The following is a 57,671-nucleotide window of genomic DNA, read 5'->3' on the forward strand; positions in this document are numbered from 1 at the left end:
ATGCGTGGGGAATCGGCAATGTTATGATCGCCATCGGCTTCCTGCCGCTGCTTGGTCTGCTTGCCCTGCTTCTTCCCGGTGATGACAAACTGGACCAGTGGGCGAGGGATTAACTGTCTCCGCCAGGTCTCTGTAACCGATCAGGTTGTTTGTATGCTTTAAACATAGTTCTGGCCCTCATAAGACAGACGCCCAAATCATCCGCACCGTACGGATCGACTGGACGTCTGTCTTTTACATTTACATAAAACGGATATCTGCGTCTGTATCGCTAACCTTTCATTCCTCTTAGTGCTTTTGTTTTTGATAATCCCAGTCTATAGACATGATATACTAAACAAAATACAAGCCATAGTACGACCATGCCAGATACGAGCATACGAACAGGCTAGACCAAAGGAATGTGCGATATGTTGAAAATCCCAGGATATACGATCACCGGCATCGTCTATGAGGATTCATATATAACGGTGGCGTATGCCCGTTCCGAGCGAACCCGGAGAACGATGCTCCTGAAAATTGTAAAAGAAGGTAGCCGTACAACGATCGAGAATGCGAAGCTCATCCACGAATATCATTTCCTCAATGATTTGAATGTGGACGGGCTGTTCAAGCCTGTATCCTACTTATCGTTCAAGACAATGATCGTGTTGGAGTTTGAACCCATTCACGCTATAACCTTAAGGGAATATGTACGAATCCACGGCTCCTCACCCTCGGTATTAATTCCAATGCTTGAGCGTGCTGCCCGCAGGCTGCAGGATCTGCATACCCGCGACGTTCTGCATTTAAACATCAGGCCAGATACCCTTCTTGTTCAGGAAAGCACCCAGGACGTTTATTTAACGGGCTTCGGATACGCCGTTCGCCGGGATCAATTGAATTTACAGGGGCATGTCAGTCTGGAAGCCAATCCAATCTATATGTCTCCGGAACAAACTGGGAGAATGAGCCATCGCCTGGATGGCAGAGCCGATATGTACTCACTTGGCGTGACATTCTACGAGCTATTCGCTCATAGACTTCCCTTCACCGCGAACGGTGCACTTCCTTGGGCTCACGCCCATCTTACCATAAGGCCTGATCCCTTCCATGATATTCATCTGCCTCAATGGATATCAGAACTTATCCTGAACATGCTGGAAAAAGACCCCGATGACCGCTACCTCGACATGCGGAGCATTGCTGAGAAAATAGCCCGGCATCGATTAGCTGCTGAATCAGATCCGGATGCCAAGCGCTGCAGGTATGAAACCAGGCAAAATCCTTCCGTTTCCAATTCATTTCAGCAGCATGAAACACTCACTGATAAGGACGAGGGAGATAAGCCCTTCCAGGAAACCGTTCCCTCCATGTCGCTTTCGGGCCATATCGTCAACTATCCGCAAGTGTTGGATTTGGCCGCCATCATGCAGGCATCACATATTTTTAACTCGGAGATCGCAACGGAGCGAGTAGCTGAACGTTTCATGCAGCTCCTGGTCATGAACGCCGGCGCCCATCGCGGTCTGATGCTAATGTTGCAGGACGGCAAATGGTATGTAGAAGCTGCGGCAAAGATGGACGGCAGGCGATTGGCGGCTTCTTCTCAGCGAACTCTCCTGGAGGATGCCCATGGAGTCAGCCGGCGTTTGCTTATTCAGACAGCGGAATCCCAAGCTGCCCTTCACGGGCCGACTGCCACACCAGGGATGGTTGAGTTGAACTCAACTTCTTCCGCTCATTCGACAGAAGGTTCCGTGCTTTATTTTCCTATCGTTATTCAGGATCAATTGCTAGGAGTATTGTTTCTGCAAAATGAGATGAGCACAAAAGCATTTGCCCCCGATCGTTTTCATGTGTTGAGCACCATTGCCTCCCAAGCTCTATTTGCCATTCATGCGAAAGTCCGCTCCCATACCGAGCTGCCGCTTTCCGATCATGGCCTCCAATCGGCAAAAAAGCGTGCGGGAGGAGTGCATGATTTAACAGGACGGGAGAAGGAAGTGCTTCGCCTGATCTCGAAGGGGCTCTCGAATAAAGAAATCGCCGCGGCACTTACCATCACCAATGAGACAGTAAAGACCCACATCAAGAAAATCTTCGAAAAACTGAAGGTTGACCGAAGAGGAAAAGCCGCAGCCATCGCTAATACGCTCGGTTTGCTTCACGAGGACCATCCCTTTCCTGAGTAGCCCCTATCTCCAGAAGGGACTAAACGCCAGCTATAAGCTGCAATTCCATCGCCTCTACCCTTCTATTCCACGATCAGTATGTTTGGGAAGCATGTGAATGCTCTTATAATAGATCTAAAAAGCTTACTTAAGGAAGAGACCTTAAGTAAGCTTTTTCGTTTATATGCTCTGTTCAATCACATTTATAAGACGATGTATAACCGCTGCTATCTCTGCACGTGTTGCCAATCCTCGAGGCAAGAAGCTTCCTCCGGGGTACCCGTTCATCAGCTCGTTCCCAACCACGTCAGATACCTGTTGCTTTGCCCAGGCGGATATGGAGCCTTGGTCTTTGAAGGAAGTTAAGTTTGTACCGGAAACGCTGGAGGAAAGACTCACAAGCTGGCTCGAGTTGGCCAGCATGACAGCCATTTGCTCACGTGTGATCGGATCATCGGGGCCAAAAGCTCGGCTGCTGTACCCACCAATAATTCCATGGGCTAGAGCAGTACGAATCGCGTCGCCAGCCCAGTGATTTTTAATATCCTGGAATGTAGCGCTGTTTTGCCCCTTTAATCCCAGGCTCCGTATCAGCAGCGCGACAAATTCGGCCCGGGTCACCGGACGGTCTGGTTTGTAGCTTCCGTCAGGATAACCTTTTACCAGCTTCAGATCATATAGCGCCTGGATGTCAGACTCGGCCCAGTGTCCGGTAATGTCGGTAAGGGCTGGAGTCTGTTTGCTAGGGGGCGGTTGTGCAGCAGACGAACCGCCGCCATTTCCTGGGGTTGGCGTTGGGGTTGAAATCGATCCTGGAAGTCCTTCGTTCTTATCCCCCTTATCTACTGAAGAAGGATTCGGCTCGCTCCCGCCACTTCCCGGTGTAGGATCAGTCGGTCCTGTATCTCCACCACCTGGCCGAGGCGTAACGTTAACCGTTCGAACAACCTCTTCCGCCTCATTGCCGGCACGATCGGCTACCGAATAACGGAGCGTGTATTGTCCCGGTCTGGAAGTATCGACTTTACCTTCAACCTCGATGCGATCCGTTAGATCTCCGTCTAGATTGTCATTGGCCATGGCGCCCGGATCCGTATAGTCAGAACCTTGCACCAATGAGATTCGAGAATCGCCAAGCAGGGTAATTACCGGCTTTTCACGATCGATATTCGTGATTTCCACCAGTTTCACCGACTCATTGCCTGCATGATCCCGGACATAATAAGTAATCCAGCCATTGTCATGGACCTCCAGCCTATCACTCCAAGGCTCGCCACCACCGTGTGCGAAATAGAAAGCATCCTGTTGCCCGAAGGCAAGCTTACTCTCAACCAACGGATGCGGAGCATAGACCGAGGCGGTCACCGTGACGTCGGTTTGCGTCGGAACAGACGGTGACACCGCAACCTGAATGACTGGCACCTCTTTAAAAATGTTCATGACTTCAATGGTCTCAATTGTTTTGTTGCCCGCAGCACTCTCGGCGTATACGCTATACCATCCATTCAACTCCGCTTCGAAGGTTCCGTTAAAGTCGTTCCCTTCCGCTTCAAAATAGGACAACGACTTGATCCCCGGCGCCCACTTCGTAGACATAATCGGACTTAACGTACCGTAAACATCAGCCGTCACGGCCACGTTCTGGTTTGTCGGATCCTTGATAGAAGGCTGCAGGTAGATGATCGGTTCTTCCCTATCGATGTTGCTTACATGGAAGGATCTAACATCCCCGTTACCGGCAGCGTCTTTCGCATATACCGTGTATTCTCCGTTCGCATCCACCGTAAATACATCTTGGAACACGATGCCCCTTCCTTGCTCGAAGTAAACTTCGTCCTGCACACCGGCGCTCCATTTCATAAGTGAGATCACGCCGGAGTTATCCATGCCGGATACCCACACTTTGACATCCTGACTCGTCCACGTACTAGGCGTTAGCTTGGGCTCCGATATTATCGGTCTTTCGTTATCCATTCGGGTAACCTCAATGACGGCCACGGCATCGTAACCAGCATTGTCTTTGATATAAACGGTATACATTCCATTGCTGTCAACGGTAAAGCTGCTACCGGTAAACGGAGTGCCTTCATTCTTGAAATAATCGGAATCATGATGTCCGGTAGCCCATTTCTGCACCGCGATCCCGCTACCGTTGTCCGTTACATCGAGTTGTATTCGAACGGGGCTGTTCGCCCAATCGGGGTTGTCGAGTGACAGCCGGAGGTTTGGGCCGCTTTTATAAATATTGGTGATTTCTACAGTCTCGATCTGTTCGTTCCCGGCCTTGTCCTTGGCATAAACTGTGTATAGACCATTCTCTGAAACCGTAAAGCCTGTCCCTTGCAAGGTGTTCCCCTCTGCCGCAAAATAGGAGGCCGGCTGCTTGCCCACTGCCCATTTGACGATCTCGATGCCGCTTTCCTGATCGGAGGCGTCTACAGTAATAGCGATATCCGTCTGCGTCGGCTCTGTCGTGGATGGAGTCAACGAAATCGCAGGAGGGATGTCGTCCAGATTGTGAATCGTAATCTGCTCTGTTACCGGATTCCCCGCTTGATCCTCTGCATAGACGGTGTAAACCCCGTTATTTGTCACTGTAAAAGAATCGCTGAACATGGTTCCGGCGCCATTCTTGAAAAATGCCAAAGGCTGGCTGCCGGCAGCCCACTTCGTGAGCTTAACCCCGCTGAGATCATCTACGGTTGATGCGGTAATTTGGACAGACCCAGCTGTCCACCCCGTCGGCGATGACGTCAGACTAAGCGAAGGTGATACTCGATCAATGTTCCCGATTTCAATGAACTGCACCATTTCATTTCCTGCACGATCCTTTGCATACCAGGTATACCATCCGTTATTGAATGCGGTGAACATGATGCCCCCTTGCGGCAGATGGCCGTTATTATGGAAAAAGGACACTGTTTGGCGGCCTTCCGCCCATTTCTCAATCTGGATCCCGCTCCCCGTATCATATGCTCGTCCGTTAACAATGACGTTGCCCTGTGTCCATTCTGACGTAGATTGCGACATAGATACCGATGGCGGGCTATTGTCGAAAAATACGGAGCTTCCATCCGTGGTCGCCGATACGGTCATGGGAATCCCTTCGTCTTGGTATGCAATGCTGAAATTGATCTCCCCTTCCGGATGGCTAGCATCCAGCGTCATAGATGCCCTCCAATCGTTTCCGACAGCGTTCGGTATAGCGGTTGCTTGCATTTGCTGTCCAGCCAGTGTGACCCTCGGGGATTGGAGCGCTCGAAGCGAAGAAAAGGACAACGTAACCGTATCGCCTGCCCTTGCATAACTCGAATCTGCCGCATGGGACTGAATAGAAACGCTGCGGATGAGGTCGGCATTCAGGTTGTAACTCGCCCGGGAACGGCTGTAGTTCAACGATTTGTTTTCGCCAGCCCAGGTCGTCGTATAATAGCTTATTGTGGCCCATAACGCGTTGGCCGGCACCTCTGGACCGCTTAAAATATTGACACCGTCCACACTGTACGTATACTGCTGATTATCGATGGGTTGATTCTCAAAGAACGCTCCATCAAAGTTACTTAACGTCAGCCACCTCACATCGGCAGGCAGGTCATTCAACCCTCTAAGGTTCATCAATTTCTTCTCGGTTGTAATCCCGTCTCGGCTGTAATAAAGCTCCACCCCGTCAAAATTGATCGGCATGAACGTGACCCAGCGCGCGTTAGAAGGGACTTTATTAAAGTCGTCCAGAACCCTGACGGTGGTACCATCGCTATAGATAGAGTGGACTCCGGCAAATCCTCTTGGATCATAAGCGATGGTACCAATCGTCTCGGCCTGCACCTTGAATGCAGAGGCCCGATCTTTCACAGGAATGACCAGGCTGCCTAATAGAAGCGGAACGATCATGGCCACCACAATGAATGCTTTTGCTACACTGCGTTTAATGGTTATTTTCCTCCTTTTTCTAGTTAGTTAGGCATACAATTCAGTTAAATAGGAACGTATACTCAGATAAAATAGTAGCTTTTGACTGGGTAGATATACATCCCCCGTATGAGGGATCTTTGGCGAAAACGAAAAAAACTCGGGTAAACACCCGAGTCTTTCTTGAGCTTTCATACGGCCTTGTTTACTTCATCTTGCGGACCAGCTTAATAAACCAATACAAGAAGATCCATGGCAAAATATAGGTCGTTAACCATTCGACGATTCGCTGGATCGCACCGCCTTCCGTTCCTTCGGCAATACTTCCTAACACGGTGAAGATGATGAATAAAGGTACGATTGCTATGGTAAAATAAATGACGGCTTTTTGGGTTTTTATCTTTGTTCGCCTCCCGGTTGCTCATCCATTTCCTTTATATTACAAACGTTCATGCAGAACGCTGTCAAGAAAATAAAAAGGACTCGGCTGCTAACAGCCGAGTCCTCCATCGTTAAAGCTCTGTCTCTGCCTATCCTTGATTAGATTTTATTCAGATAATCCAGTAAACGGTACACAATCACGGATACCTGAGCCCGAGTGGAAGTCTCGCCCGGTGCGAAGCGGTTGCCGCTCACTCCCTTCACCAAACCTTCGTTTACGGCAAAGGCCACGGCCGCACGTGCATCCTCCGAAATCAGATTCGTATCGCTAAATGACAAGGATGCCGTTTCGGAATCCATCTTCAACGCTTCCGCAATCATGACTACCATGTCCTCGCGGGTCAGCGGATGCTTCGCCCCCGCTTCTTTGCTGCGTGTTTCCCAATCGATGCCTGTCTCGAAAATACGATCAAGCAGCGTCGCAAATTCAGCACGGGTTACCGCATTGTTCGGCGAGAACCGTCCTGCACCGGTACCGTTCGTGATATGCTGCGAGGCAGCAACCTCAATCTCATCCTTAGCCCAGTGGCTGACGATATCGTTAAAGGTCACGTTATTCTCGGCGGCTGCATAAGAACCCGGTCCGTTGATACGGAACGTGATCGATCCGCGCGCAGCCGATTGCAGCAATCCTGCGGATTGCAGGTCTCCTTTTTCCGACTGCAGGTAGGCACCTACTTTACGCGAATCCTTCACTTTTGTTGGGTCATAGTTCAATGTCAGCAAAAGCGGATGTTTAAACTTGTCCCCGTGTTTGACCGAAACGATCGGGGATACAGCGTTCAATCGGCCCGCCGCGGTTCCCCCTTTGCTTGCAGCTACAGAAACCGCTAAGCTGAATCCGCTGCTCGTTTTAAAATCATCCAAAGCATCAGCAGGAACTGTCAGGGAAAAGCCGTTACCTGCAATAACAAGCGGTTTGCCGGATGCTTTCAGTTTATCCACGGCAGCCTTACCGAGGGTAAGGGCTACATCGCTATATTTGCTGAAATCCAGCTTTGATACATCCAGCTTCACTTCTTTGCCGTCTCCGGTAATTCCTGCTGCAACAGCAGTTTCAGACAGAGCGGCCGTTGCAGACTCAGTACCATCCGCATTTTTCTTCGTGGTTACTTTGGCATCACCTGATACTTCGGGTGCCGGAGTGGACGGAGTTCCTGTGGAACCGCCACCGGATGACGAGCCTCCTCCACCTCCGCCGCCGGATCCGCCGCCTGGGTTACCTGGATCCGGGTTGCCTGGTCCAGGCGCTCCCGTCAGCTGCAAAGATACGGAGGCTTTTCCCTGAAGTCCTTGATGGTCTTTGACGGAAAGCTCGACAGTGTAGTTGCCAGAAGACAATCCATCTAATGCAATGTTAAAGGCACCATCCTGCTCGACATCAAATCTGCCTTCTTTCGCTATTGTTTTATTGGCTCTCTTAATCACATAAGTGGCATTCAACCAGTCGCTGACGTCAAAATCAATGGCCCATTCATCCCACAACGCCGGAACAGCCGTTACATAGAGGTCATCGATCGTGCCGGTTAATGCAGGATTGTTCTTGCCGGAAATTTTGACATCGAGCTCGGTTTTAATCTCAGGCGCCGTTCTCTTCATGAAGAATGGAATTGTCGCATAATCGGAATACACGATTCCATCCGTACCGAGGGATAGAAGCTCAACCGAGTATAGACCATCCTGAACCTCTACCTCTTTCCCAGTCGCATAATCGGCATACTTCCCGTTCCAGCCGATCGTAAATGAGGTGTTCGCATTAAAAAAGGCTTCTCCACCAAATATTTGGCCGAGAATTCCGTCGCCGTCAACACCCGCTTCTGGATTAAGGCTATCATACAAGTCCATGATAACGATCTGCATCGGATTGTAAAATTCGAAAGCCAGGTTGAGCTTGCCCAATTCACCCGTCTCGGTTAACGGAACATGCGGTAAGTAGTTCTCGGTATCACTGTAGGCTTTCGTATACTTCACGCCGGTGATCTCAAGATTAAAGTACGCAACATACGGAACCGAATAAGTCCGGGTTCCATTCGTAAAGGTGATATAGCCTTGCTGTTCCGATACGCCCTCTATCCCTTCCGGCACTTGAAGAGTTACCGTAAGTTCTTCTTGACCGTTGAGGGTGAAGGTGCTTTTATCCGTTTCAACACTTACTCCAGGCGTAACCTGCGTGTTATTGATTCCCACGTTGAATGTTCCGCCCGAATTCCCAATACTCTCTACCTTTATTTTTTTCTGAACGGTCTTTGCAGCTTTGCCGGTAAAGTTACCAAAATTAATGCTTCCGGTAATGTTATCCTTTTGATTGGCTGATCCGTTCTCCTGATACGAAGTCTTGTCCAGAACCTTCACCAGAGCCTCTGCCTGGATCGTATTGAGTGCTTGTACGCGCCCGGCCCCTTGATCCGTTACGTCGTAAGACTCGGTATTTAGTACTTTGGCGTTGTTCATCAGTGCGACTTTGACATCGAATGGAGTCCAATCGTTGTGTTTCTCCAAAATGAGAGCTGCAAGCCCTGCCACATGCGGGGATGCCATACTAGTACCTGTTAAACGATCATAGGATTGACTGTAATCTGCTTCTGGAATGTCCCTTCCGTATGCCGGAACGGATGACAAAATGCTTGTTCCCGGTGCAACCACGTCAGGCTTGATGTCCAGCGTCTTTTTAGCCGGTCCTCTGGAGCTGGAATCATTAATCTCATCGCCTGCGGTTCGGTTTTTAATAAAATCCGAAAACTTCACTTTCAGATCCGGGTTGGCATCGAGCAGCGATTTGATATAATCGCCGTCTTCTTTACTCATACTAAAGGTTGGAATGAAGGAGAAGCTGTCCCCAAGCAAGACGCCGATTGGGCCAGGGTTCTGGTTGAATACGATGACACCCGTCGCGCCTGCTGCTTTCGCATTGGCAATCTTATCGACAAAGGCGAGTTCGCCGCGTTTAATCAAAGCGATTTTACCTGCTACGTCTTTATCTGCGAAGTCCTCTGGCTTACCCAGATCCGCATAAAAAAGTCCAAAATCTCCATCAAGGACGACTTCTGGGTCCTCAGCCAGGTTCCAAGCCATTAATTCAAGCTTATACGTAGCATCTACCACAGTAATCGGAGTGACATCATCTGCCGGAGGCACTTCATCAGTGACGGGCTCCTCTTCTGCACCATCTCCCGATTGAACTGGATTGGAATCCTGCTCCGTATCGACGGAAGCTGCAGTTCCATCCATAGCGGCCGTGTCATCAGTCAATGCAGCCTGGGCAGATTTATCGATTGGTGCAACATCTTCAGTCGATGTTGGCCCAGCCGCTTCGTCTGCCTGTGCTCCTAAATCCTTCTTCACTTCAGGCGTCACGGGTTGTGTTGGCTCCGCTCCAGGTTCCAACGTGCCCTCATTGGTTTTAGTTGGGCCTTCTGGCATTTCCCCATCCGTGAAAAAGTGCGATGTTGCCGCAATTTCGTCACTTGGACCTGTAGAGTTTCCTACTGTTATCGGAAAAGCCGCCGCCCCCGGTGATCCAACCGTCCAGCGGTTTGGCCCTGTATTTCCGCTTGCAACGACTGGCGTGACACCAGCCAGCGCAGCATTGTTAAGTGCTACGGATGTTACATAATCCGGGTCATTGCGGGAATTACCAAGCGAGAGGTTGATTACATCCATCCCATCCTGCACGGAGCGGTCAATACCTCCAAGCACCCAGCTGGAATAGCCGCTTCCGTAGGGCCCAAGAACGCGGTAAGCATAGATATCCGCGCCCGGCGCAATGCCTACGACTCCATATTCGCCGACATCGCGGGCTCCGATGGTACCCGCTACGTGCGTTCCATGATCCGTCCAATACGTACTTCCCCTGTCATCGACCTCTGGGGGATTAGAAGGGTCATTTTCCCAGTCGACTGGAGTAGTCTCATATGGATCATTATCATTGTCAACGAAGTCATATCCGCCCTTATAAGCATCTTTCAGGACAGGGTGAACATAATCAATACCTGTATCAATAACGCCGACTTTAATGCCTTTACCTGTATATCCGAGATCCCATACTTCCGGAGCACCGATGAATGGCCCCGTATCTTTCATATATGGATTCACTTCGCCCTTCGGTCCAACCGTTACCTCCAGATCGGGATAAACGCCTAAAACGCCTGGAATATCAAGCAGCGCTTCAACCTTGCTGCCATCGATCTCCATGGACACCCCATTGAATGCGTAACTGTATTGGTTCGAAATTTCGTGTGATATATTCTTCGTGTCCAGACTGCGAATAAAAGTCTGCTGCTCCAATTGTACCTGGGCTTCGACCTTCGCCTCTGCCGAAGAACTAAAAGATTGGCCCTGAATGGAGGATAGGCCCTTTGCCAAAGCCACTGGCTCAGTAGATAACTCTACGATGACTCTTGCTGGACCCCCAGCAGACTTCTGTAGACTTTGATCAAGCTTGGGAAACTCCGCTAGCTTTGCTCTCTGTTTTAGAATATCCTTTAACTGCCTTGCTTCATCGGCACTGAGCTGATTGCCCAGTTCGATCTGCCGTTCTGCCGGAGCGGCCCCAGCCGCTGGTGCAATCAATGATAGCATCAATATAAAACTTAGTAGTGCGGACCATAACTTTTTACTCAAGGCTTTGCCCCTCCCAAAAAATTAGATTTCTCAATCAATTCAGGGTCTGGGATGTCATCAGCATAACTGTGCTGCCTATCGATGGTATCCACTCCTTTCCGCATAAGACTGACCCGTGGTAAATTATTCGAGAATCTGAAATTAGATTCCTTCATCCTTTTCTGTATGTTTTTGTTAAATCCAGTCGATTGTATAGGAGGTTTTGACGAATGCCAGGAAACATCATAAATTCAAGGGAATTAAGGCTTACATAGGAGGTAAGGGGGGAGAAATGAAATCGAGGAAAAAGAAAAACCGAGACTATGAAATAGCCTCGGTTTCTAAGCGGTGCAACTGATTCTGCAAGATATATCCAGTCAATCCTATGATTCGTTCAGCAACCGCACAAACTCTTCTTCATCCTCCAGGATGTCGATGCCGAGCTGCTGGGCTTTGGTCAGCTTGCTGCCGGCTTTTTCGCCTGCAATGAGGAGGTCGGTTTTCTTGGACACGCTGCCGGTGACTTTGGCACCGAGCGCTTCCAAGCGTTCCGTTGCCTCTTCACGGGTCAGCAGATGGAGGGTCCCTGTCAGCACGACCGTCTTGCCGCTGAAATAGGAATCGGTGCTAACTGGCTTCGGTGCTTCCGGCGCTTTCGCCTGGACACCCAGCGAAAGCATCTTCTGAATGCTCGCTTGCGCAAACGGATCCGCGAAGTATCCAGCGATACTTTCGGCCACGATGCCGCCTACGTCCGGCAGCTCGACCAATTCTTCTGCGGTTGCCACCATCACGCGGTGCAGATCACGGTAGTGATCGGCCAGCATTTTGGTTGTAGATTTGCCGGTATTCGGAATACCCAGTGCAAAGAGGAAAGATGCAAGATCCCGCTCCTTGCTTTTCTCGATGGCATCCAGCAGATTCTGGGCTTTTTTCTCACCGAAGCGCTCGAGCTTCAGCAAACTATCAAAAGATAACGTATAAAGATCTGCCGGTTCTCTCACACCCAGTTCGTCGTATAACTGGATCGCAGTCTTGTCGCTAAACGTTTCAATGTCCATGGCATCCCTGGAAGCAAAATGCGTGATGCGGGCCACGATTTGCGGCTTGCACCCGGTCTTGTTGTTGCAGAAGAGATGAGCGCCGCGCTGCTCCAACGGGAAACCGCAGGATGGGCATTGATCCGGGAACAATATCTCTTCCCCATCCTGCTCCTCCGTTACTTTGCCAAGGATCTCGGGAATGACGTCATTCGAACGGCGAATAAAGACCCGCGAGCCCAGGGCGAACTTGAGGTTCTTGCGCTCAATATCCCCGATATTGTTCAGCGTACAATTTTGCACGGTGACTCCGGCAAGCTCAACGGGCTCTACACGCGCTAATGGTGTGATTTTTCCGGTCCGCCCCACATTCCAGCTAACCGACTGCAGCACGGTCGTGGTTTCTTCCGCTTCGAATTTGTAAGCGACTGCCCAGCGCGGGAACTTGTCGGTATAACCAAGAGCTTCGCGAATACGGAAGTCGGTCACCTTCACAACCGCCCCATCAATGAGATAATCGAGCTCGGAACGGCGTTTCTCGATATCGGCCAATTGCTCCATTACATCATCAAACTGCTCAAAATAGAAAATGTACGGATTGACCTTAAGCCGGTTCTCACGGAGGAAATCCATCATTTCCTTGTGATCGGCAAAGGTGATTCCATCCGAATAACCTACATTATAGAAGTAGGCGTTCAGCTTACGCTCGGCCGTCACCTTCGGATTGAGGTTGCGGAGCGCCCCTGCGGCGGCATTACGCGCGTTCTTGAGCGGCTCGGCCGCGGTTTGATTGTATTTGTCCAACACGGACAGGTTCATGATGCCTTCGCCCTGCACTTCAATCGTGCCTTCCGTGTACGGGATCGTCATCGGTACCGATTTGATGGTTTTCACCTGAGCCAAAATGCCCTCGCCAACCGCACCGTTGCCCCGTGTCGACGCTTGAACCAGCTTACCATCCTGATAAGTCAGATTCAGCGTCAACCCGTCAAACTTCAGCTCCAGTGCATAACAAGGAGTAGGCAGAGGATTGCCGGGATTCTTCGTATTGTAGTCAGTGACCAGCCTGACGACGCGATCATGCCAGGTACGGAGCTGCTCGATGTTCTGAGCCTTATCAAGGCTCCATAACGGAGCCAAATGGCGATGCGGGGCAAAACCTTTCAGAATCTCCCCACCCACCCGCTGGGTCGGAGAATCCGGAAGCGTCACTCCGGTCTCCGCCTCCAACGCTACCAGCTGGTCGTACAGGGCGTCATACTCCTTGTCACTTACAAGCGGCTGATCCAGCGTGTAGTAATGGTAATTGTAATTGTTCAGCTCCGCAATGAGCTTCTCCATCTTTTCCTTGAAATCCATGCAGGGGCAATCCTCCTTCAATAATATAAGTTGTAACCCTTATTCCACCTTCGTAATCGGCGCGAAGCCGGCAAGTAGACGTTTCACACCCACAGGCGCCGGGAATGCAATCTGCAATTCCATGTCATTGCCGCTGCCTTTGACCGCTACAATCGTACCGGTTCCCCATTTGCCATGGGCTACTTTGTCACCAGCTTTAAAATCGCCGTTGTCCGAAGAAGCTGCCGAACGGGATGGCGCACCGGTTGTCATGGTCACCCGGCTCTTCGGTGCGGCTTGGGCGGAAGCTGTCGATCCGCTAAGGGAGAGGTCCACGTTGCGTCCACCGCCGAAGTTGCTTCCTCCACCGCCGCCGAAGCCGCGTCCAGCGTAAGATCCGCCCACATTGCTACCGCCGCCGCGGCGGTATCGGTCATTCGCCATCTGGGTGTCTTCCTTCAGCTCTTCCGGGATTTCCTCCAAGAATCGCGATGGCGGGTTCGCCGTCGTACGGCCAAATAGCGTACGCATGCGCGCACACGATAGGAACAGCTGCTTCTCCGCACGTGTGATACCGACATAGGCAAGTCGGCGCTCCTCTTCCAGCTCTTCGTTATCCATAAAGGCACGGCTGTGCGGGAATACCCCTTCCTCCATGCCGATGATAAACACCACCGGGAACTCCAAACCTTTGGCGCTGTGCATCGTCATGAGCACGACAGCGTCGTCGCGGTCTTCTTCGTCATCATTCATCGAGTCGATGTCCGCAATCAAAGCAAGATCTGTTAGGAAGGAGATGAGCGACTTATCCTCGTTGTTCTTCTCGAACTCTTGCGTCACCGACAGGAACTCGTCGATGTTCTCAAGGCGGGATCTGGATTCGATCGTATTCTCGTTTTGCAGCTCGAGGCGGTATTCGGACATTTCCAATATTTTTTCAGTAAGCTCGGTGACCGACAGAAACTCGACCATTCGGCTGAGCGCGGCAATCATGTCGTAGAAGCCCACTAGCGCATTGCGCGTCCGTCCGGCAAAGCCAAGATCGTCAACGATTTCTAGCACGCGGAAGATCGAGATGCCCCGCTCTGCGGCTGCAGCAGCCAGCTTCCCGACAGTTGTGTCGCCGATGCTTCTTTTTGGCACATTAATGATCCGCGTTAAACTGATATCGTCATCCGGGTTGGAGATCAGGCGAAGGTAAGCAAGCATGTCCTTAATCTCTTTGCGATCATAGAACTTGATGCCCCCGACGATCTGGTACGGGATGTCCGACTTGATCAGAATTTCCTCGATAACCCGGGACTGCGCATTGGTCCGATACAGAATCGCGTGGTCCTGATAACTCTTGCCGGCGTTAATGCTCTTGCTAATTTCCGAGGTAACAAAATACCCCTCATCATGCTCCGTATCCCCGCGGAACACCTTGATCTTCGGTCCTTCACCTTGCTCGGTCCACAGATTCTTTGGCTTGCGGCCAGTGTTCAGGCCAATGACATTGTTGGCAGCGTTCAAAATGTTCGCTGTAGAACGGTAATTCTGCTCGAGCAGAATCGTACGCGCCTCAGGGTAATCCTGCTCAAAATTCAGGATGTTCGTAATATCCGCACCACGCCAGCGGTAGATCGATTGATCGCTGTCCCCGACAACGCAGATGCGGTGATGGCTATCCGCCAGCATCCGGCAGAGCATGTACTGCGCCCGGTTGGTATCCTGATATTCATCCACGTGAATGTACTGGAATTTGCGCTGGTAGAAATCGAGAACCTCCGGCACTTCCTTAAACAGCTGAATCGTGGTCATGATCAGATCGTCAAAATCAAGCGAATTGTTGCTTTTCAAGCGCTTCTGGTATTCGGTATATACCTTGGCTACAAGGGATTCAAAATAGTCTCCGGCTTTCTGTTCATACTGCTGCGGGGATATCAGCTCATTCTTAGCGGCGCTCATGGCCCCTTGAATCGCCTTCGGCTCAAATTTCTTCGTATCGATATTGTGATGCTTCATTACGTTCCGAATAACCGACAGCTGATCCGTCGAGTCCAAAATACTGAAATTCGAGGTGAAACCAATCCGTTCAATGTCTCTACGCAAAATCCGCACGCACATCGAGTGGAACGTCGATACCCAGATGTCCTGACCTTCGCGGCCAACCAGCTTGGATACCCGCTCCTGCATCTCGCGGGCTGCTTTATTCGTAAATGTAATCGCAAGGATGCTCCATGGTGCGGCTTTGCGAGTGGCGATCAAGTAACCGATCCGGTGCGTCAGCACCCGCGTCTTGCCGGAGCCGGCACCCGCCATAATGAGCAGCGGTCCGTCGGTTGCTTCAACGGCTTGACGCTGCTGTGGATTCAGACGGCTGACGGCGTCGTGTATATCAATGGAATGCATAGTGTTGCCTCCTAATAGGTGTAGATTTGATAAGGGAGAAACTTGTGTAAAGATGATAATCGAAAAAATGGGATAGAGTCTGGCAGATAGATAAAATTTAAAGAGAATAAATATGAATATAGATTACAATGTATCTGTATCTAATACACTGTGAGTTCTGCGTTGCTTGACTTGATGAATTACAATATTTAAATGAAATAAATACAAAATACATGCTTAACCGCCCCAAGGCAGATGGAAAAGACACACTATTAGAACCTGAGGTTACCGTAACGCGTCTCAATATTTTTTAGCGGATCTTATAACCGAGACCAGTCAGCCCTTCACGGCCTTGACCGTCTCGAGCGCCTGCTCCAGATGATCATACACAACGTTGCCAACAACGATCGTATCCGAGATAGCTGCTGCCTCCGACGCCTGCTGGGCGTTCGTTATTCCGCCACCGTAGAACAAACGAGCGTTATCCAGCGATCTGCGCACTGTCCGGACAGTTTCCATATCCCCAAAGGCACCGCTGTATTCCAAATACACAATCGGAAGATTCATCAGCTTGTCCGCAATCTGCGCATAAGCAGCGGCTCCGCTGGCATCAATCGAAGTCTCTGCTCCGGTCAGCTTCGCCACCGCAGCGTTCTCATTCAACACGATATACCCCTCGGTTACAACCAGATCCCACGGTATCATATACCCGTAGCGTTCGATTCCTTCGTGATGCCGGCCCATGATCCACGTTGGATCCTGCGTATTCATGACCATCGGAACCATATATAGATCAAATCCGGGTACAACGGCTTCCAGATCGGATACTTCCTGCACACACGGCAGCTCGTAACGTCGAACTCGGGACAGCAGATCCACTGTATTTTCATAAGTGACTCCGGTTGAGCCTCCGACCATAATGGCATCGGTTCCTGACAAACATACCGCATCAAGGGTCTCGTCATCGATCTCCTTGTCAGGGTCCAGCTTAAACACATGCCTCCAGGATTGTATCATCTCTTTCAAGCGTCATTCCTCCACGTTCACGAGTTACTATTATACTAAAATAAGTCTATGCTAGCACGGTAAGCAAGTCAATTTATGTTCGCATAAAATACGAACATTTTTTTGGTAATTGTGATTTATAAGTTCAGTCGATATCCGAACCGCGCCGCTGAAAAGGGATTAGGGCTGATACTCCGCTAAGAAAAGCGTCTACCGACGTCTAATCCCAAACCGCATGACGCACCACCCCAGACCGCATTAAGATGGTGGGTTTCTTGGGATATCAGGTAGGCCATGCTTCGAAACTTGTACTTTCTCATATTATGAAAAAGCCCGCGTCTTCTTTTGGAGACAACGGACTTCGATGTTCAGCATCACTTTATATGAAGAATAGCCTATTCCATAGAGGGGCCATGCAACATGAAGTAAGCCATGCAAGGCACCCTCTATGCCAGTCACTTTTTAATCGTATATCTCAAACTGTTCTGCTCCAATTCCGGCTCTGTCAGCAGGTCTGAATAAACGCCGTACACGCCCCATTTTTCATAATTGTTCACGGTCGTGGTGTCATTAATGGTGTGGACATAGGTCACGGCACCCGCTTGCCTCAGCTTGGCTACAAAATTCGGGCTGACCTTGTACTCCGGCATGGTAACGGCGTCAATGTTGTTCTCCTGCACGAAAGCCGTGATCTCGGCAGGTGAATCCTGCGTGGCATACAGCGTATAGATAATTGACTCAAACGGATAGATGTCCAGAACCATATCGAGCATGGGCTCATTATAAATTTGGATGACCACCCGATCCAGAAGTTCCGGGTCCCGCTCATTAGCAGCGTTTACAATCTCCGTGAACAGGTATTGAATATCCTGATCCTCCTGCTCCTTCGTGTCTGTCACGATGTAGATATCGGGATGACGCTCCATCATATCCATTATCCCCTCAATATCCATCGGTTGGTATTGCTCCAAAATCGGTGTATTAATGAATTCCTCATGGCTCAGACGGGCTGCCTGCTTATCGTCCGGGAGTTTTTCCTTCTGGCCTAGCTGCTGTGTCATGCTCTCCGTCCACTCATGCCTGGCGACGACTTTACGGTCCTCCGTCAGCATCAAATCAATCTCGAATACCCGAGTGCCTTTCTCGTAGTTAACGACCATGGCTTCATAAGCGTTCGTATAGGGCTGTTCACCTATACTCCCCATGGCGTGCGCAATCAGGCGATAGGCCGCGAATCCTTGCGGTTCTTCCTCATCCATCTCAAGATGAGTCTGAAGCAGTATCATAATGGCGGAAAATAATAGAAGGACAGCTGCGATCCGTTTCATGGTATCCCCACCCTTTGCATCGTTCATCGCTGTTGCTAGGTAAATACCCGGTTGAAGGGTGGGCCAAACAAAAAACCGCCACTCGGCTGCTGCCAAATGACGGAATGATTTTATGGATACTGCTGATCACTAGCTCTTCGCCTTCAAAAGATGAATATACCATTTCAAACCCGCATTATGGTTAAACACGCTGACTTTATCCACGACATCAAATAATCCGCAGCTTTCAATCTCGCCAATCTTATGCTCTACCATGAGATAATCAGGATCTTTGGTATTCTTGTGAGAATAAAGGGAAGAGATGATGACTCCATCCGGGGTCAGGTAACGCGCATATTCTAGCAGTTTGTTCGGGGTGTTTGGCACGTACTGCAATGACTCATTAAACACAATGACGTTGTAACGCTTATGAGGGACATAGTGATTGATGTCCGCGCGCTGGAATAGGTTCCTTGATGTTTTGCTGGATGCGATTTTGATCGCTTCTTCGGACAGGTCGACACCCGTGTAATTCAACTGTTCAACATCAAGGAGCATGTCATACAATATCCCGGCCCCGCATCCCATATCCAAAATGCCCTCGTCCCCAATAAACTTTCTTATGTAACCGTACACGACCGAGTATCTGGCATATTCCGTGATGTCCGATAAATAATCCCACAGGTTGGATCGGTACTCTTCGTCCCATTGCTGTTGACTGCTTTCGATGAAATCCTGAACCTTCGCGTGTTCCATTTCAATTCCTCCCCATATTGGATGTTAACTCCCATCTGGCAAATGAAGTGACAACATGAAAACAAGGTCATTTGAAAAACATTAGCTTAGCGCTCACAAAGAAAATCAAGAATTGGATCATCCTTGCGTACTAACGATCCTACATATGGACCACGAAAGACATTGGCGAGTCTCTTATTTCATTATAATAGTATTATAGTTATATATTGTAAATGTATCCGATTGACTATTGTCCGATGTGATGCCCATGCATGTCTATAGCCTGATGAATGGATCAAATGTCCGAAATTAATTCTCTGATACGCCACAGCCTTACAAGAAGCGACAGCATTCGATATCTTTCTGCATGAGTCGGGACCTGGGGAGCATATAAGCATCTGGGACAGGTACGCAAACAAAAAAACGCCATCTGGCTCATGCCAAATGACGTTCGCATCGATTATGATCAGTATGCGTTCTTGAATCCATTGCGGATTGTGCGCAGAATAATTTTGATATCAAACAGAATGGACCAATTCTCGATGTAGAAAATATCGTGCTTGATCCGCTCCTCAATCGAAGTGTCTCCGCGCAGACCATTGCTCTGCGCCCATCCCGTGATGCCCGGGCGCACGTGGTGTTTCACCATGTACTTTGGAATTTCCTCTTTGAATTGTTCAACATAATAAGGGCGCTCCGGCCTAGGGCCTACTACGCTCATATGACCGAACAGGACATTGAAAAACTGAGGCAGCTCATCCAGACTGGTCTTCCGAAGAAAAGAGCCGAACTTGGTGCGGCGCGGATCATTTTCCACGGTCCAGCCCGTATCCGATGCCCCCTCTGGCAGTGGCTTCATAGAGCGGAATTTATACATATAAAAGTTTCTGCGGTTCAGCCCGACCCGCTCCTGCTTGAAAATGACAGGGCCTCGGGAGGTCAATCGGATACCCAGGTAAATCCCGATCATCACCGGCAAGGTAAGGATAATTGCCACTAACGAGAATACGATATCAAACGCTCGCTTAAACAGCCGGTTTGCCGCTAGATCCAGCGGGATATCGCGCACGTTGATCATCGGCATACCCGCAAAGTTATCAAACACCGGCCGTGCCGGGAGGTAATCGAAAAAGTCCGGGATAATCAGCGTCCGAACCCCGGCTTTTTCACAAGCGGCAATGATCTCCGGGTACTTGTGGTGCGCATTAAGCGGAAGTGCTAGTACGACCTCATCGACGAGATTTTCATTCAGCACCTTATGTAGATCGCTGACCGACCCGAGAATAGGTTTAAGCCGTCTGTCTTCGATCTCGTCCCACTGCTGGTAATCATCCAGGAAACCGATGACTTCATACCCGAGCTCCGGGTATTGCTTCAGATTTTTGAAGAAGCGCTTGCCGAGCGTACCTGCTCCCACGATGAGCACGAATTGGCGATTATATCCTTTTTCCCGAAAATGTTTTAGGGATTTTTTTAGGAAATAACGGTATAGAATAATGAAGGCTACGTTTAGAATCATGTAGATGGCGAGATACCAACGTGAGATATTCACCTCTTTAACAAAGAACATGATACTCAAGAGGACGAACATACCGATGAAATGAGCCTGAAAGATCTTCATGAACTCGTCGGCAAAGCGCTTTTTCCGCTTCGGCGAGTACAAGGTAATCATGATCCCGACAACCACGGCAACCGCGCCGTAAACTAGACTCCACAAAGTATAGGTTTCTAGAGGGAGCGGCTCTTCGTACGGAAACCAGCTGCTCTCAAACTTGATCCACCATGCAATCAAGAATGCCAGTTGGATAAAAGCAAAATCGGTAATCATATATAATTTGGTCAAAAACCCCTGATTCTGGCGGATCATGATTTCACCTCCACTCCACCTGAAGATTGCGTTATGGTTGCTGGACGAATAGGCTTAAGCCGGTTCATAAGCAAGGATAGGAGCAATTTCAGACCAACGCCTGCATAGACGGCTCCATTAACGAATATGTTGTATTTCTGCCGGTAATGCTTCCGATGAAAAAGAATCATCGCCCGATGGAACTCATAAATGATCTTGAACGGCCTGCGCCGGGCGCTGCCGCCTTTATAATGGATAATCTTGGTCCGAGGATAATAGTGAATTCCCCATCCCGCCTGCTTGATGCGATAGCACCAGTCGATGTCTTCCCCGTACATAAAAAAGGTTTCATCCAGCCCGCCTACCTGCTCAATCGTCTCGCGACGTACCAGCATGAACGCACCAACCAAACAATCCACCGGATACTCTACGTCCGGATTCAAATATCCTAATTGATACTGGTTGAACTCCGGCTTGTTCGGGAACAGCTTGCTGAGCCCAAAGGCATAGTAAAAAGAAGCCGAAGGCGTAGGAAACCCTCTTTTACAGGCCTTATCCAGCGAACCGTCCGGGAGGACGATTTTACAGCCAGAAGCACCAATGATCGGGTTATAGTCCATAAAAGCGACCATCGTCTCAATCGTATCCTGCTGGATAATCGTGTCGGAATTTAGCAGCAGCATATAGCGACCTTCCGCAACTTCCATCCCCTGATTGTTGGCTTTGGCAAAGCCGGTATTCTCCGTGTTCTCGATCAGCTTGACCTGCGGGAATAACTCTCGGATGGTCTGAACCGAGTCGTCCTTCGAGTTGTTATCTATCAAAATGACTTCGTATGTATAGTCCGTCTCTGATGCAAACACGGATCGCAAACAGTCCACCGTCAGCTGACAGGTATTGTAGTTCACGATTAAAATGCTTAAATCCATTGCATAACGTCTCCTGACAAATATAGTAATCTATCGACATTATAGCATAAATGTAACCGTAGATAATCGTATAACATCGATTCTATAGGTTTTCGCGCTTTCTCCTCCAATTTATATTAATTCAATCGCTTAACATAGTAAGCGGTCGATTAACGGTAACTGGTTAAATGGTCCACCGAACATAGCATCACTCCTTTCTTGACGAGTTAACAATAAAAAAGCACGCTTACTCATAAGCGTACTTGAAGTCCTTCCTGATTGATTCTTTTTTTTGCTGTTATTTTATCTCTAAATCTTAATATCGGCTTCTCATAAAAAAAGTAAATAAGAGATGATATTAGATATATGGATAGAATTGAAGCAATTAGGTATAAGGATTTTACCTCAAATGAAGAGTTCACAATGTACCTTTGAAGATAGACAAACAGTTCATAGTGTACCAGATAAACTGAGTAACTGGTCACACTAAAGAAATAAAAAGCCTTTTCTGAGCGGCTGCCTCTGAAGAACGAGTTGAGCTTCTGATCTTCTGACAGGGTTATCACTAAGAAGCCGGAGCTAACAGAGATCACATTAAAGAAAATTGTTCGTCCGAACAAAGAATTATTCATTGCTTCTTTCCCGGCATCGAGAACAAAAATATAATAAAATACACAAAATAATAGCAAGAATGTTGTGAGGAGATACATGCAGCTTCTATGCCTCATTAATTTCTCAATAACATGCGGATAATATATTTTGATTCCTGCCAGCAATACACCGAACATTATGCTATCCAACCGAAGAAATATCTGTTTTCGAACGCCGTAATCCCAAGTTGGGTTTATCGTTAGTACATAATAAAACCTTGCGATGGTTACGACCAAAATAACTAAGCAACAAATGGCAAAAAAGGTTGTTCTTGAGTTATTCCTCGTAATAAGCAAAGCTATGATAAATAACGGCGGTATCAACAAATAGAACCACTCTTCTATCGATAAGCTCCATGAAACCGGCATAAATCCCAAATGCATCTCATTAAAGTTCTGGAGAAATATTAAATTTGTCCAGTTAGGATGCTTTCCTACTATTATGATGAGAAGAATCATAATCAAGAAATAAACAGGAAGCGTCCGGAACCATCTTCTTTGATAAAAAACGAATAACGGTTTAAAAGAATTTTGCGGCAGCACATCTTTAATTATGATGCGGCCAATTAAATAACCACTTAATACAAAGAAAATTTCTACACCAATCAAACCGTTATATGACAACCATTGAAGATCATACTCTCCAAAAAAAATGCGGCCATGGCTAATTAAGACCATAATTATTGCTATGCTTCGTACTACATCGAGACCGAAATTGCGCATCCTTATACTCCTTTAGGTTTTCCAGAATATTAATATTATAAGGAATATACGAATATGTTGCTATACAAATAACTAATCAGTTAACGGGTAACAGATCCCATCAAGAGAAATCCAACCGATATTTTCATATAACAGTCCACGCAAAATCTCGCATTTTCGGGGATGAGGGTAGGGGAGTTATGTTCATTAAAATGGCCTGACATTAATTTTGATGAACATAAAATCAAATAATCTTACGAATTATGAAATTACCCCTCCGAAGGAATCCAAGATCTATCAGAATTGTTGTTCTGGTCCTGCTGTAATGGAATGACTTAAAATCAGCAAAAGAAACAACAAAAATTCAACATGACCTATCGTAACTTTATTGAAAACTACCATGATGAAAAGTTTGTATTCGCAAGAGACAATAGTTCCCCTGCTTCCTATTGATATCTACCGGTACATGAAGCAAATATTAGCGAAGACCAATACTACAAAAAAATGCATTCCCCACATTCTTCCCCACACCTATATAAGTTTACTGGCAGACGCAGGGTTGGATTTAAGTACAATAATGCAGCGCGTTGGACATACTGAGGCGAAAAAATTCCGGTTTGCAGGAAGCGTGATTTTTTCACTGGAACAAAACCCAACAACGCCCGTAATCGCAGTTATACGGGCGTTGTTGGCTGTTCATGTAATCTATCGACATTGTAGCATGAAGGCGCAGGCCGGGCAGGAATAAAGAACTTCAAATCTAAAAGCTATTGATGACTCTTTATATATAGCCCACAAGAATTAAAAAGCGAAAAAGTAACTGCTCTAAAATGGATTGACGATATAGTTTTGATCTTGAAAGAAAATAGATTTTTTCTCTAAGTCGTTCCCTAGGAGCAATAAAAAGTTCAAGCTGCTCTCTCTTTTTTTCGTCCATTAAATGCCCGTATGCTCCATAAAACTCTCTTGCTTGCATGACAAGAAGATGCTTATCCTTATGTTTTATGTAACTGCGATATTTCTGCTTTAGTTTGTTGAATAATGAGTTACTTCCACCTACAACATTATTTTCATGCTGGCGATACAGTATCGAAGGTCGTTTATCATATATTACATTGCCGAATCCAGATACCAACAAGTAAAACCACCAATCATGCATAATGATTTTACTAGGATCGACCTCGTACCCTTTAACAAATTTATTTCTCGCGGGCCTATTTATCGTAATAGTTGCCCCAACAGCAAGATTTTGCACCAAAGCGTTGTAAAATGAAGGTTGCTTCGAAGGGGCCTTGGGCCAAGTACCGAGAGAATTTAACTCTTTATCGGTAAGCTCCGTTGACGTAAATACCATCGAGGGAGTATGATCCGATTGAGAACTTAACAAACTTACAGCACGCTCAATTTTATGCTCCAGCCATACATCATCCTGATCGCAGAAACAGTAATAATCCGCATGGGGATCGGATTGTTGAACCAACTCAAAAAAACTGGAGACAACCCCTATATTACTTCCAGTGATCACTTTGATTCGGTCAGGATGAGTTTCAGCATATTCCTTTAATAATGCCAATGTTTGATCGGATGATCCATCATCCCGTACAAGAACGGAGATATGAGGATAACTCTGCTTTAATATACTTTGTAGTTGCTCGGATATATAGTGCTCTCCATTATAGGTAGATAACAGCACCTGGACCTGATTCATTCTTTGTATCCTCCAAATAACTGCTAATTATAACATAAGGCCTGATCATACAGATCAGGCCAATATTTGCTGTATTCACTTCAAGTATAGTTCAGGGTGCTCTTTTATATCCAGCATAAACTGCTTCAATCCTTCTCGCCAATGCGGCAGATCTTGCAATTGATTTAAACGGATCGAAAGATGATCCAATACAGAATTGGCTGGCCGAGGAGCCGGCCGAGGGAACTGTGCGGTCGTGCATGGCTGCAAACTAGCCATAATCTTTATACCCAGCTGTTCCTCTGCTTCTTCGAAAATAGCTTTCGTAAACTCGAACCACGTGCATGATCCGCGGTTAGAGGCATGGTAAACGCCGTATTTTTCAGTAGTCGATACTTGCAGTAAGAAACGAGCCAAATCTACCGTGTACGTAGGTGATCCCTTCTGGTCATCAACAACTTGCAAAAGCGGTTTCTCTTGTCCTAGGCTAAGCATCGTCTTCACGAAATTACTTCCCTGAAGTCCAAATAACCATGAGGCACGAACAATAAACCACTTAGTACTAAAATCTCTTACGATCTGTTCTCCAGCAAGTTTGGTTTGGCCGTAAACTGTTCTCGGATCGGTTGGATCATACTCATGATAGGCTCTGTCATGGGTACCGCGAAATACATAATCCGTGCTAATATAAACGAGCTTAGCTCCAACTTGTTCGGCTGATCGAGCAACATTTCTTGTACCTATAGCATTGACTAGATAAGCTCCGTCGATATCACTCTCCGCGGCATCCACTGCTGTATAAGCAGCGCAGTGAATGACACAATCTGGACGGTGTGATGCGATTATTTGTCGGCATTGATTCAGGTTTGTAACATCCAATTCTTGTCGGCTGCAAGGAATTACTTCATGTCCGACCTGACCAAAAATATGAATGACGTCCTGACCGAGTTGTCCTTGAGCTCCAGTTACCAAAACCCTCATTGGTCTTTACCTAATCGACTGCCATATTGCTTGGTCAGATATTCACGATATTCCCCAGATTGAATTCTGGTCCACCATTCCTTGTTACTCAAATACCAAGTGATGGTTTCCTTAATTCCGGTCTCGAAGTTATGCTTCGGCTTCCAACCGAGTTCTTTCATTATCTTGGTTGGATCGATGCCATACCTACGATCATGGCCAGGTCGATCCTCGACAAATTGAATCAGCGTCTCAGGTTTGCCAAGCTCCTCTAAAATTGTCTTAACAATATGAATATTTGTACGCTCGTTATTGCCCCCAATGTTGTAAACATCACCAACTCGGCCTTGATGAATAACAAGATCAATTGCGCTGCAATGGTCCTCAACATAGAGCCAGTCACGAATGTTCATGCCGTCGCCGTAAACCGGCAAAGGCTCATCATTTAGTGCACGAGAAATCATGAGCGGAATTAACTTTTCGGGAAATTGATACGGACCGTAATTATTGGAGCAACGTGTAATATTCACCGGAAGGCCAAAGGTTTCGTGATATGCTCTGACGAGCAAATCTCCACCCGCTTTGCTGGCTGAGTAGGGACTGTTTGGAGCAAGAGGTGTCGAATCGGAGAAGAGTCCTGTTTCCCCTAGGGATCCGTACACTTCATCCGTTGAAACCTGCACAAATTTGGTTACCCCGTATTTTTTAGACGAATCCAATAGAACCTGTGTACCGAGTACGTTTGTATTCACAAATACTTCTGGCTCCAAAATACTGCGGTCTACGTGGGATTCAGCAGCGAAATTAACTACAACATCGATGCCTTGTTGAAAGATTTGATCTACTGCTTGTTTATCTGCAATATCCGCCTGGATAAAGGTATAGTTTGCTTCCTTCTCAACAGAATCCAAATTTTCCAGGTTCCCGGCATACGTAAGGGCATCCATGTTAATGATCTTATAATCTGGATGCTGCTGCATCATGTATAGAATAAAATTACTACCTATAAAACCGGCACCACCGGTGACTAATAGTCTCATGGCTAGATACTCCCCTACTCAAAATTCATTTCAGCATCCTTCAACAATGGATGCCGCTGATCTTTATCCGAAAGAATCGGGTTCGATGTTGGCCAATCAATCCCTAAAGCCGGATCACTCCATAATATGCCGCGGTCATGTTCTGGGGAATAATATTCGTCTACCTTATACAACACTTGCGTGTTAGGAACGAGGGTGCAGAAACCATGTGCGAACCCCTTAGGGACTAAGAGTTGTCGCTTGTTGTGTTCACTCAAGATAACGCCTACCCATTGGCCGAAGGTAGGTGAACTTTTCCGAATGTCTACCACTACATCATAAATAGCTCCCTCTAGTACACGAATTAGTTTTGTCTGGGCTTTGGAATTGAGTTGATAATGAAGACCTCGTAACACGCCAGGCTCAGATGAAAGGGAGTGGTTATCTTGAATGAAGTTGTAATGGACGCCGTTTTCTTGAAATAATCGTTCATTATAGCTCTCCATAAAAAATCCCCGATGATCCCCATGCACTTTGGGTTCAAGTAAACAAGCTCCTGTTAATTTTAATGGAGTTAATTTCATATCTTTAGGACCCTCCTTTATAATTTATAATTTGAGTTTCCCAAATTCCTCTCCAAACTCTAAGTTCTTTGCCAACTCATTGGCACGAGCTAGTGAAGAGTGAGTACCTGCATCCGTCCACCAACCTTGAAGAACATCAAAAGTAAGTTCACCACGTTCAATATATGCATTATTTACATCTGTAATCTCTAATTCACCGCGTGCAGAAGGTTTTAGTGATTTAACAATCTCAAACACTCTATGATCAAACATATAAATCCCTGTTACAGCATAGTTGGATTTTGGATGTTGCGGCTTCTCTTCAATAGATGTAATTTGGTCCCCTTGTAATTCCGGAACTCCAAATCGTTTAGGATCAGGAACTTCTTGAATCAAAATTTTGGCACCATTCTTTTGATTTTGAAAGTTCAATATAAATGGAGTTATATTATCCTCGAATACGTTATCACCTAAAATAACCACCATTTGATCATTTCCAACAAAGTTCTCAGCTAGATCAAGAGCCTGGGCAATCCCCCCGGCTTCGTCCTGTACCTTATATGTGAAGGTAACGCCCATATCTCGGCCGCTACCCAAGAGATTAACTACATCCCCCATATGTTCTCTACCAGTGACAATGAGAACTTCTTTAATATCAGCCTGCTTAAGTTTATAGACGGCATGAAAAATCATCGGATATTTGCCTACTGGCAAAAGGTGTTTATTAGTTACTTTTGTTAACGGGAACAAACGCGAGCCTGTGCCACCTGCAAGAATTATTCCTTTCATTGGATCCCTCCGGTACTTCCCTTTAATAATTATTTTGAAATAATATATGTGATTGGAATGGTAACAACAAAGACAACAGCCCTGTCCAAAAAAGATAGGGCTATGGTATTAAACAATTACTTCTTTTTTAAAATCAAACGTCTAGATTCCTCGACCGCTTCTTTAGTAGCCTGTAAATAAGCATATCCATATCTTTTATCTGGTTCTAAATAGGCACCTTCTCCCCACTCATTCCATGCATTTATGAATACCATTTGATCGTCTAGATCTAGCCTATTCTCCCCTTCTTTTATTACATCTTTTAACCATTGCTTGTACAATGCAGGTGTTGCCCCCTGGAAAATCATCCCTTTGTTATTACGACGTGCCGTATTGTCCCACATTGGCATTACCGCTCGATATAGCTTAGGGAGGTCATATTTAAAATAACGCTGATTTTCTACTAGATCTTTATAATCGAAAACTTCCCCCGCGAAATCATCGCGGACATAATCAATATCCTGAGTAATATTCTTACAATTAGTATATACTGTCCCCGGGTGAAACTCTGAGACAGCATCGTAACCTAAACCAAGCAGATCTAAATTAGTCATATTTTCTTTTACTGCAATGATATACAATTCACCTATCTCTTGTTCCAGGCAATATTCTCGCCAATAATTGAGAACCTTTTCCGGTTCCGGCATTAACGACGGTCTATACACCGTAATCATTTTTTTTCCTTGAACTGTGATATATCGCTCATCTCTTAAAAACCGAATCATGTCTTTAATGACATTCTTGTAGCTCTCTACACTTTTAGGCTGTTCCATCAATATCCCTGAGTTCGTTCCGTCAAAACGCTTCGTCCAATTCTCATTTGCCCAGCACAGAGAGAAAGGAAAGTCCAAACTTTTATCGGCCAGGAACATCTCAATCGGCTTCTCTAGCAGTCGCTCTCCGTCAAACCAGTAATAATAGAACGAGAAACCGTAAACCCCATACATTTGAGCTAATTCTATTTGCCGGGCCATATTTTCCCTCAAACGAAGATCGTAAAACCCAAGTTCCCCTGGCAAACGCGGCTGATAATGCCCAACAAACTGCGGGACAGCTCGACAGACATTATTCCATTCTGTAACCCCTTTTCCCCACCATTCTTCATTATGCGGGTCTGGATGAAATTGTGTCAGGTAATAGGCAATTATCTTACTATCCCCACCCTGACGCTTATATGGAGCTTCGGTAATTGGAATATAAGCTGATAAATCCTTATCAGGGATTCTTAAAATCTGTTCAATATACTTCATTGATTCAGCATTATTCTCTGGAACCAGATCTACCGTGTTTATAGATGAAGCAATTGACTCTATATCATCATCATCATGGTTATCACCTGGATAGTCTAATAAGGAAGGTTTGAATGTCTTTTTTGACCAGTATAAAAATCTTCCTTTTGCATTTGGAGATAGTAACGGTAATTTCCAGAATGCACTCTTCATTGCACGGTACAATCTTTTATCTTGCGTATATTTTTGTGCTGCGCTTTCTACAACTTGAGACTCTAGAGTCTTGGTAGCAACCACTTCATTCAAGGCACTGACCGTATGAAATTGATTGCTTCTTACCAAATCAATAGTCTGTTGAGTAATTGATTCCCATGTATTCTCCAACGCTTCTTCTGTCAACAAACGGCAATAAGATTTATCAAAACGTAATTTTAGAGCCTTCTCAATCTGCTCAATAAACTCTTTCTCCGTATTTGCTATTAAACATGATTTGTATTTCAGACATTCAGGAAGAGCATAGGTAACTATCGGTTTTTGTGAGGCCATGTATTCAAAAATCTTTACTGGAGAAACAGACTCCGTAATATCATTAACAATAAACGGTAAAATGGCGATGTCATAAAACGCCGCATATTGGCTTAGCTCACTATATGGTTTTGAACCTATAAAATGTACGTTTTTGTAAGTTAAAAGTCCACTATCTTTTAGACTTTCATCATGCTCATGACCAATCAGTAACAGAATAAATCTTTCATCCATAGCTAATTTTATTAATAGATCATAGTCGATCCATTGTGCTAGCGCACCATGATATCCGATCACGACTTTATCGCTGTTAACGATACCCTTAATATCTTCAGGGCAGTCAATCGAATTGCGGTCAATATTCCAATGATCGTAATCGACGCCATTCGTTATCATTTCCATGTTTCGAGTTCGGTAAGGTTTTACCTGATTGAATAATTTATCAGATGTTGCCACAACAGAAATCTCTTCATTTGATAGAACATATTCATGTCTATCTAATACAAACTTAGGGATGTTACCTGTTATTTGTGGAGTTATTTCATCTATATACTCATATAAAATGTTATATCCTTTTTCCTGGAATGATCTCAAATCATCAATAGTTGTAGCTAAATCAATAGACTGCAACCGAATAATTTTAAGACCCGATTTTCTATCTAAGATCTCAAACAACTTCCTTTTAACCTCGTAGTTATCGAGATTCACGATACAAAGCGTGGGAGAAATAAATTCGCAGATTTCAATATCTTTATCTACTAAAGGATGTGCGCCATAAAATGAGATACCACCTACATTCCCAGCTTGTATGGACAAGTGCTGGAACCGCTGAAATAACGGTGTATTCCAACCCATTGGGACATGGAAAATATCAATAAAAGTATGTGACGTTTCCTCAATCCACGAATCTATCTTTTGCCATATATCGCTGGTGTGAACTAATTCGGCAATTTTACCGGAATCTCTAACATTCTCAATGCACTCTGGTCCTTTAGTTAGTATCTTTTTCATTGTTTTTTTCCAACCTATAGTTTTAATATTTTGACTGGTTTTCCCCAACAACTTAATACTTTCCCTACTAACATTAATCGCTTTTTGCCTTCTAGTTTTTGCTATATCCAGCACTTTCCTTATCGGCTTAGTTAATTTCCAAGTTTTTGAGTTCACTAGTATATTATATTCCCTGGCTAAAATCTCCAGATTATGAGCAAGTTCATTCCGGTCTGTACTAAGAAAGGATAAGTCAATTTGTTTTTGTTGCAGATCGGAAGTTAAATGATCTACATCCGATTGTTTTTTCTGCAGTTCGGAAGTTAAACCATCTACATCCGATTGTTTTCTTTGCAAATCGGAAGTTAAACGATCTACGGTTGATTGTTTTATTTGTATATCGGAAGTTAAATGATCCACAGTTAATTTTAGTTCGTGCTGATTATTTTCTAGCTGCTCTATTTTGAACTCATATTCTGCATTTTTGAGAATAAGATTATCTTTCTTTTGATTAAGCGATAGATTTTCAGCACGCAAGGCATCTTTTTCTATAATTTCTGATTCAATCGCTGTTGATAGATAAGTAACAAGTGTATCTTGTTTAAGTGTTTCCAGATGAAATGTCACTTCCAGAAAATTACAATTGGTACTGTTTTCTTGTAAGAAATAAATAGGATCTTTGGTTAAAAAAATATCCCCCACACTTTTTAAAGGAATGGAATTATACGGCAAGAAAACACACTCGTTTCCATCAATTTCTGCACGGGAAATTTCACATACGCAATATTCTCCTTCGATCGGATCAAACCGAAGGTTTCTCACAGCAAACTGGCTCAAATCAAAATTCAGGGTAATCTCTCTTGAACTCTTAGTATAATCAACTTGGATTTTATCATGATCATTAAATCCATTGCCTGTATCTATATATAAATTCGCAACACCATAATCATCACTAAAGATATAGTCGTCATTCGTCAAATACTTGGTTTTTTTCTGCAGAATAGACTTGTCAAACATTTTTACATAATTCGCAGAAAAGTATCCTTCCCATTGATAGAATGTTCCTATCATTTCATCGGTTATTTCAAAAAGTTGATAAATTCTCTCCTCTGGAACCTGATTGTTAACAACGATATGTTTTTGGTAAAATTCTTTAATAGCCCGCCAAAAAATAAATTTCACTGGTAAATGACAACCCATATACCATTCATAATCAAAAATCACTAGGTTACGAGTATCATAGAATATATTATCAAATAAAACATCAATATTACTGAATGGGGTAAACTCTAAATCCTCGTTACACTTTGTAGGTCCAAAAATCCCATGAAACTCACTGGTATAATAATTTTGTTGGATCCCATAAGAAGTAAGGACGTTATAGAACATAGAAAGAATAGAGAAAAACCCACTGTCGTCAATATTTTTCGATTGTTCCAACAGTATTTTCTCGACTGTCGGCAAATTTACGTAATCATATATCAACTCTTTCCCAATCATCTCCACAGGCAATAAATCAACTCCGCCCTTAGAATCGTTGGATTGTTGATAGTAATGTTTCATTTTTTCAAGATGAGTAACCGCTTCTTTAGTCAGTGCTTGTTTCTTTACCTTTAATTTTCCATCATCATTATAAACAACGGTGCAGATTTTATATGCATCGTCTCTGTTGGCGTTAATCTTAACATACTGTATGTCGTGCTCGTTGCTTACATGCTCATAGCCATTATCATGTGCTACAATCAAGAAAGAATTCGAGAAGCTGCTTTCGACTTTCTCTCGAATTAATAAATTTTGCATCTCTATTTCGTCAAAAAACATAAACCTGTCAGTATCATAACTATGAACATCATACGATAGAGGAATCTTATCGAATCCTTGCTCTGAATAGACAACTTCAGGAAATTTATAATCCGGGTACGGATAATAGAATTTCTCTGCCACAAGTCCACATTCGCTCAATAATGATGAAATTTCAGTTTTCGAAAAAGTTCTAACTTTAGTATTGTGAGGGTAACCATCTAAGCCAACAAACAACTCCCCCACATGATCTTCTTTTGCTCCAGAGAAATACTTCATCCCCAACCTATTTTCGATAGCCAACAAGAGCTTACCATTTTCAGCAAGGAGGGGAGTTAACTGGTTCAAAAATTCTTCATACGGTCTATCACCCTCAATGAACCCTCCGGCATACTCTAAAACGCCGTTTACAATAACGTAATCAAACTTCCTGTTAAAGCGCATATTTTTTATATTGCCAACAAATATTTCTAGATTTCCCTGAGACTTGTGTCTCTCGTAATTTATGGTTGCCCTTTGTTTGGTTAACTCTACAGATGCTACATAGTCAGCCTTTTTGCATAGGAGTCCTGTTAAAGCGCCGCAACCTGAGCCAACTTCTAAGATTGAACAACCTTCTTTGAAAGGGAACCAATTCAAAATATTATGGCGAAGTGAGGAAAGATGATAGAATACTGGCCAACTTACATTATCTAAACTTTCTATGTACGGATAATTTTTGTTACGAACTATCTCTAATATTTCATTTTCTACTTCCTCACCATCTGAATAATCATCTTCGTTGTAATAGTATTTCAAGTTAAAACTAGCCAAAACAAAGCCCCCTTAATTCTTTCCTTATAGATAATCAGACTAGCTCTTTTTTCGGCGCTGTATTGAGACCTCGTCCGGTTCGCCTGAGTCAAAATGAACCTGAATATCTGTTATTTTGTTCTCAATGACTAAAAAAGATATTATCCTTGAATAAGAATCGATTTCCGTTAAGAAGGTTCGTCCATCAATTTCAGAAAAATTATAAGGAACCCCTTTTATGCCCAAAACACCACCAATATCCTCATATAGAGAATTTTCCAGATCCTTCAGATCCTTTATTCTTACGATTTTTGGAGCAATATCTCCATTTCCATTTTGATAAACAGTTAGATAGAAGTAAGATCCAACTTTTATAATATCGTTCATTCCTCTTAGTTCAAATGGAACTTTATATTCCCTGAGAAAATCAAAAGACGAATTCATATAGTTTGCTACAATGATTTTCCCAGGCCCCGACACAAAATAAAGCTCTCCTTCAATTAATCGGATAGAGCGAATATATGAGCCTTCCATCAAATATCCTAGTCTAATCACTTTCTCAGTTAATAGCTCAAGACCCACCTTTTTGAGCACGAAGACATGCTGAGACATAGCAGATATCCCATAAAAGCGTTCCTTATCTGCATCATAAAATATTTTATTCGGACGTTGTCCTATACGTTCAACGATTTGGGATTGTAAAAACCCCTCTCCATTACGTTGAAAGACCCTAACTTCATCTCCCAAAGTATCCTCTATTAAGTATATGGACCCGTCGCTGGATATAGTGTGGGGGTCTCCCATGTTATCTGATATTGATTTCCAGCTTCCGATAGGATCCTGTAAGTTTTGATTATAGATAACCCTATGATGCCAGCAATCAACAATAAAATACTCATCCCCAATCTTCTCTATAGAAGTCGGTGTGAATAGTTTCTCTCTCCATCTCATTGACTCCGCATTTTCTGCTTCTACCATACTATTAGCTTGCACTTCTTGAAGTGATTCTTGCCTTGTGAATTTCATATATGAACTGCAAACTTCTTGTGTATTCCCCACCATTTTCACATTCCCATGTTCCAACCAAACTACCTTTGAACACATAGAGCGTATCTGATCAATGCTATGAGAAACCAGAATAACTGTAGTTCCACCGCTCATCAGTTCTCGCATTCTTTTTGCGCTCTTCTTCTGGAAGTTGATATCTCCTACGGACAGGATTTCATCAACAATAAGGATATCAGGGTTAACCAGCGTTGCAATAGAAAAGGCTAGACGCATTATCATACCTGATGAGAAATTACGGATAGGTGTATCCATAAAATCTTCAAGCTCAGAAAAACTCACAATTTCATCGTAACGATCAATTAGATATTGTTTGGAGTAACCAAGGACTGCCCCATTCAAAAAAACATTCTCACTAGCAGTTAAATCCACATCAAAACCAGCACCTAATTCAAGCATTGGCGCTATGCTGCCTTCGACTTGAACAGAACCAGTAGTAGGTGTCAAAATCCCCGATATGATCTTCAACAAGGTGCTTTTCCCAGCGCCATTACTACCAATAATACCGACCACTTCACCTTTTTCGATTGAAAAAGAGACGTTTTCTAAAGCAACAAAATCGTTGTATTCGAGTTTCCCTGCAATTTTTTTAACCATGAATTCTTTCAAACTAGAAATACGATCATTTGCCATTCGAAATTTCATGGATACATTTTCTACATTAATCAAGCTTAGCCCTCTCTTTATAGATGAAGAATAAATTTATTTTGAGTCCGCTTAAATACAAAAACACCAAAAATGAAGGGTATAACGGCAAAAACCCCACAATATAACCACGCCATTGGATCAGGGAATCCTCCATTTAATATGATGACTCTAACAAATCTAATAAAATGATACATAGGATTAAATTCCATTACAGTCATCATGAAAGGAGGAAGGATACTCTCCGGATAAAAAATGGGTGTGATATATGTCCATATCGTTAAACCAATACTATATAAAAATTGTGTGTCTCGAAAGAATACCATCATAGAAGCGAGAATTAGTGAAAGTCCACAAATAAATACAAATAGACATGCTATTCCAAAAATAATGGCGATATGATGATATGTTATATTTATTCCTGTTGATAAAATAACTATATAAAGGGCTAGTAAAGACAGTAGAAAATTCACCCCACAAGATAAGATGCGAGAAAAAGGATAAATATATTTCGGAACATATACCTTATTTATTAGAGATGCGTTCTGGACTATACTGGTCATAGCTTGCGAGGTTGCCTCTCCCATAAAATTAAAAAATACAATACCACTCAGTAAATATACTGCATAATTGGGTATATCAAAACGAAACAAGGTAGAAAACACTAAGTATTGTACCGTCATGGTCAACAACGGATTTAATAAGCTCCAAAGTATCCCAAGAACAGATCGTCTATATTTTGTTTTAAAATCTCTTTCCACTAATTGCGATAAGAGAAATCCATACTTAGTAAACTTTTTTATTAACGTTCCAAACATCAAATAATCCCCCAAAGGTGTGAGTTTCATTCTAAAATGCTATTTAACCTCTTTAATTCTTGAGAAATCTAGCCCCTCTCTTCCTCATATGCTAGAATATTGTCGTATCTACAAGAAAAGGAGCTAAATACGTTGTCGAATCCAGTATACGGTAAAAAAGCCGCCGCGTCGAGAAAAGGTCAGACGGGATCGGTTTTGTTTTGGGTGTTAATATCAGGAATTATTCTGTTCCTAGCTTGGACGCCGTTCCAAACGGCTCTATTTAACGGACAAATGTTAGAATTTGAGAAACCGATTTTCTGGGCAGCTATCTTGGCTTGTCTACTACTATTTCTCTGGATTGCTCATTCCTATAAAAGCATCCAATTAAAAGATCAAAAAGATTGGCTGGCCGTGGGTGTGCTTTTACTCCCTATAACTTACATACTTTCACTCATTAGCGCCGCCTCTCATGTTCTTGCCATGAATATGGTAATCATTAATTGTATCTACGCCATAATGTTTATCATCGGTTTATATGTGCTACGTGAAGAATTGGGAAATCGAATTATCCAAGTCACGATGATGACGGTTGCCTATCTTATCGTGGGATTCGGCTTGCTCCATTGGTTTGGGCAAGGCAAGACTGCGGGTGCCATTGCGAAATGGTTTTCCAATACCGTTTTAAACGGAACCTACACCCATGCGGTCATGACAGATTCTAACGGTCTTCGTCTGACTTCCGTATTCCAGTACGCGAATACTTATGCCGCTTTTCTCATGGCATTCCTTTTCGCAGCCGTCTTTTTCGTTACAACATCACGTAAATGGTACGGGCAAGCCTTTCATAGCTTCATGTTGGTACCTATCATCGTCTCGCTGCTCTTGACGTTATCTCGGGGCGGTCTGGTGATGTTACCTGTTGTGTTTGTTTTGTTGCTCCTATTCCTGAAACCAGCTAAACAACTATTATGGATCTTGTACTGCGGTATAGCAGGCGTGACATCACTGATCGTTTCCAAACCGGTAACAGAGCTGGGGTTGACGTTAAATGAAGCCTTTAGCAGCACTGGTGCCCTTAAGGGCTGCGGTATTTTGCTCGGGGCTTCCGCTACTGTAGGACTTCTCGGATGGGTAATACAAAGTTTTATTGCGCCAAAACTTGAACGGTCTTTAGACAATTGGTCGGCTAAAAAAACCTCCAACTTATGGATTCCACTCGGTTCCGTTGCAATTGGAGGCTTGCTGATCTTCCTATTCATCGGTACCGGATTAAAAAATATACTTCCGCAAAACATCAGCGTCCGACTCGAAAATATTAACTTTAATCAGCACAGTGTTCTGGAACGTTTTACATTCTATAAAGACGCCATGAAAGTGCTGGCTGACTACCCGATCATCGGGGCCGGAGGCGGAGCATGGGCTTCACTCTATGAGCAATATCAGAACAACCCATATACAAGCCGTCAAGCCCATAACTTCTTTTTGCAGTACTTGATCGAAGTCGGAATTGTCGGATTTGTGATATTCATGTCGTTTATTCTGTATATTTTCTACAAGTATATTCGCGGTTATATCAAAGGGAATGAAGACGAACGTAATAGCCACTTCCTTTATCTCATCATCGTCCTTTCCATTTTGATTCATAGTATTTTGGACTTTAATATGAGCTATGTGTTCATGGGAATTCTAGTATTTCTGGGACTTGGCGGAATGGCAGCCGTAATGGATAATAAGCCTGTGAAAAAATGGAGCCTCAAAGATTCAACGGCCAGAGGTGCATATAGTGCAATCGTTGGGCTTTGCGCTATTTTTGTCATGATTACATCTATCCGGTATGTACAAGCCGCCGACTCGGGAATGGAAGCACGAAGAATCGTTCAAGTCAGCTCTTCATTTGAGGAAATTAAGGCTCCTCTTGATAAAGACTTGAGCATACGCCCGAGCCATCCCGACTCGGTATTGTTAACCGCATCACTCTATCAGACTATATATAAGCAAGAACAAGATGAGAATTTTTATAACGCATCTGTTGATCTACTTAATAAAGCGTTAAAAGCTGAACCATATAACAAGTCTATGCTAAATCGATTAATTGAAAGTTACGAAATGAAACAGCAACCGGAGCAAGCCTATGAAGTACTTATCAACAATGCCTATAAATTTAAATGGGACATTAACTGGTCCGAACAGATTATCAATAAAGGTTATGATCTAGGGACGAAGGCACTTGGCACAGGAGACCTAGCAACGAAAGACAAGTACTTCAAGCAAGCAACCGAGGCATTTGCCGAGGTTCAGACAGGTATTCAGCATTTAGCTACATTACCAGAAGGACAACTGCAAGGACGCTCATTTGAGAACACACCAGATATGATCCTACATGCAGGCAAAATGTACTACATGATGAATCAACCGGAGCAAGCATCAGAAGCTCTTAAGCTAGGCATACAAGAAGATCTCTCGCAGACAACACAACAGGAGATTGTACGGTGGTATTTGGCAGCATTACAAAAACAAAACTTGAGTGATGATGCCCTTATGGAGAAACTAACCCAAGTTGATCCAAATGCGAAACAAAATGTTCAACAGATTAGTGATCTTCAATTCTAATTAAAAAAGGGACAGTTCGTGGTAGAAAATTGGTATTATCCCCTCATGGTAGACAGTGAAAAAAGAGATCATGTTAAAATGAACTCAACACTGGAACCGGAGGGGATTTTTGTTATGTCAGCGAAGAAAGGTCAAACTTTTAATCGATATAGCGAAGAAACGAAGAAAGAGGCTGTTCGTCTTAGAGTGGAAGAAAATTGGACATACAGCCGGATCATGGAGAAGTTGGGCATCAAGAGCGAAAGCCAAATCATAACATGGGTACGTAAGCATCAAAACGGGGAAAGTTTCGAGGATTACCGAGGACGCTGGACCAAGAAACATTTTAGTAGTGCAGAAGAAGAGAATGCCTATTTGAAAGCGCAGGTGGAGTACCTAAAAAAGCTCAATCCGAACTTGCACGGGGAGGGAAGCTGGATTTCGAAGCCCGGTGCAAGTCCATTCAAGAAATAAGCAAGTGGGCTCCAGTGACTTGGCTTTGCAGGATCGCTGAGATTTCACGTGCAGGGTTTTACAAATGGAGAAGGACTCTCGCCAGCAGAATGAAGCGAGCAGACCGGGATGCGGTTCTGAAAGCACACATTCTAGGCATACATCGAATCCGCCCTTATTTTGGTTACAAGCGTATGCGAACCGCTTTAGGGAAAGAAGGCTTGGTGGTGAATCACAAGAAGGTACGTCGCTTAATGAGAGAGCTGCGCATTCGTTCCGTGATTCGCAAGAAGCGTCCATTTGCTGGCCGGAAACCGTCAGTACTGTTCCGTAATGTCTTAAATCGGGAATTCCTGGCTACGGCTGCCCAGCAGAAGCTCGTGACAGATATTACGTATGTCCGAATTGGACATGAGTTTGCTTATCTTTCGGTTGTGATGGATCTGTATAACAATGAAATTGTGTCCTGGGAACTCTCCGAGCGAAATGACTTGAAACTCGTTACGGACACAGTAAAGAAACTAAAATGTGGGCCATCCTTGCTCCATTCAGACCAAGGGTTTCAGTATACGACACAAAGCTATGCCAAGTTGCTTGAAGAGAAGATGCTGACGGGGAGCCATTCGAGGTGTGGGAACTGCTTTGACAATGCCTGTATCGAGTCGTTCTTTTCCCATTTAAAGACCGAGAAGTTATATTTGGAGAAGCCACAGAATCTGGAGCAAGCGAGAATTCAAATTACAGAATATATTTTGTTTTATAACGAGGAGCGTTTCCAAAACAAACTCGGCGACCTCTCACCGATTGAATTTCGGGAAAAGGTCGCCGCTTAATAAATTCTCTTTTTTTATTGTCTACTTGACGGGGCTATGACCAAATCTCTACCCAACTGTCCCATTTTTCTTATCGATTATGAAATCGTCTCTACTACTGCACCTTTGCCAAAACCCCACTCAAATAAGCAATCAAATCATCTCTCAAATCTTCCCGCTGCAGTGCATAATGAATGCTGGTTTCAATAAAACCTAACTTCTCGCCGACATCATGGCGCATCCCGTCAAAATGATACGCATAGATCGGGCTCCGATGAGCTAAGGTGGAGAGCGCATCGGTCAGTTGGATCTCCCCGTTCTTTCCAACCTCCTGATTCTCCAGCAAATCGAAGATTTCCGGCGGCAAAATATAGCGGCCCATGATGGCCAGGTTGGAAGGCGCCTCGGCACGTGAGGGCTTCTCTACCAATCTTGATGTTTCATAGATTCGTTCTGATTTCTGAAATCCATCTACGATCCCGTAACGGTCCACTTCGTCACAATCAACTGGCTGTACGCCAACTATGGCAGATTGGTAGGTGTCGTAGACTTTCATCATCTGCTTCAAGCATGGCGTCTCTGACTCTACAATATCATCGCCTAGTAACACCGCAAAGGGTTCATCTCCAATGAACTTACGTGCGCACCAAATGGCATGGCCTAGCCCCTTAGGCTCCTTTTGACGGATATAATGAATATCTGCCATATTGGAGGGCCTACGCACTTCTTCGAGGAGGTTCCATTTCCCTTTCTCAGCAAGGTTATGTTCCAGCTCAAATGAAGAATCAAAATGATCCTCAATCGCCCGCTTCCCCTTACCCGTCACAATGATAATGTCCTCGATGCCAGAAGCGACCGCTTCTTCGATGATGTATTGTATGGTCGGCTTGTCCACAATGGGTAGCATCTCTTTCGGCATCGCTTTCGTGGCCGGCAGGAACCGCGTACCAAGTCCAGCGGCCGGTATGATCGCTTTTCGAATGTTCATCCTATCTTCTCCATTCCCGTAAGTCTCCCATATTGATGACATTGTATCATGAGTCCGGCTAACCCATCGATTAAAATCGGTTTTTGTCAAAGGCAGGCGGCTTATTATTCGTGGCTTTGCCGCTTAGGCCTCGTTGCCCTTCCCTTCATTTATCGGTTTAGATGTGGCTTTTTCAAGGCGAGACAGATAACTGGAAATAATGCCTTCCAACTTTAACCATGGAAAGCCCCACTACCCTCCGATATACTAGTACGAAACTTCGATGGACCAAAAAGCCAAAGGAGCTGGTTGCTGATGAAAGAGAGAGACGTCTATTTCGATAACCTCAAATTCATACTGATCCTGTTGGTGGTTGTGGGACATCTCATCGAGCCGTTTAACGGCGAAGCAGCGATGGGAACGATCTATCAGTTCATTTACTCGTTTCATATGCCGCTGTTTATTTTCGCAGCCGGTTATTTCTCCAAACGAGTTCAATCCCCCAAACAATACGTCGGCCTGCTGTCGGGACTGGTCGTGCCGTATTTTATATTTGAGACGCTCTATACCCTGTTCGACTACTACATGCAAGGCTTGGACCGACTCGACTTCACGTACTTCTACCCCAACTGGATTTTGTGGTTCCTGTTCAGCATGATGCTGTGGAAAATGCTTCTGCCGTATCTGCTGATGCTCAAATACCCGCTCGTCGTCTGTTTCGCGATGTCCATCATGCTCGGGTACTCGATCGATGTCGACTATTACGCAAGCATTTCGCGCACGCTGTACTTCCTGCCCTTTTTTCTCATCGGCTTTTATTTTAAAAGGGAATGGCTGGATACCATCAAGACCAGGCCATTTCAGCTGCTATCACTACTCCTGCTTGCCGCAGGGTTTGCCTTGTTATACACGCTGTTGCCGATCCTGCACACCAGTTGGTTCTACGGGGCGATGCCTTACCTGGAGTTCGGCTTGGAATCGTGGTATGCGGGCTTCTACAGAATGATCACCTACGCCTTCACCGCCATCATGGGAGTGGGTGTCCTCTCCCTCATTCCGGACTCGAATACACCTTTCACCGACCGAGGGATCAATACCATGTACGTCTTTTTGCTTCACGGGTTCATCGTGAAAACGATGCAGCATCTCAACTGGTTTGAAGCGTTCCGATCGGCGGGAGGCAAGCTGCTGCTAATCCTACTCGGCGCAGTCTTAACCTGGCTGCTGTCCTCACCCTGGATCAAGCGGGGTTTCGGGTGGATCGTCGAGCCGAACGTCGGGTTTCTATTCAATTATCGATCCAAGCACCGCCATGAACGCGTTGAATTGAAACGTTCCGATGCAAAAAGGAGTGATGCCTAATCTGGCATCACTCCTTTTTTATGAGATTGGGACCGCTCAATAGGAACTCCATTTGAAAATCAGAGTTCCTGAAGCAGGTGCAACCAATTGCAGTGTTATCCGCTATTATCGACATTTTCAAATTGATCTGCTTTTATATTTATGTAGTACAATATATCATTGGTTTGCTGTAGATAGTGTTGGCTCAATGTAGTGATGGACATCAATTCCTGTTGTGTTGCTCAAACGTAAATTTCATTTTTCTTTTTGTAAAATATCACCTTTATTAAGCGCATCATTCAACTCGGTACTCAGAAACGTATTCAAGGTGGTCCAATCTTTATAATTAACGGAGATGTTAAATCGCTGTTCTTCCTCTCCGACCACGTGTCCCTCCATATTAATCTGGGAAGCCACATAGGTAGGGAGCATCTCTTCTTTCGTTATTCGGACCTCTAAACCGTACTCTTCTTGAAAGTGCGTAATTGCCACTTTTTGTGCTTCCTCTATGATTGCTGTTTGTTCATTTCCCTTCACGTCCTTACACCCCCCAAGAACTACAGCCCATAAGGTAAGTAACCCGAGCCAAAGCATATATTTTTCAGATATCATATTCCCCCGCCTTTTTACTCTTAATCCATAACAGGCTATTCTCTCGATTCTATCACTAAATAAAACAATAGATTCCAATTATAAACAATTGTCGTATAAATCTCACCCTGCGCATAGGGAACTGAAGTCCCGAATACAGCGCATATTAAGCCCCCCTCATCTTATTCCAAAACAAAAAAACATGCCTGACCCATGCAAAGGTCAGACATGTTGTATTTACAATCCGTTCCTTATTTCACCAACTGCCCCCGCGTAACGCCGAGCTGGTTAGTAGCCTTCAGCTTCTTCCACACCTGGGTGCCGCTGATCTCGCCGCGCAGGGCGCGGTTGTAGAGATCGATGACCTCGTGGACTTGTTCTGGCGTTTCCTCGAGGAACTCCACACGGTAGCTGGATACGCCCAGCTCCATGAAGTTCGCCAGGTACTCGGCGCCGGATTGTTCGATGGCATTGTACACGGTGTTACGGCAGCCTTCGTCGACCCGAACCGGATGGGACATGCCAATCCGGTCCTGCAGGGACACGCGGCTCTCTTCGCACGGACGACCGCAGTTCGTGAAGTCCGTTCCTTCGCTGAGGAACGTACAATACACGCAGTGCTCTGTATGGAACATCGGCAGATGCTGATGGATAACGATCTCCATCTTGGACGTGTCTGCCTTGCCGAGAAGATCCACCATCTGCTGGATGTTCAAGTCATAAGAAGGCGTGACGGCGTCACATCCGGCTTCGACGAACAGGTCAACCGCCTTATGGTTGGCAATGTTCAGGGAGAAGTCGCCGATCAGCCGGGGATGCTTCGCCCCCGGGTTTTCCATCCGGTGGCGCAGGTAGAAATACAGCGCACCGGTGTTGCGCACCAGCACGGCGTCCGGCTGGAGGCGCAGGATGTTGTTGTGGTAGCCGTTCTCGCCCGGCATGTGAATGCGCGGCGTTGCCAGCGCAATCTGCTTGCCGGCTGCACGCACGGCTTCCACCGCTGCCGGGAACTGCTTGATGAACTCGAAGTCGGCGTAGATCATCTCGACGCCGGCCTCAAGCGCAGCCTCAACCTGCGGGAGGCTGCGGCACAGCGCGGTGAGCTTCGCCTCACCGCGAGCCACGGGCGCTGCGGGCACAGCCGCATCGCCATACACCGACACCGCCCGTTTCACGTACACGGGCGGCTTCGGCCGCTCGCCGGCGAGCAGCTCCACCGCACGGCGGCGGATGCTGTTGAGCTCGCGAATCGGCACGATGACGTCGCCGTACAGGTCGACGTCAAGTGCCTCAAGCTGGAACACCGTTCCGCCCAGGCGGCCAAGCTGCTCCTCCAGGATCTCCTGGCTGAGCGGCCGCTTCTGGGCAATCTCTAGTTCCAGCTCCGAATCCACCTGGACCGTCGTGCCCTTCTGCACATCGGTCCACCAGGTCGTCAGCGGCTGTCCGGGACGGCCGCTGACACGCACATGTACCGGGAATACCCGGTACGGCTTCTCCGTCTCGTACGTCTGACGGAGGCGCTTATCCAGCGCTGGATCGTTTGTCTTCCAGATCCGGTCGCCAACGTGCAGCTTGCGCAGGTCTACGTCGCTCCGGCCGGGAACGATATCGACGATCCAGCCTTCCTGCGCTTCACCGTCCAGCTTGACGCCTTTGCGGCGCACGTCGTAAACGCGACCGCCTTCTTCTTTTTTCGTTGGGTCGCCTGCATCAAATACGATACCGTCCCCGCGCTTCAGCGGTGCATCCAGCTTGCAGACGACACCGTCGCGCAGAATCTGTTCCACCCGGCCGAGATACACGCCACGGCTTTTCGGGAACGTACCCTCGACCAGCTTTTTATTGTTCGTTCCATCCAGGAAGCCATGGGTGAAGCCGCGGGAGAAGCTCTGCTGCAGCTCACGCACCTCTTCCTTGCTCGGTCTCGCATCTTCGCCATCAAAATACCGGTCGATCGCCTTCCGGTACTTGCTCACGACGTTAGCCACGTATTCCGGACTCTTCAACCGGCCCTCAATCTTGAACGAGGTCACTCCCGCTTCAATCAGCTCCGGCATCAAATCGATAGCGGCCAGATCTTTTGGCGAGAGCAAGTAGGCGACGTCGCCCATCGGCTTCTGCTCACCATCCACGATTAGATCGTACGGCAGACGGCAGGCCTGCGCGCACTCTCCGCGGTTGGCGGAGCGGCCGCCCCACATTTCGGAAGTCAGGCATTGGCCCGAGTAGGATACGCACAATGCACCATGCACGAATACTTCCATTGGAAGCTTCGCCTGCTCCCCGATCTTCTGGATTTGCTTCAGATTGTTCTCGCGTCCCAGTACGACTCGTTCCATATTGAACGGCTTCGTGAATTCAACGGCCTCCGGCGACGTAATCGTCATCTGCGTAGAGCCGTGGATCGGGAAATCCGGGGAAATCTCGCGAATCATTTTCACCAGACCCAAATCCTGCACGATCACCGCATCCACGCCGGCATCCACGCATGCATCAATCAGCTCCTTGGCATCCTCCAGCTCATTCTCGAACACCAAAATATTGAAGGTCAGAAATCCCTTAACCCCATAACTGTGCAAAAAGGCCATAATTTCGGACAGCTCATCCATCCGGAAATTGTTCGCTCGTGCGCGCGCATTAAATTTCTCGACCCCAAAAAAGATCGCGTCCGCCCCGTTAGCCACCGCAGCCCGCATGCAATCCCAATCCCCTGCAGGGGCCAGCAACTCCACGTCTTCTCTTCGTAGTGCTTTCGTGTCCATCTATATCCTCCCAGGCCGGTTCAAGCCGGCGTGCTGTGTACTACTATTCTTTCATTGAAACCTGCAAGCCATACTCTATTTTCATAGAACAGGACATCCGACATCTATATCAATTGATTTTGTAAATCTTTGAAAGCTTTTCAACTTATCTAGTTTACCAAAAGTCCGGCTTCTCTTCTACCTGCTAACTTGATTTCCACACTTTTGATAGTGTTGCCATAATCCGCATAGCACCCTGTTTCGTAGAAACAAAAACAAGCCCTCCCAATCGGAGGGCTTGCCTCACATCATCCGCAGCGGATACTACCGGTGGATGATCGTCCATACGCGGCCAGTGTGCTTATCTCTTTTCTTAATATAAGAGATTACCTTCCCTTTCCTTTACCAGGGATTTGCATTTCGATCTCCGAATCCTGTAGTCAGAGCCTCCTTAACATCTCAGCGGATGACAGCCATCCAAGCATGCCCCGGACCACGCATCGTGCGCATTGGGAGCAGTGCGCGCGATGTACAATCCTTGGGAACGGAATCGCCTCGAACCGTCAAGCGGTCCAGGAATTCTTCACCACAGGTTTGCGAGTGCTCGTCCTGCACTCTAGGTTTGCCAATGCACGTCCTGCACCACGCGCCCTACTCCTACTCCGCACCCTCCAGCACAAAATCCATGCTCGCTAAACGCTTGCCATTCACGACAATGTGAAGACGGTGATCGCCGGAGTAGAAACGGCGGGTGGAGATTGGTTTAAACGACTGCTTCTTCTCCACCTTCCAGCTTCCCGGCGCATAGATCTTGTCCGAGCATTTATAACGTTTCGGCGCAAGCTTGCCGTTTGCCTTCATATAATCGATCTCGTAATCGATGCGGAGCGTCATCGGATTGCCGGTTTCGTTAACCACTTGAAAAGCAAACTCCAGATCGTCCCCCATCGCAATCACGGAACGTTTAATGCGCAGCTCACGCACCTCAAGTCCTTCCAGCTCTTCAAGCTCCTCATACCCGAAAATGGCCAGTGCCCGAATATCTCCCTTCCGCAGCAGCGAACGCAGCGCATGCCGCACGATCCAATCCGTTAACGGATGTTTGCCATACCATTTGGCGGCAATCTCAAGCACAAGGTCCGGGTGATCCTTGGAGATATCATTCAGGTGATTGGCAACGCTTTTTCTAACGTATAAGGAAGGATCCTCTTTCAACTGCTCCAGGATCGGAAGAGCCGGACGCGGATCCTTAATCAGAGCCGGCAGCTGCGGCGCCCAAGGCAAGCGTGGTCTGCAGCCTTCACTCGCCAATCTGCGCAGATGCTCGTCATCAGACTGTGCCCATGTCATCATCTGTGCCAGCATCTGTTCCTGATCCTGGATGATAAAAGGCCGAACGGCAAACTCCGCCGTAGAAGAATGCGTGAATACCGCCAAAGCCTCCATCGATGTCTCCAGATCCTCCATCCCATTAACCTCTACGTAATCCGGAAAGAACACATATTCCACGCCTCTAAAGTGCGGGGCTACCTGCTTCAAGATCCCAATGGCTTCCGGGTAAGAAGCAGGCAGCGTATCCGTTAAGGCTAGCGTAATATGCCGAATGCGCTGCTTGAACTCCTCCTGTGCCCAGTCTTCATTATGAATCAGCTCCATGAACCGGTTCGCATCGAATGCCGGATAAGTCTCCTTCAACCGGTCGGTCACTTGCTGGAACAACGTATTTGAATATAGATCCTTCAGCGTCTCTCTCATAACAGATCTCCCCAAAAAAATAATTTTTACGATATTTTATCCTTGTATAATGGAATCCTGAAAGCCCTTTATTTATGCGATAACCCAGCGGTTCCAACCCATCTCCAAAAGAGCCGCCGACCGCTATAACCCCGCTTTCCGCCTCTTCCCAATCCAAAACATGTGGTGTAGGATGAAGTTGCACGCCTTTCGCTTTAGTGCGGTAGTCTGGTTGATTCCAGTTTGCCAAATTGGGGGGCGTTTTGCTTTATCCAAATCCGACCTCCCAACGTTGGGATGCCTCAAGATGAATAGTTGGGTTAGTCCATGAACAACTTTCTTATCTCTAAAGAAAAACGTCTATCGACGTACTTTCACAGATGACAGACCCCATTTAGAGAAAGTTTTTCTTTCGAGATAAGGGCAGTAAGCCTCGAAGTTTATGCTTTTGTTATCTCTAAAAATGTAATACATACATCATTACCCCATTTAAAAGACAGGAGGCGAAGCTCGAAGGATTACAACAAATCGCACATCAGGAGATGAAGAAGACATGGAAAGTTGGAAAAAGAACTTATGGATATTATGGTTCGGCTCATTTATCGTTTCATCAAGCTTCTCGATGGTCATACCATTTCTCCCGCTTTTTCTGATTGAGCTAGGCGTTACCAAGCATACGGAAATGTGGTCGGGACTGCTGTTTAGTTCCGCTTTTTTTGCGGGCGCCTTGTCCTCTCCCTTCTGGGGAGCCGTCGGCGATAAGTATGGACGCAAACCGATGATTATCCGCGCGGGGCTGGTGCTCTTTGTCATCTATATTCTGATGGCATTCGTCACGAATGAGTATCAGGTGTTGGTTCTCCGCCTGCTACAAGGCCTTCTCTCCGGCTTTATTCCGGGTGCAATCGCCATTGTAGGCACCAACACCCCCGAGAAAAAAGTCGGCTACGCCCTCTCCATGATGTCCACGGCAACCGCAACCGGCGGCATCATGGGCCCGATGATCGGAGGCACCCTGGCCTCCCTGTTCAGCAACCGAATGGCATTCGGATTGGCAGGGATGCTGTGCTTTGCAGCCACGCTGCTCGTCATATTCTGGGTCAAAGAGGAAAAATTCGTACCCAGCAAAGAGCGCGTCTCCGTCATGAACACGTTTAAGGTCGCCGGACATAACAAAGCGCTGATGACCGTGCTTATGCTTACGGTGCTGACACAGTTCTCCGTCATGACAATTGAGCCCGTACTGCCGCTGTATATCGCTCAAATCGGCGGTTCTTCCTCGCATACCTCGATGATTGCCGGGTTTGTGTTCTCCATCGTTGGGATCGCCAGCATCCTGTTTGCGGCCCGCTGGGGACGCCTGGCTGATAAAATCGGGTTTCAAAAGGTGCTGCTGATCGGTCTGCTCGCCGGCGGAATCGGATCGCTCGCCCAGATCCTGTTCAGCAACATTTGGGCATTCTCGGCCATTCGCTTTGCTTACGGCGCGTTCTTCTGTGCCGTATTCCCTGCTCTCAACGGCCTTGTTGTCAAACATACGCCAAGCGAATTCCGCGGACGTGCGTTTAGCCTTAACCAGACAGCCAACCAAATCGGCGGAATGGCCGGACCGCTCGCGGGCGGCATGATCAGCGGCATCTTTAACATCCATTCGGTATTCTTAATGACTGGTGTGTTAATGCTCATTACCACCGCCATCACCTATTGGACAATGCGGCCATCGCGCCTGCAGCCTGTAGAAAAGGGATCCCTCTCGTCATAATGGCTTTAAGCTGTACGCACGCGTGATGATTTCATAACGCGCGTGCGTAACTCATTACGGAAATAAACTGGATCATCGGGGGGCTTGTTTAGTTCAACATCGTTAACTCATATTCGCTCAATTACCTACATACTCATTACATAATTAATGTCATTGATATTTAATCCTGCTGATAACCACTTCGTTACGCATGATTGACTTCACAGCATACTGCCTCGCTACACATCATTCAATTCATTGCTGCACCATTCACTTGTCAACGATGTTAAATCCAACGATTCCCTCACGACCACGAAACATCTTTCCTAACCACCTATCGCTTCCGCAACATCAAGCATTAGATATGCATATGACGGTCCGCTTCATCCCATGGCACCGCATAACCGCTTCCCTTCGCACAGAATATCGAAGAGGAGCTGTATTCCGGGTCCGCATTTTTATCGTATTCTTTACGTTCAATGACCTCAGCCTCGTTATGACACCGGCCATATCCCCCGTAAACCAGGGATATCGTACCTCTTCCCTTGGTGTAGGCGGCTAATTCCATGCTGTAATTCATCATGGTCGATACGGGAGCCGATCCCGTGACCGTCACCTTGTTTCCCGCTGTTTCCGGCGGCTCGAAGCTTGCCTTCGCCTGGGTCAGATCCGACATTAACCGTCCAATATACTCGGCATCCACCTTCACCTTGAAATGATAGTAAGGCTCCAGGAGCATATTGGCTGTCTTCTCCAGCCCTTGGCGTAATGCACGGTAGGTGGCTTCCCTAAAATCCCCGCCATGCGTATGCTTGTTGTGCGCCCGTCCTTTTAGCAGGGTAATCTTGATGTCCGTGATGGGAGAGCCAGTAAGCAGCCCGTGATGATCCCTCTCCCCAACATGCTGGGCGACCAGATGCTGATAATTGACCGGAAGCACATCGGGATGGCAAGCATTGGCGAATATGATGCCGCTGTTGCGCTCTCCAGGCTCCAGCCGGAGGTGCACCTCCGCGTAATGCTTCAACGGTTCGAAATGACCACAGCCCACAACGTCTTCCGTTATGGTCTCTTTATATAAAATCTCCGGTTCACCGAAGGTGATCCGGTAACCGAACCGCTCGAACACGATTCGTTCCAGCACTTCAAGCTGAATGATACCCATCACATGGATATGGATCGCCTGAGCGAACTCATCCCACTGCACAGACAGAGAAGGATCCTCCGCATCCAGCAGACGGAATTCGCGCAGCATATCCTTGGGATGAATCGAGGATTCGAATTGCACCTTCGACTTCAGAGTCGGTACAAGCTCATATACCGTCCGGCCGCTCAGAGTCCCAAGTCCGTCGCCCGCCGCAGCTGAAGAAATACCCGTAACGACAAACAGATCACCCGCATGCACCTGATCGACATTCGTCACGCGTCCCCCATTGATCAAACGGATATGCGTCACCTTCTCCGTGATCGTCTCCGTTCCGGCAAAATAAGTCATCTCATCGCGCACCCGCAGCGTTCCACCCATGGCTTTGATATACGTCAGCCTGGCTCCCTGTTCATCATGACGAATCTTATATACCCTTCCGGCAAAATCAGCCCCGGCATCATAGTCCGTAACTGTCAGCAGATCCAGCTGATGCAAAAAATGAGACACGCCCACGTATTGCAGAGCTGATCCGCTGAAGCAGGGGAATAGCTGCCCTTTCCTTATCATCTCGGTCATCGTATCCAGCCACTGAGAAACCTCATATCCTTGTTCCATATAGAGCTCCAGCAGCTTCTCGTCCCGCTCCGCGATAGCCTCAATAAGCGAGGACTGCATCACGCCTTCGTGCAGCACATCCTCCTCCGTGATCATGCAGACCTCTTCAGTAAGCTCACTCCGAATCTCTGCAAACACACGCGTCACATCCGCGCCTTCCCGGTCGATTTTATTAATAAACAAAAACGTAGGGACGCCATGCTGACGCAATAACTGCCATACCGTCTCCGTATGCCCTTCGACACCTTCCACGGCACTTATGACGACGACGGCGGCATCCATGACCTGAATGGCCCGCTCCATCTCCGGCGAGAAATCGACGTGACCCGGCGTATCGATTAAATAATAAGTGGAACCGTTAAAATGCATGGTGGCCTGATCGGCAAATACGGTGATACCCCGTTCTTTTTCAATGTCATGTCGATCAAGAAAAGCACTCTGATGATCTACGCGACCGCGTTCCTGAATCGTATCGGTCATATATAACAACTGCTCCGCCAACGTGGTTTTGCCTGCATCCACATGGGCGAACATGCCTATCGTTTTTTTCATCAGCTTATTCCCTCTTCTGCAAGCCGGTTTATTTACATATCCATTGCTCTCACGATTTAATTTTAACATATCAGATCCCACGAGCGTACATATGTTCTATAATTTTGGGTGAGGATCGACCATCCTCCTTATAAAACCAAAATAGCTGCCCGCCCGCATCCCTATGGATGCAGCAGGACAGCTATCAGCGTTATCAAAAATATGACTCCCACTAAGTGTGTGATATACGTTTATAATTCCATCCTTCGGATTTACTTCACCAGCTCAAACGAGGACAGCGCACGCCTAAGTGCGGCTTGCTGCATCTCCGTTGCATTGGCATCATTCAACGTCGTCGTAATCGTGTACACGATATCTCTGTTCTCAAAGACAATCTCCTGCGTCGTAAAGCCAACGCCGTTCTTCACCTGATGCACCTTGAACGACACGGCAGGCACACCGGCAAACGTAATGTTATCCACGCCAAGCAATTTCAACGTCGTCCCTGAGGCCGTGCTGGCTTCATTATAATAACGTTTCAGGTTGCTGACGATGAATTCTGCTGAGGTATCCTTCTGAGCATTAATTTCAAACCCGCCCCCGGCAAATCCATATTCCACCGTTCCCTGCTCGAATTGATCATTCAGCGGTTCCCAGTACTTTGGAATATCGATATGGTAGCGGTACGTTTCGGAGTTCTTGCTTCTCATCTTGGTTTTATCGGTAAGATAGCCTTCATCGCCAATGCGGCCGAAGTTCTCAGGTACCACATCATAATCAATCTCTATCGATTCCAGCACCTTCTTCCAGTTGGAAGCCGTCCGTTCCTGGCCATCCGGTACCGCATACTCCAGATAGTAGCGGTAGCCGTTCTTCTGGATCATCACTTCATATTCCGTCACCCATTTATCTCCGAAGTTGTACCGAACCTCTTGAATCTGCCCTTTGACGCCGGATATCTCCACAGGCGTAAGTCCGACGTATTCGTAAGAATCTTGAACAAAGGATTCCGACAGCCAGTCTTTAAGCCGCTGCCCCCAAGCTGTGAGCGTGCCATCAACCCCTGAGGGAGCGGATGTCACCGAGACGGACAGATAACCTTGCCCTTCGCTGCCGTATAACATATCCTTGTTGTTGATTTCCCAACCTGCAGGAATGCCAAACCATATGCCGTATTCTTCATTTCCTGCTTCGCGGAGCCCACCTACGATGGAAGAGACGTCTTTTAATGTTTTGTCTCCAGCCTGATAGGTCGTTCTAAATGAACCCAGCAAGCTCGCGTGCTTGTCCATATCCTTATAGTGAACCGCTTCTGCATCGGCAAAATACAGCTCATAGACGCGATCATTAGCATAGTACTGCCGACCTTCCCATAAGACGCCGTCGATATCGCGGGAAATTACTCTGGCATACGGCAGAACTCCGCTTGCAACCGTCTCTTGGTGAAGCACAACATCTCCAGAATCGCTCAGTTCTTTCAGGAGCCGTTCTAACAAATCGTCAGGACTCAGCTTTACTTTCTGGGAGGAGGCATGAACCTCAAGATAGTAGCGGCCCGTAGCATCGTTAAAAGCAGCACCGCTCTCGTCGTCCGTTCCTCTCCCAATGATCATCCAAGAAGGATAATTCATACTCCATTCATAATAACTATTTCCGATTCGGGTCTTCCCGGTCGTATTGTTGATCTCGCCCTCGTCATGCTTCTCTTCCTTATCCGTAACCATGAGGCTGATGGATAGCTTGCCTTGGGAGGAGCTTACTTTGGCGCCAATCCCCGCGGCAACCGGACGCAGCGGTACCATCAGCGTTCCGGACACCATCGCCGGTTCTACCGGCAGCTGTACCTTTTTTCCGTCGATCCATGCGGTCTTGTTGCCGATAACGAGCACAATCGTATGCGGTCCTTGCAGCAGTCGAACCCGGTTCTCGCCCTCCAGCTTGATCTCGCTGCCAAACGCTTTTTTAAACACGCCCAGCGGCACCATCAATACGCCCTGCTTCTGCTGTGGCTTGGCAATCGTATAAGAAGTGCCATTAACCGAAGCTGTGCTACTTCCGCTTTGCACGGTCAGTATACGTTTCTCCGGCACAACGTCATCACCCCATACGGGAAGTGACAACGACGTGAATAGCATCAAAGCCGATAAGGTTCCGGCTGTCATCTGCCGTAAACGTCGGCTTGACTCCGTTCTTTCTCTCTTCACCATGACTCAGCCTCCTCAACGCTTGACGAAGCAGCTCGATTACCATCCTGGCTGAGCGTCAGTTTTACATTTACAATATCTCCATCCCGCTGCATTAATAGCTGAATCTGCTGGCCTGGGATGAAAGGCTTTAACCGTTCGTTGATATCAACGACGGAATAGATGCGCTTTCCGTTAATGGCGTATAACACATCATCCTCTTGGATTCCGGCTTTCCGGGCTTGCTCGGACAGCACCTTCGTAACGGTCAATGGGTCGTCTGAAGGCAGACCCACGATGGCGGACCAGCTTTCTTCCAGTTCCAACCCGAGACCGGCTCTTCGAACCTCACCGTATTCCAACAAATGATCCACAATATAATGGACCGTTTCCGCAGGAATGGAAAAGCCCATATTTTCAATGCCGACAGCGGCAAACTTCTTGCTGTTGATGCCAATGACCTCGCCTTTCAGATTGACGAGCGGCCCTCCGCTGTTGCCCGGGTTAATGGCGGTATCGGTTTGAATCAGGCGATAAGAGCCGTCTACGCTCCGGTTTAAGCCGCTTACCACACCCACGGATGCCGAGTTTCGTAACGAGAAGGAGATTGGCGTACCTATGGCAACCACCGTTTCTCCAACCAGCGCATTTTGCGCGGATGCGGCAAATTTGGCCGGCTTCAGAGACTTGGCGTTAATTTTGACCAACGCAATATCACTCATGGGATCGCTGTATACACCCTTGGCTTTATAGGATTTGCCGTCTGACGTCACGACTGTGATTCCGGTTAGCCCGTCCACCACATGAGCGTTAGTAACGATCCACCCGTCTGCCTTCCAGATCACTCCCGTACCGTGCGCCAGGTTGTATCTGTCATCCACTTCGCTGGTTCCTTGTGGTGCCTTTCCGATAATGCCAACAACCGATGGCGACATCCGGCTGATCACCTGAGGCACCGCACTTTGTTCATATGTATTCTTGGACTTAGCGCTTGCTGCAGCCGCTATGTCTGTATGCATAATCGCATCGCTGCTTCCTGCCAGCATGATGGCCCCTAACAGTGCAACCGCCGACCGTTTTTGCCATTGTAAATTCTTCAATTCGTTTGTTCCTCCCCCGGTTCCATCCTCTACCCAACCTGTACTCCTCAATTTATCATGTTTTTCCATTTGCAGCCATTGCTTCTAGACCTATTTCTTTTACGTTTTTCCTGCGGACCTTGTAACTTTTTCCCGAAGAAACAAAAAGACGCCTTCACACTGCGAACAGCAGACGGGCGTCTTGTTTGTATGTATTTCATTACATTCGTCAAATGAAGCCGCTTTAAAATAAGGTGCCTAGGCCAACCTAATTGTTAAACCATCCTGTAATCATGGCATAGTCAGAGTACAAGAACACAAATAAGCTGACGAGACCGAAAGCGATTGCGAATTTATTTTTTTGGCGGGCCATCAACAAGCGAACCACACCAACAAAGATCAGAATCGTAAACAGGATCATAAAAATATCAAATGTCTTAAATGTCGCGCTCGCATCCGATGCTGCTGCAAGGATCATGAAACGTACCTCCTCGTGGGTTTCTTCTCGGGCAAATTTACATATCTTCTTCTATGTTATCCATGTGCCCGTCCAGATGCAAGCCCTCCGCCCCTAAAAATGAAAAAAAGTCATAAAAATTTCTCATTTTTAACCAAATTTTCAGATATTAGCATGACTTTCATCATGGCAGAAGCTAGATCAAGTTGCGTTATGGAGTCAGGCATAGGCTGCTTCGTATATTCAAGTGACTCCGAACAGGATTCGAGAAACGTTCACTCCTGTTCCTCATACTCCTCAGGAATCGGTCTCTGCTCTTTTGCCGGTTCCTCCTCTAAGTCTTCACTTGGCAATGCCACAGAGGGATCTGTGATCGTAATCCGATCCTCAGGGTCCTTCTTGACATCCAGCGCAACCTCACTGGACGGTTCACTGCTTACATTCAATTTGTTCACAGCAACCACATGGATCGTATACCGGCCGGACGGACCTGCCAACATATTGCGGTTCGGAATAAGATAGGAACGGCTCACTACAGGTTCATCATTCAAACGATACAGTACTCCGTCAGGTCCTATGTAATATACATGATAGTTTATGCCTTCCTGCGTATCTGTCCAGATTAAACCAATGGATTCATCTTCCTCATTTAGGATGGCCTGAAGACCGGATATTTTATTCGGACGGCTCGAAACTTCGTTAGAATAGCTACTCTTGCCGAAGCTGTTCACAGCCTCGACCACATAGTAGACGGTCTCCTGAAAACGCGCATCAGATGTTACGTAGGCACCTGATTTCACATTCGCTCCGTCAGCAAACAATGTATAACCCGTTCCGGACTTCTCGCTGTAATAGATATTGTAGGTTTCACCTGGCTGCTTCGTCCAGGTTAATTGAACCTGACCCTTCACATATTGGAACTTCAGATCCATCGGAGCAGTTGGTATCGTTGTCGGCGAACCCGACTGAGATACAAGGGACTCTGTCCCCCCATGTGGCTGTACTGATCCGGTAACGGCAGGAGTTGTGGATGATGATCCCGATGATGAGGTCACTACACCATGGATTACCGAGTTCGGACTTTCTGGTGGTGTTTCTCCCCCGTCTTCGGCAGTTTCCAAGTTGATTTGCTCCACAGCTTTCAACCACTTCGCTGTAACCGAAGCCGCTTCTTCCTGAGTAACGATACCCTTGGGATTCAAAGCATCTGCTGTGGATTCCTGAAAGAGACCTAGCTCCATGGCCATTACGATAGCCTCCTTAGCATAATGGCTGAAGGAGCCTTCATGTAACTCCAGCTGCGTGGCTTCCCCGTCCGTGGTTTCCTTGTTGGTAACCCCTTGCAGAGCTCTTTGATACAGCACGGCCATATCCTGACGTGTCAGCGGTTGTCCAACTCCAAATCTTCCGTTCCCTACCCCCTTCACCAGTCCTGCATGAACCGCAGCTTCGATTGCGGAGAAAGCATAGTGATCGTTAGGTACATCCTTGAAGGTAGCCCCTCCTGGAAGTTCACCTGTGCCCAGATTCAAAGCATTGACGATTAATATGACAAAATCCTGCCTGCTGATGGCCGCTTTCGGCTGGATATCCCTACCACCGTCACCGGGATGGAGTCCTCCTTCGGTTAACCGGATGGCTTCCTGCGCATTAAAGCCCATCATATCTGAAACGGGTACACCAGCACTTGCTTGAACGTTATCGGATGAGTTTATGTATAAAGCACTTGCTGCCAGAGCTATTAGAACGGAACAGGCGATTTTCTTCATACAATCCCTCCATTTTGTCGCAATTATCAAGATCATACCATATCCTGGAATGCGAAGATATTGGAGGATGATATGAAAATAAAAAAAAGAGCCCCTATTCATACACGGGGACTCCATTATGACGCCAACCTGTTCAATCTGCTGAAATATGAAATGCAATAAGCTGTGGGCTGCACAGCTCCCTTCCAGCATGGAACAGATTCGAAGCTATTAACGTGCCGCTTCCACCTTGTTCAATTCCTTGGTTCGCTTCGTATCGCGTTCCAGGATGGGTTTTAGGTACTTCCCTGTATAAGACTCGGACACCTTGACTAAATCCTCTGGCGTTCCGGTAGCGATGATGGTACCACCGCCGCTGCCGCCCTCCGGACCTAGGTCAATCAGATAGTCCGCTGTCTTAATGACATCGAGATTGTGCTCGATGACAAGGACGGACTCCCCGGAATCCACCAGGCGGTGAAGCACAACGAGCAGACGGTCGATATCGTCCACATGCAGGCCGGTAGTCGGTTCATCCAGAATATACATCGTTTTGCCTGTGCTGCGGCGATACAGCTCGGAAGCCAGCTTCACGCGCTGGGCTTCACCACCGGACAACGTGGTGGCAGGCTGGCCCAAAGTAATATAACCCAGACCGACATCCATCAGCGTCTGCATCTTCCGGTGAATCTTCGGAATGTTCTGGAAGAAATCCGTTGCATTCTCAACGGTCATCTCCAGTACTTCAGCGATGTTCTTGCCTTTATATTTGACTTCGAGCGTTTCGCGGTTGTAGCGTTTGCCCTTACACACTTCGCAAGGCACGTAGATATCCGGCAGGAAGTGCATCTCAATCTTGATAATACCGTCCCCGCGGCAAGCCTCACAGCGGCCACCCTTCACGTTGAAGCTGAATCGGCCCTTCTTGTATCCGCGAATCTTCGCTTCATTCGTCTGGGAATAGATATCCCGGATATCGTCGAAGACGCCTGTGTAGGTCGCCGGGTTGGAGCGAGGCGTACGGCCAATCGGA

Annotated in this window: 34 protein-coding genes (2 of these 34 running past the window's edge); 6 read left to right on the top strand and 28 right to left on the bottom strand. The window is 46.6% G+C overall.

The genetic code is table 11. The features are described 5' to 3' along the window. Both NYE54_RS30875 and NYE54_RS30880 read left to right on the top strand, forming a co-directional pair. Positions 1–113: the end of an MFS transporter gene (locus NYE54_RS30875; RefSeq protein WP_076326485.1), read on the top strand. 1,144 nt of this gene lie to the left of the window's left edge; 113 of the gene's 1,257 nt are visible here — the last part of the coding sequence; the start codon falls outside the window, past its left edge; it ends in the stop codon at positions 111–113. Positions 114–410: 297 nt separating this feature from the next. Beyond that, positions 411–2,174: a LuxR C-terminal-related transcriptional regulator gene (locus NYE54_RS30880; RefSeq protein ID WP_339268360.1), complete on the top strand. Its 1,764-nt coding sequence runs from the start codon at positions 411–413 to the stop codon at positions 2,172–2,174. A 159-nt stretch (positions 2,175–2,333) separates the two neighbouring features. Here the strand turns inward: NYE54_RS30880 and NYE54_RS30885 are convergent, their stop codons facing one another. From NYE54_RS30885 to NYE54_RS30970, 18 genes are all read right to left on the bottom strand, one after another. Beyond that, positions 2,334–6,044, bottom strand: coding sequence for an S-layer homology domain-containing protein (locus NYE54_RS30885; RefSeq protein ID WP_339268362.1), 3,711 nt, complete (start codon positions 6,042–6,044; stop codon positions 2,334–2,336). 558 nt (positions 6,045–6,602) lie between these two features. Further along, on the bottom strand, positions 6,603–11,123 hold the full coding sequence (locus tag NYE54_RS30890) for a S8 family serine peptidase (RefSeq protein WP_339268364.1): 4,521 nt from the start codon (positions 11,121–11,123) through the stop codon (positions 6,603–6,605). Positions 11,124–11,485: 362 nt separating this feature from the next. Continuing rightward, entirely contained in the window at positions 11,486–13,501 is a 2,016-nt protein-coding gene (gene ligA / locus NYE54_RS30895) for an NAD-dependent DNA ligase LigA (protein ID WP_339268366.1), read from the bottom strand. 39 nt (positions 13,502–13,540) lie between these two features. Continuing rightward, on the bottom strand, positions 13,541–15,871 hold the full coding sequence (pcrA, locus tag NYE54_RS30900; protein ID WP_339268368.1) for a DNA helicase PcrA: 2,331 nt from the start codon (positions 15,869–15,871) through the stop codon (positions 13,541–13,543). A 315-nt stretch (positions 15,872–16,186) separates the two neighbouring features. Continuing rightward, entirely contained in the window at positions 16,187–16,876 is a 690-nt protein-coding gene (locus NYE54_RS30905) for a heptaprenylglyceryl phosphate synthase (RefSeq protein ID WP_339268369.1), read from the bottom strand. A 434-nt stretch (positions 16,877–17,310) separates the two neighbouring features. Continuing rightward, positions 17,311–18,183, bottom strand: coding sequence for a phosphatidylinositol-specific phospholipase C/glycerophosphodiester phosphodiesterase family protein (locus NYE54_RS30910; RefSeq protein ID WP_076326479.1), 873 nt, complete (start codon positions 18,181–18,183; stop codon positions 17,311–17,313). 129 nt (positions 18,184–18,312) lie between these two features. After that, on the bottom strand, positions 18,313–18,918 hold the full coding sequence (locus tag NYE54_RS30915) for a methyltransferase domain-containing protein (RefSeq protein ID WP_339268371.1): 606 nt from the start codon (positions 18,916–18,918) through the stop codon (positions 18,313–18,315). A 445-nt stretch (positions 18,919–19,363) separates the two neighbouring features. Continuing rightward, positions 19,364–20,764: an undecaprenyl-phosphate glucose phosphotransferase gene (locus NYE54_RS30920; protein WP_339268373.1), complete on the bottom strand. Its 1,401-nt coding sequence runs from the start codon at positions 20,762–20,764 to the stop codon at positions 19,364–19,366. Then, positions 20,761–21,672 carry a glycosyltransferase family 2 protein gene (locus tag NYE54_RS30925; protein WP_213646960.1) on the bottom strand — a complete coding sequence of 304 codons (912 nt, stop codon included), beginning with the start codon at positions 21,670–21,672 and terminating at the stop codon, positions 20,761–20,763. Before NYE54_RS30925 ends, NYE54_RS30920 begins: the two co-directional genes overlap by 4 nt. A gap of 230 nt (positions 21,673–21,902) precedes the next feature. Continuing rightward, positions 21,903–23,024 carry an acyltransferase gene (locus NYE54_RS30930; RefSeq protein WP_339268376.1) on the bottom strand — a complete coding sequence of 374 codons (1,122 nt, stop codon included), beginning with the start codon at positions 23,022–23,024 and terminating at the stop codon, positions 21,903–21,905. A 760-nt stretch (positions 23,025–23,784) separates the two neighbouring features. After that, on the bottom strand, positions 23,785–24,711 hold the full coding sequence (locus NYE54_RS30935; RefSeq protein ID WP_339268377.1) for a glycosyltransferase family 2 protein: 927 nt from the start codon (positions 24,709–24,711) through the stop codon (positions 23,785–23,787). Between the two features lie 75 nt (positions 24,712–24,786). Next, positions 24,787–25,671, bottom strand: a complete 885-nt coding sequence (gene rfbD / locus NYE54_RS30940; protein ID WP_339268379.1) for a dTDP-4-dehydrorhamnose reductase — start codon at positions 25,669–25,671, stop codon at positions 24,787–24,789. Continuing rightward, complete coding sequence (gene rfbB, locus NYE54_RS30945; RefSeq protein WP_339268381.1) at positions 25,668–26,690, bottom strand: dTDP-glucose 4,6-dehydratase; 1,023 nt, start codon at positions 26,688–26,690, stop codon at positions 25,668–25,670. Before rfbB ends, rfbD begins: the two co-directional genes overlap by 4 nt. Before the next feature lie 14 nt (positions 26,691–26,704). Continuing rightward, entirely contained in the window at positions 26,705–27,253 is a 549-nt protein-coding gene (rfbC, locus tag NYE54_RS30950) for a dTDP-4-dehydrorhamnose 3,5-epimerase (protein WP_339268383.1), read from the bottom strand. Between the two features lie 24 nt (positions 27,254–27,277). Continuing rightward, a complete protein-coding gene (locus tag NYE54_RS30955) occupies positions 27,278–28,021 on the bottom strand; it encodes a sugar phosphate nucleotidyltransferase (protein ID WP_339268384.1) in 744 nt (247 codons plus the stop codon). Positions 28,022–28,137: 116 nt separating this feature from the next. Continuing rightward, positions 28,138–33,417 carry a glycoside hydrolase family 99-like domain-containing protein gene (locus tag NYE54_RS30960; protein ID WP_339268386.1) on the bottom strand — a complete coding sequence of 1,760 codons (5,280 nt, stop codon included), beginning with the start codon at positions 33,415–33,417 and terminating at the stop codon, positions 28,138–28,140. Between the two features lie 39 nt (positions 33,418–33,456). Further along, entirely contained in the window at positions 33,457–35,130 is a 1,674-nt protein-coding gene (locus NYE54_RS30965) for an ABC transporter ATP-binding protein (RefSeq protein ID WP_339268388.1), read from the bottom strand. Positions 35,131–35,144: 14 nt separating this feature from the next. Then, on the bottom strand, positions 35,145–35,924 hold the full coding sequence (locus tag NYE54_RS30970; RefSeq protein WP_339268389.1) for an ABC transporter permease: 780 nt from the start codon (positions 35,922–35,924) through the stop codon (positions 35,145–35,147). A 132-nt stretch (positions 35,925–36,056) separates the two neighbouring features. Between NYE54_RS30970 and NYE54_RS30975 the strand changes: the two genes are divergently transcribed. Together NYE54_RS30975 and NYE54_RS30980 are read left to right on the top strand one after the other, a co-directional pair. Continuing rightward, complete coding sequence (locus NYE54_RS30975; protein ID WP_339268390.1) at positions 36,057–38,516, top strand: O-antigen ligase family protein; 2,460 nt, start codon at positions 36,057–36,059, stop codon at positions 38,514–38,516. A 114-nt stretch (positions 38,517–38,630) separates the two neighbouring features. Continuing rightward, positions 38,631–39,781, top strand: a protein-coding gene (locus tag NYE54_RS30980) for an IS3 family transposase (RefSeq protein ID WP_339268392.1) whose coding sequence is annotated in 2 segments (ribosomal slippage) — positions 38,631–38,892 and positions 38,892–39,781 — 1,152 coding nt in all. Because the reading frame shifts where the segments join, the coding sequence is not laid out codon by codon here. A gap of 94 nt (positions 39,782–39,875) precedes the next feature. Here the strand turns inward: NYE54_RS30980 and galU are convergent. After that, positions 39,876–40,748, bottom strand: a complete 873-nt coding sequence (gene galU, locus NYE54_RS30985) for a UTP--glucose-1-phosphate uridylyltransferase GalU (RefSeq protein ID WP_339268394.1) — start codon at positions 40,746–40,748, stop codon at positions 39,876–39,878. Between the two features lie 294 nt (positions 40,749–41,042). Here galU and NYE54_RS30990 point away from each other — a divergent pair, with 294 nt between their 5' ends. Next, positions 41,043–42,089 carry an acyltransferase family protein gene (locus tag NYE54_RS30990; protein WP_339268396.1) on the top strand — a complete coding sequence of 349 codons (1,047 nt, stop codon included), beginning with the start codon at positions 41,043–41,045 and terminating at the stop codon, positions 42,087–42,089. Between the two features lie 234 nt (positions 42,090–42,323). On the opposite strand, the gene NYE54_RS30995 is transcribed toward NYE54_RS30990, so the two are convergent. From NYE54_RS30995 to NYE54_RS31005, 3 genes are all read right to left on the bottom strand, one after another. Continuing rightward, positions 42,324–42,605, bottom strand: coding sequence for a hypothetical protein (locus NYE54_RS30995; protein WP_339268397.1), 282 nt, complete (start codon positions 42,603–42,605; stop codon positions 42,324–42,326). Between the two features lie 305 nt (positions 42,606–42,910). Further along, a complete protein-coding gene (locus tag NYE54_RS31000) occupies positions 42,911–45,424 on the bottom strand; it encodes a DUF3656 domain-containing protein (RefSeq protein WP_339268399.1) in 2,514 nt (837 codons plus the stop codon). A 636-nt stretch (positions 45,425–46,060) separates the two neighbouring features. After that, on the bottom strand, positions 46,061–47,158 hold the full coding sequence (locus tag NYE54_RS31005; protein ID WP_339268401.1) for a DNA alkylation repair protein: 1,098 nt from the start codon (positions 47,156–47,158) through the stop codon (positions 46,061–46,063). A 532-nt stretch (positions 47,159–47,690) separates the two neighbouring features. On the opposite strand from NYE54_RS31005, the gene NYE54_RS31010 reads away from it, so the two are divergent. Then, the gene (locus NYE54_RS31010; protein ID WP_339268403.1) at positions 47,691–48,899 is read left to right on the top strand and encodes an MFS transporter; all 1,209 of its coding nucleotides are present in this window, start codon (positions 47,691–47,693) and stop codon (positions 48,897–48,899) included. 337 nt (positions 48,900–49,236) lie between these two features. Here the strand turns inward: NYE54_RS31010 and NYE54_RS31015 are convergent, their stop codons facing one another. From NYE54_RS31015 to uvrA, 6 genes are all read right to left on the bottom strand, one after another. Continuing rightward, complete coding sequence (locus NYE54_RS31015) at positions 49,237–51,192, bottom strand: translation factor GTPase family protein (RefSeq protein ID WP_339268405.1); 1,956 nt, start codon at positions 51,190–51,192, stop codon at positions 49,237–49,239. 251 nt (positions 51,193–51,443) lie between these two features. After that, positions 51,444–53,378: a copper amine oxidase N-terminal domain-containing protein gene (locus NYE54_RS31020; protein WP_339268407.1), complete on the bottom strand. Its 1,935-nt coding sequence runs from the start codon at positions 53,376–53,378 to the stop codon at positions 51,444–51,446. After that, positions 53,372–54,454: a trypsin-like peptidase domain-containing protein gene (locus NYE54_RS31025; RefSeq protein ID WP_076324092.1), complete on the bottom strand. Its 1,083-nt coding sequence runs from the start codon at positions 54,452–54,454 to the stop codon at positions 53,372–53,374. Before NYE54_RS31025 ends, NYE54_RS31020 begins: the two co-directional genes overlap by 7 nt. 247 nt (positions 54,455–54,701) lie before the next feature. Beyond that, on the bottom strand, positions 54,702–54,911 hold the full coding sequence (locus NYE54_RS31030) for a hypothetical protein (protein ID WP_071219760.1): 210 nt from the start codon (positions 54,909–54,911) through the stop codon (positions 54,702–54,704). A gap of 254 nt (positions 54,912–55,165) precedes the next feature. After that, a complete protein-coding gene (locus NYE54_RS31035) occupies positions 55,166–56,659 on the bottom strand; it encodes an S-layer homology domain-containing protein (protein WP_339268408.1) in 1,494 nt (497 codons plus the stop codon). Positions 56,660–56,869: 210 nt separating this feature from the next. Further along, positions 56,870–57,671, bottom strand: the 3' portion of a protein-coding gene (gene uvrA / locus NYE54_RS31040; protein WP_076324053.1) for an excinuclease ABC subunit UvrA. 2,066 nt of this gene lie beyond the right edge of the window; the window shows 802 of its 2,868 coding nt (coding positions 2,067–2,868); its start codon lies off the right edge, out of view; its stop codon occupies positions 56,870–56,872.

Origin of the sequence: Paenibacillus sp. FSL K6-1330, from assembly GCF_037976825.1 — a bacterium.
GTDB lineage: Bacteria > Bacillota > Bacilli > Paenibacillales > Paenibacillaceae > Paenibacillus_AQ.

Excerpts from the sequence above, each read along its gene's own strand:
- NYE54_RS30880 (WP_339268360.1), top strand. The coding sequence starts at position 411 with ATGTTGAAAATCCCAGGATATACGATCACCGGCATCGTCTATGAGGAT.
- NYE54_RS30885 (WP_339268362.1), bottom strand. The coding sequence starts at position 6,044 with ATGATCGTTCCGCTTCTATTAGGCAGCCTGGTCATTCCTGTGAAAGAT.
- ligA (WP_339268366.1), bottom strand. The coding sequence starts at position 13,501 with ATGGATTTCAAGGAAAAGATGGAGAAGCTCATTGCGGAGCTGAACAAT.
- pcrA (WP_339268368.1), bottom strand. The coding sequence starts at position 15,871 with ATGCATTCCATTGATATACACGACGCCGTCAGCCGTCTGAATCCACAG.
- NYE54_RS30910 (WP_076326479.1), bottom strand. The coding sequence starts at position 18,183 with ATGAAACGGATCGCAGCTGTCCTTCTATTATTTTCCGCCATTATGATA.
- NYE54_RS30915 (WP_339268371.1), bottom strand. The coding sequence starts at position 18,918 with ATGGAACACGCGAAGGTTCAGGATTTCATCGAAAGCAGTCAACAGCAA.
- NYE54_RS30920 (WP_339268373.1), bottom strand. The coding sequence starts at position 20,764 with ATGATCCGCCAGAATCAGGGGTTTTTGACCAAATTATATATGATTACC.
- NYE54_RS30925 (WP_213646960.1), bottom strand. The coding sequence starts at position 21,672 with ATGGATTTAAGCATTTTAATCGTGAACTACAATACCTGTCAGCTGACG.
- NYE54_RS30930 (WP_339268376.1), bottom strand. The coding sequence starts at position 23,024 with ATGCGCAATTTCGGTCTCGATGTAGTACGAAGCATAGCAATAATTATG.
- NYE54_RS30935 (WP_339268377.1), bottom strand. The coding sequence starts at position 24,711 with ATGAATCAGGTCCAGGTGCTGTTATCTACCTATAATGGAGAGCACTAT.
- rfbD (WP_339268379.1), bottom strand. The coding sequence starts at position 25,671 with ATGAGGGTTTTGGTAACTGGAGCTCAAGGACAACTCGGTCAGGACGTC.
- rfbB (WP_339268381.1), bottom strand. The coding sequence starts at position 26,690 with ATGAGACTATTAGTCACCGGTGGTGCCGGTTTTATAGGTAGTAATTTT.
- rfbC (WP_339268383.1), bottom strand. The coding sequence starts at position 27,253 with ATGAAATTAACTCCATTAAAATTAACAGGAGCTTGTTTACTTGAACCC.
- NYE54_RS30955 (WP_339268384.1), bottom strand. The coding sequence starts at position 28,021 with ATGAAAGGAATAATTCTTGCAGGTGGCACAGGCTCGCGTTTGTTCCCG.
- NYE54_RS30970 (WP_339268389.1), bottom strand. The coding sequence starts at position 35,924 with ATGTTTGGAACGTTAATAAAAAAGTTTACTAAGTATGGATTTCTCTTA.
- galU (WP_339268394.1), bottom strand. The coding sequence starts at position 40,748 with ATGAACATTCGAAAAGCGATCATACCGGCCGCTGGACTTGGTACGCGG.
- NYE54_RS30990 (WP_339268396.1), top strand. The coding sequence starts at position 41,043 with ATGAAAGAGAGAGACGTCTATTTCGATAACCTCAAATTCATACTGATC.
- NYE54_RS31000 (WP_339268399.1), bottom strand. The coding sequence starts at position 45,424 with ATGGACACGAAAGCACTACGAAGAGAAGACGTGGAGTTGCTGGCCCCT.
- NYE54_RS31005 (WP_339268401.1), bottom strand. The coding sequence starts at position 47,158 with ATGAGAGAGACGCTGAAGGATCTATATTCAAATACGTTGTTCCAGCAA.
- NYE54_RS31010 (WP_339268403.1), top strand. The coding sequence starts at position 47,691 with ATGGAAAGTTGGAAAAAGAACTTATGGATATTATGGTTCGGCTCATTT.
- NYE54_RS31015 (WP_339268405.1), bottom strand. The coding sequence starts at position 51,192 with ATGAAAAAAACGATAGGCATGTTCGCCCATGTGGATGCAGGCAAAACC.
- NYE54_RS31020 (WP_339268407.1), bottom strand. The coding sequence starts at position 53,378 with ATGGTGAAGAGAGAAAGAACGGAGTCAAGCCGACGTTTACGGCAGATG.
- NYE54_RS31030 (WP_071219760.1), bottom strand. The coding sequence starts at position 54,911 with ATGATCCTTGCAGCAGCATCGGATGCGAGCGCGACATTTAAGACATTT.
- NYE54_RS31035 (WP_339268408.1), bottom strand. The coding sequence starts at position 56,659 with ATGAAGAAAATCGCCTGTTCCGTTCTAATAGCTCTGGCAGCAAGTGCT.